General features: G+C 71.8%; 47 protein-coding genes and 2 tRNA genes (1 of these 49 cut by a window edge). 29 read left to right on the top strand and 20 right to left on the bottom strand.

All coding sequences use genetic code 11. The annotated features are described in order from the left end of the window. Window positions 1-3,202, bottom strand: the 5' portion of a protein-coding gene (gene dnaE / locus WMF42_RS18880; RefSeq protein WP_437693412.1) for a DNA polymerase III subunit alpha. It extends 437 nt beyond the left edge of the window; the window shows 3,202 of its 3,639 coding nt (coding positions 1-3,202); it begins with the start codon at window positions 3,200-3,202; its stop codon lies off the left edge, out of view. Window positions 3,203-3,532: 330 nt separating this feature from the next. Between dnaE and WMF42_RS18885 the strand changes: the two genes are divergently transcribed. The 6 genes from WMF42_RS18885 to WMF42_RS18910 all read left to right on the top strand — a co-directional run bounded on the left by WMF42_RS18885 (window position 3,533) and on the right by WMF42_RS18910 (window position 8,701). Then, window positions 3,533-4,627, top strand: a complete 1,095-nt coding sequence (locus WMF42_RS18885; protein WP_233561261.1) for a hypothetical protein — start codon at window positions 3,533-3,535, stop codon at window positions 4,625-4,627. A gap of 573 nt (window positions 4,628-5,200) precedes the next feature. Next, window positions 5,201-5,788: an OmpA family protein gene (locus tag WMF42_RS18890; protein WP_081426314.1), complete on the top strand. Its 588-nt coding sequence runs from the start codon at window positions 5,201-5,203 to the stop codon at window positions 5,786-5,788. A gap of 211 nt (window positions 5,789-5,999) precedes the next feature. Then, the gene (locus tag WMF42_RS18895) at window positions 6,000-6,428 is read left to right on the top strand and encodes a c-type cytochrome (protein ID WP_437693413.1); all 429 of its coding nucleotides are present in this window, start codon (window positions 6,000-6,002) and stop codon (window positions 6,426-6,428) included. Between the two features lie 5 nt (window positions 6,429-6,433). Continuing rightward, on the top strand, window positions 6,434-6,895 hold the full coding sequence (locus WMF42_RS18900; protein WP_061607001.1) for a hypothetical protein: 462 nt from the start codon (window positions 6,434-6,436) through the stop codon (window positions 6,893-6,895). Between the two features lie 441 nt (window positions 6,896-7,336). Then, the gene (locus WMF42_RS18905; protein WP_061607000.1) at window positions 7,337-7,516 is read left to right on the top strand and encodes a hypothetical protein; all 180 of its coding nucleotides are present in this window, start codon (window positions 7,337-7,339) and stop codon (window positions 7,514-7,516) included. 93 nt (window positions 7,517-7,609) lie between these two features. After that, complete coding sequence (locus WMF42_RS18910; RefSeq protein ID WP_061606999.1) at window positions 7,610-8,701, top strand: TIGR04552 family protein; 1,092 nt, start codon at window positions 7,610-7,612, stop codon at window positions 8,699-8,701. A 218-nt stretch (window positions 8,702-8,919) separates the two neighbouring features. Here the strand turns inward: WMF42_RS18910 and WMF42_RS18915 are convergent, their stop codons facing one another. Continuing rightward, window positions 8,920-9,852 (bottom strand): Crp/Fnr family transcriptional regulator, encoded by a 933-nt coding sequence (locus WMF42_RS18915; protein ID WP_233561259.1) that lies wholly within the window; start codon window positions 9,850-9,852, stop codon window positions 8,920-8,922. Window positions 9,853-9,893: 41 nt separating this feature from the next. Between WMF42_RS18915 and WMF42_RS18920 the strand changes: the two genes are divergently transcribed. The 10 genes from WMF42_RS18920 (at window position 9,894) to WMF42_RS18965 (ending at window position 19,041) form a co-directional block, all read left to right on the top strand. Beyond that, the gene (locus tag WMF42_RS18920) at window positions 9,894-10,406 is read left to right on the top strand and encodes a DUF507 family protein (RefSeq protein ID WP_061606998.1); all 513 of its coding nucleotides are present in this window, start codon (window positions 9,894-9,896) and stop codon (window positions 10,404-10,406) included. Window positions 10,407-10,615: 209 nt separating this feature from the next. Beyond that, window positions 10,616-10,933 (top strand): hypothetical protein, encoded by a 318-nt coding sequence (locus tag WMF42_RS18925; RefSeq protein WP_061606997.1) that lies wholly within the window; start codon window positions 10,616-10,618, stop codon window positions 10,931-10,933. A gap of 23 nt (window positions 10,934-10,956) precedes the next feature. Then, window positions 10,957-12,003 (top strand): SDR family oxidoreductase, encoded by a 1,047-nt coding sequence (locus tag WMF42_RS18930; RefSeq protein ID WP_437693414.1) that lies wholly within the window; start codon window positions 10,957-10,959, stop codon window positions 12,001-12,003. A 25-nt stretch (window positions 12,004-12,028) separates the two neighbouring features. Beyond that, on the top strand, window positions 12,029-12,898 hold the full coding sequence (locus WMF42_RS18935) for a YicC/YloC family endoribonuclease (RefSeq protein ID WP_233561266.1): 870 nt from the start codon (window positions 12,029-12,031) through the stop codon (window positions 12,896-12,898). A gap of 9 nt (window positions 12,899-12,907) precedes the next feature. Next, the gene (gene gmk / locus WMF42_RS18940; protein WP_061606994.1) at window positions 12,908-13,546 is read left to right on the top strand and encodes a guanylate kinase; all 639 of its coding nucleotides are present in this window, start codon (window positions 12,908-12,910) and stop codon (window positions 13,544-13,546) included. Further along, window positions 13,543-14,430 (top strand): S-methyl-5'-thioadenosine phosphorylase, encoded by an 888-nt coding sequence (gene mtnP, locus WMF42_RS18945; RefSeq protein WP_061606993.1) that lies wholly within the window; start codon window positions 13,543-13,545, stop codon window positions 14,428-14,430. The genes gmk and mtnP overlap by 4 nt, the downstream gene beginning before the upstream one ends. Before the next feature lie 127 nt (window positions 14,431-14,557). Continuing rightward, entirely contained in the window at window positions 14,558-15,484 is a 927-nt protein-coding gene (locus WMF42_RS18950) for a PfkB family carbohydrate kinase (RefSeq protein ID WP_061606992.1), read from the top strand. A gap of 79 nt (window positions 15,485-15,563) precedes the next feature. After that, window positions 15,564-16,229: a hypothetical protein gene (locus WMF42_RS18955; protein WP_233561258.1), complete on the top strand. Its 666-nt coding sequence runs from the start codon at window positions 15,564-15,566 to the stop codon at window positions 16,227-16,229. Between the two features lie 140 nt (window positions 16,230-16,369). After that, on the top strand, window positions 16,370-18,016 hold the full coding sequence (locus WMF42_RS18960; protein WP_081426313.1) for a serine/threonine protein kinase: 1,647 nt from the start codon (window positions 16,370-16,372) through the stop codon (window positions 18,014-18,016). Further along, window positions 18,013-19,041, top strand: a complete 1,029-nt coding sequence (locus WMF42_RS18965) for a hypothetical protein (protein ID WP_233561257.1) — start codon at window positions 18,013-18,015, stop codon at window positions 19,039-19,041. Before WMF42_RS18960 ends, WMF42_RS18965 begins: the two co-directional genes overlap by 4 nt. Before the next feature lie 17 nt (window positions 19,042-19,058). Here WMF42_RS18965 and proS read toward each other — a convergent pair whose 3' ends face one another. After that, entirely contained in the window at window positions 19,059-20,615 is a 1,557-nt protein-coding gene (gene proS / locus WMF42_RS18970; RefSeq protein WP_061606989.1) for a proline--tRNA ligase, read from the bottom strand. Between the two features lie 312 nt (window positions 20,616-20,927). Between proS and WMF42_RS18975 the strand changes: the two genes are divergently transcribed. Together WMF42_RS18975 and WMF42_RS18980 are read left to right on the top strand one after the other, a co-directional pair. After that, a complete protein-coding gene (locus WMF42_RS18975; RefSeq protein WP_061606988.1) occupies window positions 20,928-21,824 on the top strand; it encodes an isoaspartyl peptidase/L-asparaginase in 897 nt (298 codons plus the stop codon). Between the two features lie 16 nt (window positions 21,825-21,840). Then, the gene (locus WMF42_RS18980) at window positions 21,841-23,355 is read left to right on the top strand and encodes a phytoene desaturase family protein (protein WP_061606987.1); all 1,515 of its coding nucleotides are present in this window, start codon (window positions 21,841-21,843) and stop codon (window positions 23,353-23,355) included. Window positions 23,356-23,410: 55 nt separating this feature from the next. On the opposite strand, the gene WMF42_RS18985 is transcribed toward WMF42_RS18980, so the two are convergent. Further along, the gene (locus WMF42_RS18985; protein ID WP_233561256.1) at window positions 23,411-24,982 is read right to left on the bottom strand and encodes a sigma 54-interacting transcriptional regulator; all 1,572 of its coding nucleotides are present in this window, start codon (window positions 24,980-24,982) and stop codon (window positions 23,411-23,413) included. A gap of 394 nt (window positions 24,983-25,376) precedes the next feature. After that, window positions 25,377-26,312: a hypothetical protein gene (locus WMF42_RS18990; RefSeq protein ID WP_437693415.1), complete on the bottom strand. Its 936-nt coding sequence runs from the start codon at window positions 26,310-26,312 to the stop codon at window positions 25,377-25,379. Between the two features lie 300 nt (window positions 26,313-26,612). Between WMF42_RS18990 and WMF42_RS18995 the strand changes: the two genes are divergently transcribed. Both WMF42_RS18995 and murJ read left to right on the top strand, forming a co-directional pair. Next, complete coding sequence (locus WMF42_RS18995; RefSeq protein WP_061606985.1) at window positions 26,613-28,148, top strand: alkaline phosphatase family protein; 1,536 nt, start codon at window positions 26,613-26,615, stop codon at window positions 28,146-28,148. 67 nt (window positions 28,149-28,215) lie between these two features. After that, window positions 28,216-29,871: a murein biosynthesis integral membrane protein MurJ gene (gene murJ / locus WMF42_RS19000; RefSeq protein WP_437693416.1), complete on the top strand. Its 1,656-nt coding sequence runs from the start codon at window positions 28,216-28,218 to the stop codon at window positions 29,869-29,871. Here murJ and WMF42_RS19005 read toward each other — a convergent pair. Continuing rightward, complete coding sequence (locus tag WMF42_RS19005) at window positions 29,840-30,454, bottom strand: protein-tyrosine phosphatase family protein (RefSeq protein WP_437693417.1); 615 nt, start codon at window positions 30,452-30,454, stop codon at window positions 29,840-29,842. The two genes, murJ and WMF42_RS19005, sit on opposite strands and share 32 nt — an antisense overlap. 141 nt (window positions 30,455-30,595) lie before the next feature. Between WMF42_RS19005 and WMF42_RS19010 the strand changes: the two genes are divergently transcribed. Then, on the top strand, window positions 30,596-32,308 hold the full coding sequence (locus WMF42_RS19010) for a L,D-transpeptidase family protein (RefSeq protein WP_437693418.1): 1,713 nt from the start codon (window positions 30,596-30,598) through the stop codon (window positions 32,306-32,308). A 67-nt stretch (window positions 32,309-32,375) separates the two neighbouring features. Here the strand turns inward: WMF42_RS19010 and WMF42_RS19015 are convergent. From WMF42_RS19015 to WMF42_RS19060, 10 genes are all read right to left on the bottom strand, one after another. Further along, window positions 32,376-32,452, bottom strand: a tRNA-Met gene (locus WMF42_RS19015). Between the two features lie 92 nt (window positions 32,453-32,544). Then, on the bottom strand, window positions 32,545-33,933 hold the full coding sequence (locus WMF42_RS19020; RefSeq protein ID WP_437693419.1) for an energy transducer TonB family protein: 1,389 nt from the start codon (window positions 33,931-33,933) through the stop codon (window positions 32,545-32,547). Between the two features lie 58 nt (window positions 33,934-33,991). Continuing rightward, complete coding sequence (locus WMF42_RS19025; RefSeq protein ID WP_434048176.1) at window positions 33,992-34,813, bottom strand: TatD family hydrolase; 822 nt, start codon at window positions 34,811-34,813, stop codon at window positions 33,992-33,994. 8 nt (window positions 34,814-34,821) lie between these two features. Next, window positions 34,822-37,224, bottom strand: a complete 2,403-nt coding sequence (locus WMF42_RS19030; protein WP_061612500.1) for a PrkA family serine protein kinase — start codon at window positions 37,222-37,224, stop codon at window positions 34,822-34,824. Between the two features lie 24 nt (window positions 37,225-37,248). Further along, on the bottom strand, window positions 37,249-37,770 hold the full coding sequence (locus tag WMF42_RS19035) for a hypothetical protein (protein ID WP_061612501.1): 522 nt from the start codon (window positions 37,768-37,770) through the stop codon (window positions 37,249-37,251). Between the two features lie 152 nt (window positions 37,771-37,922). Beyond that, window positions 37,923-39,224 carry a serine/threonine-protein kinase gene (locus WMF42_RS19040; protein WP_437693420.1) on the bottom strand — a complete coding sequence of 434 codons (1,302 nt, stop codon included), beginning with the start codon at window positions 39,222-39,224 and terminating at the stop codon, window positions 37,923-37,925. A gap of 12 nt (window positions 39,225-39,236) precedes the next feature. After that, complete coding sequence (locus tag WMF42_RS19045) at window positions 39,237-39,992, bottom strand: zinc ribbon domain-containing protein (RefSeq protein ID WP_061612503.1); 756 nt, start codon at window positions 39,990-39,992, stop codon at window positions 39,237-39,239. Window positions 39,993-40,027: 35 nt separating this feature from the next. Further along, window positions 40,028-40,101 (bottom strand) — tRNA-Ile (locus tag WMF42_RS19050). Between the two features lie 257 nt (window positions 40,102-40,358). Continuing rightward, a complete protein-coding gene (locus tag WMF42_RS19055; protein WP_437693421.1) occupies window positions 40,359-41,339 on the bottom strand; it encodes a formylglycine-generating enzyme family protein in 981 nt (326 codons plus the stop codon). A gap of 1 nt (window position 41,340) precedes the next feature. After that, the gene (locus tag WMF42_RS19060; protein ID WP_437693422.1) at window positions 41,341-42,399 is read right to left on the bottom strand and encodes a formylglycine-generating enzyme family protein; all 1,059 of its coding nucleotides are present in this window, start codon (window positions 42,397-42,399) and stop codon (window positions 41,341-41,343) included. A gap of 234 nt (window positions 42,400-42,633) precedes the next feature. Between WMF42_RS19060 and uvrA the strand changes: the two genes are divergently transcribed. Beyond that, on the top strand, window positions 42,634-45,588 hold the full coding sequence (uvrA, locus tag WMF42_RS19065; protein WP_437693423.1) for an excinuclease ABC subunit UvrA: 2,955 nt from the start codon (window positions 42,634-42,636) through the stop codon (window positions 45,586-45,588). Between the two features lie 126 nt (window positions 45,589-45,714). On the opposite strand, the gene WMF42_RS19070 is transcribed toward uvrA, so the two are convergent. After that, window positions 45,715-46,077: a TraR/DksA family transcriptional regulator gene (locus WMF42_RS19070; RefSeq protein ID WP_061609763.1), complete on the bottom strand. Its 363-nt coding sequence runs from the start codon at window positions 46,075-46,077 to the stop codon at window positions 45,715-45,717. A gap of 432 nt (window positions 46,078-46,509) precedes the next feature. On the opposite strand from WMF42_RS19070, the gene WMF42_RS19075 reads away from it, so the two are divergent. Then, on the top strand, window positions 46,510-47,490 hold the full coding sequence (locus tag WMF42_RS19075; RefSeq protein ID WP_437693424.1) for an NUDIX hydrolase: 981 nt from the start codon (window positions 46,510-46,512) through the stop codon (window positions 47,488-47,490). Window positions 47,491-47,506: 16 nt separating this feature from the next. Then, window positions 47,507-48,094: a response regulator gene (locus tag WMF42_RS19080; protein WP_061609761.1), complete on the top strand. Its 588-nt coding sequence runs from the start codon at window positions 47,507-47,509 to the stop codon at window positions 48,092-48,094. 25 nt (window positions 48,095-48,119) lie between these two features. Here WMF42_RS19080 and WMF42_RS19085 read toward each other — a convergent pair whose 3' ends face one another. After that, a complete protein-coding gene (locus WMF42_RS19085) occupies window positions 48,120-49,937 on the bottom strand; it encodes an N-acetylmuramoyl-L-alanine amidase (RefSeq protein ID WP_437693425.1) in 1,818 nt (605 codons plus the stop codon). 219 nt (window positions 49,938-50,156) lie between these two features. On the opposite strand from WMF42_RS19085, the gene WMF42_RS19090 reads away from it, so the two are divergent. The 3 genes from WMF42_RS19090 (at window position 50,157) to WMF42_RS19100 (ending at window position 53,492) form a co-directional block, all read left to right on the top strand. Next, on the top strand, window positions 50,157-50,573 hold the full coding sequence (locus WMF42_RS19090; RefSeq protein ID WP_061609759.1) for a YbjN domain-containing protein: 417 nt from the start codon (window positions 50,157-50,159) through the stop codon (window positions 50,571-50,573). Window positions 50,574-51,269: 696 nt separating this feature from the next. After that, window positions 51,270-52,019 (top strand): hypothetical protein, encoded by a 750-nt coding sequence (locus WMF42_RS19095; RefSeq protein ID WP_437693426.1) that lies wholly within the window; start codon window positions 51,270-51,272, stop codon window positions 52,017-52,019. Between the two features lie 90 nt (window positions 52,020-52,109). Next, a complete protein-coding gene (locus WMF42_RS19100) occupies window positions 52,110-53,492 on the top strand; it encodes a hypothetical protein (protein WP_437693427.1) in 1,383 nt (460 codons plus the stop codon). A 42-nt stretch (window positions 53,493-53,534) separates the two neighbouring features. Here WMF42_RS19100 and WMF42_RS19105 read toward each other — a convergent pair whose 3' ends face one another. Next, window positions 53,535-54,965: a sigma 54-interacting transcriptional regulator gene (locus WMF42_RS19105; RefSeq protein ID WP_437693428.1), complete on the bottom strand. Its 1,431-nt coding sequence runs from the start codon at window positions 54,963-54,965 to the stop codon at window positions 53,535-53,537. A 133-nt stretch (window positions 54,966-55,098) separates the two neighbouring features. On the opposite strand from WMF42_RS19105, the gene WMF42_RS19110 reads away from it, so the two are divergent. Continuing rightward, window positions 55,099-55,914 (top strand): hypothetical protein, encoded by an 816-nt coding sequence (locus WMF42_RS19110; RefSeq protein WP_437693429.1) that lies wholly within the window; start codon window positions 55,099-55,101, stop codon window positions 55,912-55,914. A gap of 101 nt (window positions 55,915-56,015) precedes the next feature. Next, window positions 56,016-57,239 carry a Stp1/IreP family PP2C-type Ser/Thr phosphatase gene (locus tag WMF42_RS19115; protein WP_233561094.1) on the top strand — a complete coding sequence of 408 codons (1,224 nt, stop codon included), beginning with the start codon at window positions 56,016-56,018 and terminating at the stop codon, window positions 57,237-57,239. Window positions 57,240-57,341: 102 nt separating this feature from the next. Here the strand turns inward: WMF42_RS19115 and WMF42_RS19120 are convergent, their stop codons facing one another. Beyond that, on the bottom strand, window positions 57,342-57,671 hold the full coding sequence (locus tag WMF42_RS19120) for an FKBP-type peptidyl-prolyl cis-trans isomerase (protein WP_061606153.1): 330 nt from the start codon (window positions 57,669-57,671) through the stop codon (window positions 57,342-57,344).

Raw genomic sequence — 57,671 nt, forward strand, 5'->3', positions numbered from 1 at the left:
CCGACGTGTCCTCGAGCACGAAGAACGCGATCTTGCCGCCGCCTCCCTTGAAGATGCGCTCGCGGTAGCCCTCGACCATCCCGCCGACGCGCACCCTGGACCACGGGTCCATGCTGGCCAGCGCGCTCACCGCTGTCACGTCGAAGCGGTTCATGTCCACGCCGTACCGATCGAGCGGGTGCCCCGAGACGTAGAACCCGAGCGACTGCTTCTCGCGCGAGAGCGTCTCGCGCAGGTCCCAGTCCTCCGCCATCGGGTAGTCGTCGAGCCGCACCTCGTTCTTGGACGCGACCGCCGCGAACAGGCCGATCTGCGCGCTGTTCCGCTCCTTGCTCGCGCTGCGCGAGCGCTCGAGCGCCCGGTCGATCCCGGCGAACGCGCGCGCCCGTGAGATGCCCCGCGCCTGCAGGCTCGCGTCGAACGCGCCGCACTGCACGAGCGCCTCGAACACCCCCTTGTTGACCCGCCGCGGATCGACGCGCTCGGCGAAGTCGAACAGATCCGAGAACGCGCCGCCCGCCTCCCGCGCCTCGAGGACCGCCTCGAGGGCCGACTCGCCGACGCCGCGGATCGCCCCCATCCCGAAGCGGATCTTCGGGTCGTACGGGTCCCGAACCCGCGAGCCGCCGCGCCGCGTGCCGGTCACGCGCTTGCCGTTCGTCCCCGGCTTCGCGCTGTAGACGACGGTGAAGTCCGTCTTGGACTCGTTGATCTCGGGCGGCAGGATCTCGACCCCCCACGCGCGCCCCTCCGCGATGATCCGCACGACCTTCTCGATCTTGTCGCGGTCGGCCGTCATGAGCGCGCACAGGAACTCGACCGGGTAGTGCGCCTTCAGGTAGGCCGTCTGGTACGTGAGCAGCGCGTACGCGGCCGAGTGGCTCTTGTTGAAGCCGTATCCAGCGAAGTACTCGAGGAGCCCGAAGATGCGCTCGGCGTCCTCCGCCTTCACGCCGTTCTTCAGCGAGCCGTCGACGAACGTCGCCTTCTGCTTCGCCATCTCCTCGGGCTTCTTCTTGCCCATGGCGCGCCGGAGCAGGTCGGCGCCGCCGAGCGTGTAGCCCGCGAGCTGCTGCGCGATCTGCATGACCTGCTCCTGGTAGACGATGACGCCGTACGTCGGCTTGAGGAGCTCGTCGACGAGCGGGTGCATCTTCTCGATCGGCTTGCGGCCGTGCTTGCAGTCGACGAAGTCCTTCACCATGCCGGTGCCGAGCGGCCCGGGCCGGTAGAGCGCCACGGCGGCGACGATGTCCTCGAAGGCGTCCGGCTTGAGGTCCTTGAAGAGCTGCTGCATGCCGCTCGACTCGAGCTGGAACACGCCGGTGGTCTCGCCCGACTGGAGGAGCGCGTACGTGGCGGTGTCGTCGAGCGGCACCGTGTTCACGTCGAACCGCGCGCCCTCCTTCGCGGCGATGTCCGGCCGCGCGTTCACGAGCTTGACGGCGATGTCGATGACGGTGAGCGTCTTCAGCCCGAGGAAGTCGAACTTGACGAGGCCGGCCAGCTCGGCGTCGTCCTTGTAGTACTGCGTGACGAGCTGCTCGCCGTTCTTGAAGCACGGGACGTGATCCCAGAGCGGCCCCTCGCTGATCACGACGCCGGCGGCGTGCATGCCGGCGTGCCGCGTCAGGCCCTCGAGCTTCTGCGCCTGCTTCAGGAGCTCCGCGACCGTGGGGTCGCTCTCCTTGAGCGCCTTGAGCTTCGGCTCGATGTCGAGCGCCTCGGGGATCGTGTACATGATCCCCGGGCTCTTCTGCGGGATGAGGCTCGCGATCTTCTGCGCCTCGTTCGCGGGGAACGCCATCGCCCGGGCGACGTCCTTGATCACGCTCCGCGCCTTGAGCTCGTGGAACGTCGCGATCTGCCCGACGGAGGGCTTGTCCGCCTCCTTGCTGTACTTCTTCGTGACGTACGAGATGACCTCGTCGCGCCGGTCCATGCAGAAGTCGACGTCGAAGTCGGGCATGCTGACGCGCTCCGGGTTCAGGAAGCGCTCGAACAGCAGGTTGTACGGGAGCGGATCGAGATCGGTGATCTCCATCGCATAGGCCACGAGCGAGCCCGCGCCCGATCCGCGGCCCGGCCCGACCGGGATGCCGTGATCCTTGGCGTATTTGATGAAGTCCCAGACGATGAGGAAGTAGCCCGGGAAGTCCATCTGCACGATGACGTTCAGCTCGATGTCGAGCCGCGCCCGGTAGACAGCCTCATCCACCTTCCGGCCGGTCCGCGCGATCTGGGCGAGCCGCTTCGTGAGCCCCTCGTGCGCCACGTGCCGGAAGTACGACCCGGTGTCGGCGAACCCGCTCGGCAGCGGGAACGTCGGCAGCATCGGCTTGCCGAGCTTCAGCTTCAGCGCCGAGCACCGCTCGGCGATCTCGAGCGTCGACCGGACCGCCTCCGGGTAGCCGCGGAAGAGGTGCGTCATCTCGTCGGCGGGCTTGAGGAACATCTCGAAGCTGCCGTGGTGCGCGTCGCTCGCCTCCGCGAACGTCCGGTTGGCCGCGATGCAGGACAAGTAGAGCTGCCCCTCGCCGTCCTCGCGCGCGCCGAAGTGCGCGTCGTTCGTGGCGACCAGCGGCAAGCCCAGGTCCCCCGCCGCGCGCGCCAGGATCCCGTTGAGCACCGACTGCTCGACCAGCCCGTGGTCCTGCAGCTCGACATACAGGCTGCCCGGCGCGAAGCAGTCCCTGAGCCGGCTGAGCGCCTCGCGCCCCTCGTCCTCGCCCTGCTCGAGGATCCGCTGGGCGACCACGCCGCCCATGCACCCGGTCAGGCCGATGAGCCCCGCGCTGTGCTGCGCGACCATGTCGAGCCGTACGCTCGGCGCGAGCCCGCTCGCCGGATCGACGTGCCCCTTCGAGACGATGCGGACGAGGTTCTTGTAGCCCTCCTCGGACGTCGCGAGCAGCACGAGGTGATCGACCGGCGTCTCGTCCACGCCCGAGCGCGACACCTGCCCCGCGGACGCGCCCCAGCTCCGCGCGACGTTCACCTCGCAGCCGATGATCGCGCCGATGCCCTGGTCCTTGCAGGCCTTGTAGTGCTGAATCGCCCCGAACATGTTCCCGTGGTCGGTCAGGGCGACGGCCCGCATTCCCAGCGACTTGGCGCGCGCGGCCAGGTCCTTGATGCGCAGCGCGCCGTCGAGGAGCGAGTACTGCGAATGCACGTGGAGGTGGATGAACTCAGCGGTCACAGCAGGCTTCCAGGTGGCTTCTCATGGCGGGGCGAATCGGGAAAGGCCGGTAATCAGGGAACACGAAAGACGGAATTGACAGGTATCTGGGCGACCGACCAGCGCTTGCTTTCGCGCTCACATATAGCGCATTGCGCAGCGGGGATCGCCCTTGATGAGGCGCGCAGGCCGGCGCTAGCATGTGCTCGCGCTTGAGAGCACTTGCCTGATCCGGGGTGGGGTTTCCAGAAAGTGAGGTCGATGATGCGTCATTCCCGTATCGCCGTCGCGGTTTATCTTGCGACGGCGCTCCTGTCTGTTGCCGGGTGCGGCTCCGATCCTGCGGATCCTGTGGAAGACGTCGTCGTCCCCGCCCCCGGTCAGCCTCCTCCGCCTGGACCGGCGCAGCCCGGCGACGGCGAGGGCGTCGCGTTCGGCATCGACCGGCTCTTCCTCGGTGACACCGATCGCGACGGGAAGAAGGCGGCCGGGAGCTGGAAGCAGTACGGCTTCAACCTCGACGGCAAGGTGTCCAGCACCGTATCGCAGGACCTGTGCAGGCCGGCCGACGGCGCCTCCCCCTCCGACGTGTATCCGGACGGCGCCAACGGCATCGACAACTCCTTCGGAAACAAGCTCGTCAGCCTCATCTCCACCTTCCTGGCCGACCCGTCGACCCGGGTCACCGACGCGATCGCCAACGGTGATTTCACGGTGATCTTCAAGCTCGACGGCCTCGGCGACCAGCCGTCGTACAACCCCCTCACGGCGAAGCTCTACGGCGGCGCCACGCTCGGCGCGGCGCCCGTGTGGAACGGGAGCGACAAGTGGCCCGTCGTCCCGGAGCTGCTCGAGGACGCGCAGGACATCGAGAGCGCCAAGGTCGTGTTCCCGGCCAGCTACGTCGTCGACAACACGTGGGTGTCGGGCCCGGAGTCCCAGGTCAGCTTCAAGCTGAACCTGACCTTCTCGGGCACCACGATCGGCCTCACGATCCGCAACGTCCGGATCGCGATGGATCTCGCGCCCGATCACAAGTCGGTTGTCAAAGGCACGATCGCGGGCGTGCTCGAGACGGCCGTCCTCGCCGAAGAGCTGCGCAGCGTGATCGGCGCCGTCCAGCCGGGCGTCTGCGAGGGCTCGGGGATCGAGACGATCCTCGACCAGGTCCGCCGCGCCTCGGACATCCTGAAGGATGGCAGCCAGGATCCGAGCCAGGAGTGCGATGCCATCTCCATCGGCATCGGGTTCACGGCAAAGCAGGTCCAGCTCGGCGAGATCGCGCCCCCTGCCACGACGACCGGCGTGCCGTGTGGGGAAGCGGGCGAAGGCGGGGGCGGTGGAGGCGCGGGCGGCGCGGGCGCGGGCGGTGAAGGCGCAGGCGGTGAGGCCGCGGGCGGCGGAGGTACGGGTGGCGCAGGTGGCGCGGGCGGAAGCGGAGGCTGAGCACGGGCGCGCTCTCGAACCCTTCTCTTGAGCACGACGCTCCGGAGCCCTCGCTCAGGGCTCCGCGGGCCCTTCCCTGGGGCACCCCGCGGGTGCCCTCCGCCATCCCTCCAACCGCCTGTGACGCGCGAGCGGCTCACGCTGCTCGGTCCGTTCCCGTCCTTCGCGGCGCTCGCGCCGTTTGCGACATTCACGTTCGTTCACGTGGTTCGCGAAGATCGTGCTCGCCCATGAGCCATCGCGCGCCCTGCGAGCGTCTCTAGGAACGACCCCGCCCGTCCAGGGTACACGCGCAGCGAGAGCGGCCTCGGCAGCGTCTTTTGCCGGTCCGTCCGCCTGCACGGGTCCACGGCGGCGACCTCTTCCCGGTTTCGTTCGTCCTGACTTTTCGCTAGAAGGCGGGCGTCGCTTCGATGCGTCCACCACGCAAATGCCCGACGGCGGTGAAGATTCATGGCGAGCTGCCGTCCAAGCGCGTCAGCCCGGCGGGTTGCCGACGCGAGCCCTGGCTCGTGCCCTCAGAGGAGAACAACGTCCATGCGTAGATACGTCGCTTCCGTTCTGTGCGCCGTGATGATGGTTGGCACTGCCGCCGTGACGACGGGTTGCACGGCCAGCGCCTCGTTCAACTCCGGCAGCAAGGAGCCGGCCCCGCCTCCGCCCCCCCCCGAGGAGCCGAAGCCCGAGCCGCCGAAGGAGCAGAAGAAGCCCCGCCCGCGCTTCAAGATGACCTTCAAGCTGAAGGGCAACCAGGTCGAGCTGCCCGGGCCGGTCGTCTTCGAGACGAACAGCGACAAGCTCCTGCCCGAGAGCGACGAGGTCCTCAGCATCGTCGACGACTTCCTGAACCAGCGGAAGGACGTCAGCCTGCTCCGCATCGAGGGCCACACCGACTCGGACGGCGACGACGCGCTGAACCAGACCCTGTCGGAGAAGCGCGCCATGTCGGTCGCCCGCTGGCTCGTCGCGAAGGGCCACGACTGCAAGCGCTTCATCGCCGTCGGCTTCGGCGAGTCCAAGCCGGTCGCCGACAACAACACGCCCGACGGCAAGGCCCAGAACCGCCGCACCGGGTTCTTCATCGCGGCCGTCGAGGGCAAGGCGGTCGACAAGCAGCCGGTGGACGGCGGCGGCAAGGTCGCCGGCGATCCCTGCAAGTGACGCGCTCCGCCGGGCGCGCATCGGACGGCGCGCGTGCGCTCGGCGCGCGCACGCCGCGCGCTCGGCGCGCTGACCGCTGATCGACCCCGCCGGCGCGCAGCGCCGTTTCGTGGTGCGCCGGCGGCCGATTCCGTCCCCTCGTCCTTCTTTCTTGCCTCCCCCACCATCTTCACTATCCGTAGTCCTCCACGACATGCGGAGACGCCACGACATGCCCCTCGGTCGCCTCCTTGGCGCCGCCGTCCTCTTCGTCGGCCTCCTCGGTTGCGATCCCGGGCCGGGCGACGTCCGCGAATGGACGCCGGCCGATCACGATCCGCCGAGCCCCAACGAGAACCAGGGCGGCAAGGTCGCCGCTCGACCCGTCGCCTCGAACGAGACCGATCCGGGGCTCATCGAGCTCGCCTGGCAGCGGAACTGCTCGAGCTGCCACGGGAGGGCCGGCCGCGGCGACGGACCGCAGGGTCCGATGGTCCGCGCCCCCGACCTGACCGACGCGGCGTGGCAAGAGCGGGTGACCGACGCGCAGATGGCGGAGACGATCAGGAAGGGCAAGAACAAGATGCCCGCCTTCGATCTGCCGCAGCAGGTCATCGACGGCCTGGTGAAGCGGATCCGCACGAAGCGCGCCGCCCGCTGAAGCCCATGAGCTCGCCTCCTCAGGCACAACGCGACCCCGATCCGGACGAAGCGCAGGTCACGGACGAAGCGCAGGTCGAGCCGGCCCCGCGGCCCGTCTGGATGAAGCGCCTCGCCCCTGCGATCCTCGTCGCCGGCGTGCTGCTCGCGGGAAGCGCCCTCTTCAAGGGGCTCCCCGAGGAGCGGGAGATCGAGCTGCGCCTCGACGACGCGTCGACCGTCGTGCAGCTCGACGTGACCTGGTCGGACCGGTCTTCTACGGACGGCGCGGCCGACGTCGCGCCGGTCCATGGCAGCTCGTGGCGCTTCGCCGAGGGGACGGCGCCGCGGGCCGTCCTCACGAAGGTGCGGCTCCCTGACGGCGTCTACCAGATGGAGATCGCGGTGGGCAGGACGCGCGGGCGCGACGTCACGAGCCGGGCGGTAACGCTCGGCGACGCGTCCCGGATCACGTTCCCCGTACGCTGAACGGCCCTCCGCTCGAGCTGGACGGATGCCACTGCACAACCGTGGTCGGCTGGCGCACGAGACCGTTGACTCCCGGAAACTGACAAGCCAGGCAGGGCCGTGAGTTGGCGGCGTGTCCCTCAGGCACTACCTCGCGTCCGGCGGACCGCGCTCCACCCCTGATGCAACAGCTCCGACTTCAAAACCAAGTCATTGTTTTCGTTGAGCTATTCTTGCATCCAGCGCCGGCAGTTCGAGTGGGAATGGAAAGTGAGAACGAATTCCCTTGATGCGTTCCCCCCGAAGCCGCTACTTCTTGGCCCGCAAAAGCAGGGCGTGGCACCTTATCCTACAACGACTTACACGCTCTGTCCGGGACGACCGTGATGCATCGTGGTGCCCCCTCGAAGGGAGCGACCAAGCGGCTCGTACAGTGTCGCTGGAGGCGGAGAAGGAGAACCGATGAGGATCACCCCGTGGTATCTGGCTGCGCTCGCCCCGTTTGCTGCCATTGGTTGCAGTGGCGCCTACCTCGGCCACGCTACCGTCGTCGCGTTGACGATCGGCATCTTCCTCGGCACCCTGTCGCTCGGTCGCACCCCGAGCTCTCGCCCTGCCCCGCCGAACGCCCCTGTCTCCTGACTTTCTCTCCCAGCGGCCGCCTGCTGCACGTCGACGCGACGGTTCCCCGGGCGGCCGGCGACCCTGGCGCTACCGCTCGGGGAGCGTGAGGTCATGACGCACGACGCCTCCGTCGGCCGACTCAAGCGGCTCGAAGAGTTCACGCTCATGGACCTCGAGTCCGTGCACCTCATCCTGCGCGGCGAGTCCGTCATCGACTGGCGGAGGCTCAACCTCGACAGCGAGCAGGCCGCGCGCGAGCTCCTCCTTGCGCAGGAGTTCCGGCCGGACGAGCCGGGAGATCGCGCCCACCTCGAGAGCGTCAAGAACGAGGCGGTCGCGTACCTGCGCCGCCACTTCGAGTTCCCGATCCCGAGCCCTGTCGCGCGCGCGTCGGTCGAGGAGATCCTGATGCTCGCCTCGGGCAAGGGCCACCGTCAGCTCTGCGCCTGCACGATCCTCAAGGCGATGCACATCATCCATCACCTGGCCGGGCGCGAGCTCCTCTTCTCGATCCCGATGTCGGACCAGGACGTCTTCCACCTCGTCGAGGAGAAGGTCTACCGGGTGATCGGCGGCATGCTCGCGGCGGGCTTCCCGATCACCGAGTTCATCGGCGGACGGAAGAACAAGGACTCGCTCTACACGAAGCTGCTCTCGAAGACCGACACGACCGCGGCGGCCATCTACGACAAGCTCCGTTTCCGCATCGTCTGCCGCACCGTGGACGATCTGCTCCCCGTCCTCCTGTACCTCTCCGAGCGCCTGTTCCCGTTCAACTACGTGGTGCCCGGCGAGAGCACCAACACGATCCTGCGGTTCCGGAGCTACTGCGAGACGCGTCCCTTCCTCCTGCCGATGCTCGAGGCGCTGCAGACCGACGTCGACGACGGGCTGACGGCCGGCGACAACAGCTTCAGCGATCGGAGCTACCGCGTGATCCACTTCGTCGTGGATCTGCCGGTGCGCCTCCCCGCCGAGATCCTCGACATGGCGCCGCCCGCGGCCTGGGCGCTCGGGCCGATCATCTTCGTTCTCTGCGAGTTCCAGCTCATCGACCGCGAGACCGAGGCGGCGAACGAGGTCGGCGAGGCGAGCCACGCCCGCTACAAGGAGCGGCAGAAGCACGCCGTGATGCGCCGGCTCAAGCTCGGCGTCCGCTCCACGCGCGACCCGGTGAGCGGCGGGCCGAAGCGCGATCGCTAGGCGCGCGCGCGGGGCGCGACGGAAGCGCCCAGAGCTCCCGCAGGAGCCCTGGAGCGGTCCGTGGTCGAAGCAGCGCTTGGAGCAGGGAGGCGGACGCCGCTGCGACGCCGGGAGCAGTCGAGCGGTCGGAGCGGAGCCGCGGAGCGAGCCGCCTGGGCGGCGGCGGGCGGCGCGTCGATGGGGCGCGTCCCCTCAACGACGCCGCCGGGCGAGCGAGCTCAGATGCGGGCCTTCAGCGCGTCGCGATCGAGGACGACGATCCGGCGGCGGTCGATCTCGATCACCCCCTTGCGACGGAGGTCGCCGAGGGTGAGCGTGACGGTCTCGCGCGTGGAGCCGATCATGCTCGCCATCTCCTGATGGGTGAACGGCGCGGAGATGAGGACCCCGCGCGGATCGGGGATGCCCCAGCGCGTCGCGGCCTTGAGCAGGAACTCACAGAGGCGGGCCTCCACGTTGCGGAAGAGCATCGAGGCAAGGCGCTCCTCGGTGTCCGTATGGCGCTCGACCAGCGTGGTCACGATCGCGGCGGCGAAGTTGGCATCGCTCGCCATCAGGTTCCGCACCGTCGTCAGCGGAACGATGAGCGCCTCGACGTCCTCCGTGGCGATCGCGCTCTCCCGGTGCGCGGTGACGCCGCCGAGCGCCGCCTCGCCGAGCACGTCGCCGGCCCCTCTGTAGCCGAGCGACAGGCTGCGCCCGTCGCTCATCCCTCGCACCAGCCGGACGCGGCCAAGGCTGAGCATCGCGAGGGCGGTCGCGGCGTCGCCCTGCGTCACCAGGTGACGTCCCTTCGCGACGCGTTGGATGGTCCCCCCGTCGGCCAGCGCCGCCTGCGTGGCCGGGGATGCCGCGTTGCCGATCGCGCCACGCCGGACAACCCGACGTTTGCGCGAGTCGAGGTCGAGTCCACCGTCGTTTCCGAGCGCGCCAGGCTGAACCCTGACGCTCCGTGCCATCGCATCCTTACCCATCATCATCGCGGCTGCTCCTGCGGTTTGCGGTGTCGCGGTCCTGCTGTTTCCGGGAGGCCCCACCGGCCGGGCGGCTCCGACTTTTACCGGAACCCTCCTACTTGCGTTGACATCCCCGAGACGCGGCCCGTACCTTTCGGTTTGAGCCGGGCACGCCCCGTGAATGAACCCCTGCACGGGGGAGCCAGTTCGACCGCTCCTCCAGCTACGGACGTTGGATGCGCCTCTTTAGCGGCAAAATTACTCCTCTCACAGAAGAAATCGTCCGCGCGCTCGTGGACAACCGCGATATCGAGTGCACGTCGAAGAAAGAGGTCGCGCTCGACGTCGAGTCGGTGTTCACGAGCTACCTGAACGCCGACCGTGAAGCGACCGAGCGGGCCAAAGAGATCCTCCAGGCACGCGGGCTCCCCCAGGGCGAGTTCAACCGGGTCAAGCGCCTGGCCGCGGAGCAGAAGGGGATCAAGACAGGCGAGGAAACGATGGATTACCTCCTCGACCAGCTGCTCGAGATGCTCATGCACTCGAACAACGTCGAGGAGGTCTTCGTCGAGGACCACGACCTGCGGCGCCGGATACGGCCTGTCCTCCGGAAGTACCTCGAAATGGACGAGGCGCTCGACACCGAGGTGCGCGGCAAGCTCCGCCATGTACAGGAAGGCTCCCGCACCTGGGAGATCGAGTACCAGCGGGTCATGGGCGAGATCCAGCGGCGCAAGGGGCTCGTGTAGGCGACTCCGCGCCGGGCGGACGAGCTCCTGCGAAGCGGGCTAGCGAGCGATCGCGGCCCTCACCCCGAGAAGAACCCCCGACCGGCTCGCGCCGCGTGAGTTCGTTCCCTGGGGAGCACCTGTAGGACAAGGGCGCACTACCCCCGACCCGCCCCCCATGGAACGTTCTGCCTGCCGGATCGGGCCTCGTCGTGGTACCGGAGGACGTCATGAGCTGGATTCCGAAGGTCGAGGCGAAGCGGCACTTCTGTCATAAATGCAAGAACGAGCTCATCTTCGAGGTGAAGCTCCAGCGCGCGGACACCTGCCCGCACTGCGGCATCGACCTCCACTGCTGCAAGAACTGCGAGAACTGGGACCCGGCCGCGCACAACCAGTGCAAGGAGCACATCGCCGAGTACATCCCGGACCGGGAAAGAGCGAACTATTGTACTTTCTTCACGTTCAAGAACGGCGTACCGGAGGATAACTCGAAGCGGATCGCCGACTCGCGCAGCAAGCTCGACAACCTTTTCAAGAAGAAGTAGGCGCCCGCCGAGGGAGCACGCACATGTCCACGCCTCGCTACTTGGTCACCGGCGGTGCCGGTTTCATCGGAAGCAACCTCGTCGCGGCGCTGACCGCCGCCGGGGAACGGGTCCGCGTCCTCGATAACCTGGCGACGGGCCGATGGGAGAACCTCGACGGGCTCCCGCACCAGTCGCTCATCGAGCGGATCACCGGGGACATCCGGGACGCCGCGGCGGTCGCGGACGCGGCGAAGGGCGTCGAGGTCGTTCTCCACCAGGCAGCGCTCGGCTCGGTCCCGCGCAGCGTCGAGACGCCTGTCGAGTCGAACGCCGTCAACGTGGGCGGCACGGTCACGGTGCTCGACGTGGCGCGGCGGCAGGGCGTGCGCCGCGTGATCTTCGCCGCGTCGTCGAGCGCGTACGGCGAGACGCCGGTGCTCCCGAAGCACGAGGCGATGGAGCCGATGCCGCTCTCGCCGTACGCGGTCACGAAGCTCGCCTGCGAGCATTACATGAAGGTCTTCGCGGGCATCTACGGCCTCGAGACCCTGAGCCTGCGCTACTTCAACGTCTTCGGGCCGAACCAGACGCCCGACGGCGCCTACGCCGCGGCGATCCCGCGGTTCATCGACGCCGCCCTCCAGAGCCGGCCGATCCCGATCTACGGCGACGGCGAGCAGACGCGCGATTTCTGCTTCATCGAGAACACCGTCTCCGCGAACCTGCTCGCCGCGACGTCGCCGAAGAAGTTCAAGGGCGAGATCATCAACATCGCTGGCGGGCGCAGGATCGGGCTGAAAGAGCTCTGCAAGGAGATCTCGCGGGTGCTCGGGCGGGACGTGGCGGTCGAGCACCTGGCGCCGCGCGCGGGCGATATCCGCCACTCGCTCGCCGACATCTCGCGCGCGGCCGAGCTCATCGGCTATGCGCCGCGCGTACGCTGGGAGGACGGCATCGCGCCGACCGTCACGTACCTGAGGACGCTGCGCGAGAAGGGCCCCGCCGCCGCGTCGGCGACGGTCACGTGCGGCAACGTCCCGCTGCCCAAGGCCCAGACGGCCGCGGGCACCGGGCACCAGGCGAGCTAGGTAGACGGAGCGGCGCGTGCGGAGCATGACCGGCTTTGGGCTCGGTGACGCTTCGCTCACCGAAGGACGCGTCGTCGCCGAGATCCGCTCGGTGAACCAGCGCTTCCTCGACGTGCGCGCGCGGCTCCCGCGCGAGCTCGTCGACCTGACGATGTTCGCCGAGCAGGTGGCGCGGGAGCGGCTGCGCCGGGGGCGCATCGAGATCATCGTGCGCACCGAGGGGGCGGTGCTGGCCCCGAGCACGCTCGACAAATCGAAGGCGCGCGCGGCGTTCCGCGCGCTCGCCGAGCTGCGCGACGAGCTCGCGCCGGGCGCGGACGTGCCGCTGTCGCTGCTCTGCGCCGTGCCGGACCTCTTCGCGCCCGCCGGCGGCCACGAGATCGCGACCGTCCGCGGCGCGCTCAAGCTCGCGATCGAGCGGGCGATCGACGCGATGGAGGGCATGTGCCACCGCGAGGGCGAGGCGCTCGCGCGCGACATGCGCGGGCGCGTGGAGACGCTGCGCGCGCTCGCCGCCGAGGTCGTGGCGCGCGCGGACGGCGCGCGCGAGGCGCTCCGGCGGCGGCTGCGCGAGCGCGTCGAGCGCCTGGTCCACGGCGTCGACGCCGGCTTCGAGGCGCCGCGCATCGAGGCCGAGGTGATGCTGCTCGCGGAGCGCAGCGACATCACCGAGGAGATCACCCGCCTGCGGAGCCACCTCGATCAGTTCGGCGGCGCGCTCGCGGCGCCGGGCGGCGACCCCTGCGGAAGGAGGCTCGACTTCCTGCTTCAGGAGATGGTACGCGAGGCGAACACCCTGGGCTCCAAGGCGCAGGACGCCGCCATCTCCCATCACGTCGTGGCGATGAAGGTGGAGCTCGAACGCCTGCGGGAGCAGGTCCAGAACATCGAGTGACAGGAGAGCATGTCGACCGAAGCCCCCAGTGACGACTTCCTCCCCCTCATCGTGTCGTCCCCGTCCGGCGCGGGGAAGACGACGCTCTGCGGGAAGCTGCGCGGCGAGTTCCCCGACCTGCGCTTCTCGGTCTCCCACACGACGCGGCGCCCGCGCCCGAACGAGGTCGACGGCCGCGAGTACCACTTCGTCGACCCGAGCACGTTCGAGCAGATGATCCGCATCGGGGCGTTCGCCGAGTGGGCCCGGGTGCACGATCACCTCTACGGCACGAGCCTGAAGGAGATCGAGATCGCGCGCGCCACCGCGCGCGGCGTCCTGTTCGACATCGACCACCAGGGCGCGCGGCAGATCAAGGCGAGCCTCCCCGAGGCGATCGCCGTGTTCATCCTGCCTCCGTCGCTCGCCGAGCTCGAGCGTCGCCTGCGCGGGCGCGGCACCGAGGACGAGCCCACGACGCTCAGGCGCCTCCGCAACGCGAAGGGGGAGATCGAGCACTACGGCTTCTTCGACTACGTGATCGTGAACGACGAGATCAACCGCGCCTACGAGCAGCTCCGGTCGCTCGTCTTCGCCGAGCGGTGCCGCCGGCAGCGGCGCGCGCTCCTCTGCGAGCGGCTGCTCGCGGAGCGGAGGTTCGAGCGATGAGCGCCAGCGCGAGGCACGACGTGCTCGCCGTCATCGGCGGCAGCGGGCTCTACGAGATGGGGTGGCTGGAGGACGTCGAGGAGGTCGCGGTGTCCACGCCCTTCGGGCTGCCGAGCGACGTTGTGCTCCGCGGCCAGGTCAAGGGCGGCGACGCGACCGTGCTGTTCCTGCCGCGCCACGGGCGCGGGCACCGATTCTCGCCGTCGAGCATCAACTACCGCGCGAACATCTGCGCGCTGAAGATGCTCGGCGCCACGCACGTGCTCAGCGTGAGCGCCGTGGGCTCGCTGCGCGAGGAGATCGAGCCGGGCGACCTCGTCGTGGTCGACCAGTTCATCGATTTCACGAAGCGCCGGACCTCGACGTTCTTCGACGACGGCCTGGTCGCCCACGTGCCGTTCGCCGATCCGGTGTGCCCGATCATGGCGGCCGCCGTCCACGACGCGGCGCGCGCCACCGAGGCGCGCGTCCACCGCGGCGGCACCTACGTGTGCATCGAGGGCCCGCAGTTCTCGACGCGGGCCGAGAGCCACATGTTCCGGTCCTTCGGCGCGCACGTCATTGGAATGACCAACCTGCCCGAGGCGAAGCTCGCGCGCGAGGCGGAGCTCCCCTATGCCACGCTCGCGCTCACGACCGACTTCGACTGCTGGCACGTATCGGAAGAGGCGGTGAGCGTCGAGGCGGTCATCACCGTGCTCAACCGCAACATCGTGCACGCGCGGAACGTCGCGAAGGCCCTCGCCCACGACCTCCCCGACGTGTCGCAGAGCCCCGCCCGCCACGCGCTGCAGAAATCCATCATGACTTCGGCCGGCGCGACGTCTCCCGACGCCCAGGCGCGGCTCGAGTGGCTCATCGGGCCTCGACAGAAGGCCGACTGAGCGCGGCCGGCGGCCGCGCTCGCTCCGCCGGGCGGCGCGGCGGGCGGCGTCGCGGCGCCGCGGGCGGCGTCTCCGAAATGAATCGCGCGGCTAGCCGCTGCGCGCAAACCTGGTTAAGAGGCCCCCTGTGACGACCCCCTCCTCGATTCTCATCATCGGCTCGATGGCGTTCGATGACCTCGAGCTCCCCTCCGGCAACGCAAAGAACGTCGTGGGTGGCTCAGCCACCTACGCGTCGTTCGCCGCCTCCTGCTTCGCGCCGGTGCGCACGGTCGCCGTGGTCGGCGACGACTTCCCCGAGGAGACGCTCGGGGCGATGCGCGGCCGAGGCATCGCCGTCGAGGGCGTCGAGCGGGTTCCGGGCAAGACCTTCCGCTGGGCCGGGCGCTACGACGTGGATCTCATCCACCGCACGACGCTGGACACGCAGCTCAACGTGTTCGCGTCGTTCGCGCCGAAGCTGCCGGAGGCGTACCGCGACTCGCCCTTCGTCCTGCTCGGCAACATCCACCCCGCGCTCCAGCTCGACGTCCTCGAGCAGGTCCGGTCACCGCGCTTCGTCCTCGCCGACACCATGAACTTCTGGATCGACGGTGAGCCGAAGGCGGTCGCGGCGATGCTGCGCCGCATCGACACGCTCGTGGTGAACGACGAGGAGGCTCGCTTGCTCTCGGGCAAGTACAACATCCGCCGCGCCGCGAAGGAGATCCTGTCCCGCGGCCCGCGCCGGCTGATCATCAAGCGGGGCGAGCACGGCGCGCTGCTCTTCGACGAGGGTGGCGTGTTCGCGGCGCCGGGCTTCCCGCTCGAGGACGTCATCGATCCCACGGGGGCCGGCGACGCCTTCGCTGGCGGGCTCATCGGTTACCTCGCGTGCCAGCCCGAGATCACGCCCCTCGCGCTCCGGCGCGGGATGCTCCATGCGACGGCGACAGCCTCCTTCTGCGTCGAGGCGGTGGGAACGCAGCGGATCGCCACGGTGACCCGGGCCGACATCACGGCGCGCCTGAGCGAGATCCGGGCGCTCTACGAGTTCGGCGCGAGCACGATGTGAAGCCCGCCGGGGGGGCGACCGCGCGCGAGGGCCTGCCGCGTGCGGTCGCTGTTCACCTTCCCGCGCATAGCCGTGCTAGATGAACGTCAAAGTGAACATGAACCTCACCACCCGTACACTCGCAGGCATCGCCTTGCTGGCACCCCTCGTCGTCGGTTGCGCCGCCCGCACGGCGCCGTTCGACGAGATGGACAAGGCGCAGATCACGGTGCTCCGCCTCCAGGGGCAGGAGCTGGCCCCGACGCCCGTGGCGACGACCGGTGCCCCCACCCTCATCCCCGGGATCCCGCCCGAGCTCCAGCAGATGGGGCAGGCCGCTCTCCAGGGGCTGCAGCAGGCGCTCCCCGGCCTCATCCCGCCCAACCTGATCCCGGGGCAGACGGCGGCGGCGCCGGTGCTGCCGGCGCAGCCCCGCTTCAAGAACTTCGTCATCCTCCAGCAGCGCCAGCTCACGACCAGCGACATGGACGAGGAGCTCAAGGACCAGATCCTGGACGTCTTCGGCGACGAGGACAGCTTCACCGCGGATCGCGGCAACTGCTTCTACCCTGGCCTCGGCATCTCCATGGTGCGGCCGAACAACCCCACGCCTGTCGATCTGCTCATCTCCTTCTCGTGCAACCAGGCCATGGGCGACGGCTTCCGGTGGCCTCATCCGGTCAACGGCTTCTCGGCCGAGACCCACCAGAAGCTCAGCGAGATCTACCAGCAGCTCTGGGGACAGCCGGTCCCGCCCGGCGCCTGATCGCCCGGCGCCGACGGAGCGCCTCCTGGGCGGCGCCTTCGTGAGCTTCATCACATAGCGTTACCGCGGGATCCGGATGCTAGACTTGCTCGAGCCGTCCGAGATCCTGCGGTTCGGTCAGGAGGGCGCCGCACGAAGCCATGATCCCCCAACCTGAGCTGTTGCCGGGAAAGGAGCTCGGGCACTACGAGCTCCTCCTGCCCATCGCGCAGGGGGGAATGGCCACGGTGTGGGCCGCGCGCCGCAAGGGCCTTCGCGGCTTCCAGAAGACGGTCGCCATCAAGACGATGCTGCCGTCGCTCTCGGACGACCCCCAGTTCGAGACGATGTTCCTCGAGGAGGCGCGGCTCGCCTCGGGGATCCACCACCCGAACGTCGCCGAGATCCTCGACCTCGGGGAGCAGAACGACGTCCTCTACATCGTGATGGAGTGGGTCGACGGCGAGGCGCTGTCGGTCATCGCGCGGGCAGCGAACAAGAGCGGCGTCGCCATCCCGCTGCGCGTCGCGCTCCGCATCCTCAGCCGCGCGTGCCTCGGCCTGCACGCCGCGCACGAGCTCCGGGATCCGCAGAACGACGACCTGCTGCTCGGGCTCGTGCACCGCGACGTGTCGCCCCAGAACATCCTCGTGACGTACGACGGCCACGTGAAGCTCGTGGACTTCGGCGTCGCGAAGGCGACGAACCGAGCGCACAACGACACGACGGCGGGACAGATCAAGGGCAAGGTGCCGTACATGTCCCCGGAGCAGGCGCGGGGCGAGCGGGTCGACCGGCGCACCGACATCTTCGCGATGGGGATCGTGCTCTACAAGCTGACGACGGGGGAGCACCCCTTCGCCGCGGAGAACGACCTCCTCACGCTGAAGCAGATCATCTCCCGGCCCGCGCTGGCGCCTCGCCTGAAGAACCCGGACTTCCCGGCCGAGCTGGAGCACGTGCTGATGACGTGCCTGCAGAAGGATCCGGACCACCGTTACCAGACGATGCTCGAGCTGGAGACCGCGCTGGAGTCCGTGCTGGCGAAGGAGCCGCCGGTGACGGACCACGACGTCGGGGCCTTCGTGCGCGGGCTGCTCGGGGAGCGCAACCAGCGCCGGCGCGCCGCGCTCCGGGACACTGTCCGCGCGCTGGACGAGCGCGCCTCCCGCCCGCCCGAGCTGATGCTCCTCCGCGACAGCATCAGCGAGTTCTTCTTCACGCAGCCCCCCCCGGGCCACCCGAACGCCGACGCCCCCACGCTCCGCGCGAGCGCTCCCTCGCTCGGGCGGCACATGCTGCCTTCGCTGCCGCAGAGCTCGCCGGGCCAGGAGACGCCGCTCGGTCCGATCGAGGTGCCGGCGTCGCGACGGCGCTCAGGGACGCTGGTCGCCGCGGTGTCGCTCGCGCTCGTCGCGGCGGTCGGCGCAGGGATGATGTGGATCTGGCGACCGTCGCCGCAGGATGTCTCGTCCGAGCAGATCACCCTGCTCGCCGGCAGCGCGGGCGCGGTGGCAGCGGCCGCGACGACAGGCGCCCCGGCGATATCGGCCGGCGCCGCCTCGGCCATGGCGAGCAGCGTCGCCGAGGGCGCCGCGCCGGCTCCCGAGACGAGCGACGTCGCCGTTGCCGAGGAGCCCGGGACGAGCGCACCGCGACGAGCGGCCGGGCGCGCGCCAACGGCCTCGAGCGCTGCCGCGCCGGGCGCGACGGCCGCCGGATCGAGCGCGGCGGGCGCGCGCAGGACAGCCCCGCGCAAACCTCCCTCGACGAAGTGGGTCCCGACCGTGACCAACCCCGGATTTTGAGCGGCCGCAGCGCGCGACAGCTCCGCGACGCGCTCCTGCTGGCGGCGAGCGTGGGCGTCGTCGGCGGTGTGCTGCTGCTGCGCCGGAGCAACGCGCCCGGCGCGTCGCCTGCCCCGCCAGCGGCGAGCGCGCCCGTGGAGCCGTCGCCGCTGCCGAGGGGCGGCGAGCCCGAGCGCGCGGCGCTCGACGAGCACGAAGCGCAGGCGGGATGCGACTTCGCCGACCATGGCTTCGGCGCCTACGAGCGCTGGCGTCCCCTCCCGCTGGGCAGGCTCCTCGTCCCGCCAGCACGCGCGATCCGCGCGGACGGCGGCTACGACCTCCTCGTGCACTTCCACGGCGCGGAGCCCGTGCGCAAGCAGCTCGCCCCCAGGGACCTCGGGCTGGTCATCGCGGGGGTCGACCTGGGGACCCGATCGAGCGAGTACGCGCGCGCCCTCGAAGGCGGCGGCTGGGGCGCGCTCCTCCAGGCGATCGACGGCGAGGTCGCGAGCGCCGTCGGGGTCGCGGGCGCGCGCGCGCGACGCCTGGCGCTGTCGTCCTGGAGCGCTGGCTCCGGCGCGATCGGCAGGATCATCGAGCGCGGGAGCGACCCGATCGACGCGTTGATCCTGCTCGACTCGCTCTACGGCTCGTACATGCCCGGGCAGACGTCGCTCGTGCAGGGGCAGCTCGCCCCGTACGTCGCGTTGGCGGGCGCCGCCGCGCGCGGCGCGCCGCTCTTCTACCTCACGCACAGCGAGACCCCGACCAGCGGCTACGCGTCGACGAGGGAGGCGGCCACGTTCCTGCTGAGCGAGCTCGGGGCGAGCCCCGTCGCGGTCACCGCCAGCGGAGATGCCCCCCCCTCGGGCGCCTCCGGCCCTGGCGAGGCAGGCGACGCGCTGCGGCTCACCCGGATGTACGACGGCGGCAGCCTCTACGTGCGCGGCTACGCCGGGGCGGGCCCCGGCGGGCACTGCGCGCAGCTAAGGCTGCTCCCCGCGATCCTCGCCGAGCACGTGCTGCCTGCGTTCGGCCGCTGAGCCGCGCGCGCCGCTGCTCAGTAGGACTTCGCGAACACCACCCGCCGCGGGCTCGGCTTGCCGGTGAAGATGCACTGCCCCTCGCCGGTCAACGCGTCGGCCCACGGCGCCCCTTCGAACCCGCCGGTCGGGATGCAGCGGATGGTCACCTTGTGCGCGTCCTTCACCGCCGCCTCGATCTCGGGATCGCCGGACCAGTGCGCCAGCGCGAACCCCCCTTGCGACTCCTTGTCCCCCTTCGACGCGAAGAACGCGTCGAAATCGGCGCGGCTGTTGATCACGTGCGTGTTCGCGTCGCGCATCGCGAGCGCGCGCCCGTAGAGCGCCGCCTGGATGTCGTCGAGGATCTCGGTGATGCGCCCCGTGAGCTCCGCGCGCGCCATGCTCGACTTGTCCTTCGGCGAGCGGTCCCTGCGCGCCACCATGGCCACGCCGCCGTCGACGTCGCGCGGGCCGACCTCGATCCGGAGGGGAACGCCCTTCTTCACCCACTCCCACTGCTTGTCGCCGCCGCGGATGTCGCGCCGATCGATCTCGACCTCGACGCGCCGCTCGCCGAAGCGCTGCGCGCGGAGCTCCTTCGCGAGCCCGTCGATGTACTCGTCCACCTTGGCGCGCGTGTCGTCGCCCCGGTACACGGGCAGGATGACGACGTGCGCGGGCGCGAGGCGCGGCGGGAGCACCAGGCCGTCGTCGTCGCTGTGGCTCATGATGAGCCCGCCGACGAGGCGCGTCGACACGCCCCAGGACGTCGTCCAGGCGTACTCCTCGGTCTCCTCCTTGGTCTGGAACTTGATACCGCTCGCCCGCGCGAAGTTCTGCCCGAGGAAGTGGCTCGTTCCGGCCTGCAGGGCCTTCCGGTCCTGCATCATCGCCTCGATCGCGTACGTGTCGACCGCGCCGGGGAAGCGCTCGCTCGCTGTCTTCGGCCCCTCGAGGACGGGCATCGCCATGAAGTCGCGCGCGAACGTCGCGTAGACGCCGAGCATGCGCAGCGTCTCCTCGCGCGCCTCGGCCTCGTTCGCGTGCGCGGTGTGCCCCTCCTGCCAGAGGAACTCCGTCGTCCGCAGGAACAGGCGCGTGCGCAGCTCCCAGCGCACGACATTCGCCCACTGGTTGATCAGCAAGGGCAGGTCCCTGTAGCTCTGGACCCAGCTCGCGAACGCCGCGCCGATGATCGTCTCTGACGTGGGGCGCACGATGAGCGGCTCCTCCAGCCGGGCCTGAGGATCGGGGATGAGCCCGCCGCCGGGACCGGGCACGAGCCGGTGGTGGGTGACCACGGCGCACTCCTTCGCGAACCCCTCGACGTGCTCGGCCTCCTTTTCGAGGAACGACTTCGGGATGAACAGCGGGAAGTACGCGTTCTTGTGCCCGGTCGCCTTGAACATGCTGTCGAGCTCGCGCTGGATGTTCTCCCAGATCGCGTAGCCCCACGGCTTGATCACCATGCAGCCGCGGACCGGGGAGCTCTCCGCGAGGTCGGCCGCGCGCACGACCTGCTGGTACCACTCCGGGTAGTCCTCGTTGCGCGTGGGCGTGATGGCGGTCTTGGGCGCTTCGTTCTTGGCCACGGTCTCTGCTCTCCTCGCTGGGCGGCTTCGCAGGGGCGGCCTTCGATCCGGCCGCGCTCGTCGTGGAGCGGTCGGGCGGCTGGCGCCGGCACCGCTCCGGGGCTGAGCGCGCGACGTATCAGGAGCGCGGCAGGGTGTCGAGCGCAGCGGCCCAGCCCGGCATCCGAGGTGCCTCCCCGCTCCATCGGGCCACGTTCGTCGCGGCGATTGCGCGCGTCGCGGCGATCGCGCCCGTCGCGTCCCTGGCCCTGGGGCGGCGCGCCCGGCCGGCTTCGCGGCGGCGCGCGGCCATGGTACGCGCAGGAGACACGAGTGAAGTACGTCATCCTCACGCACGGCGGGGTGACCGCGCCCCAGAGCGGGCCGGAGAGCTGCGCCAGGGCCGCAGACGACGCGCTCGGCGCGCTCGACGCGGGCGGAGAGGCGCTCGCGGCGGCGATCGCGGCGACCGCGCGTTTGGAGGACGATCCGCGCTTCAACGCTGGGACGGGCTCGAACCTCCGCCTCGACGGGCGGACGATCGAGATGGATGCGGCCGTGATGGCCAGCGATGGACGGTTCGGCGCCGTCGCGTGTGTCGAGCGGGTGAAGAACCCCGTCCTCGTGGCCGCGAAGGTGCTGGAGACGCCACACCTCCTCCTGGCAGGCGCCGGGGCGACCGCGTTCGCGCGCCGGCTCGGGTTCGCCGACCACGATCCGGTCACGGAGGAGGCGCGCGAGCGGCACGCCCGCGCCCTCGCGGCGCTGCGCGGAGACGGCGGCGACGGCGAGCACACGGACGACGCGGCGCGGTTCCACGCGCTCACCGCGAGGCGGTTCTGGAACTTCGACGCCGAGCCGATCGAGTGCGACACGGTCGGGGCCGTCGTGCGCGACGCGCACGGCCGCTTCGCCGCCGCGGCGTCGACGGGCGGGTCGACCTACGCGCTCCGCGGCCGCGTGGGGGACGTGCCGCTGATGGGCGCAGGGATCTACGCCGGCCCGCACGGGGCCGTGGCGGCGACCGGGATCGGCGAGGAGATCGCGCGCCGCCAGCTCGCGCGAGCGGTCTACGACTGGCTCGCCGACGGCGTCGCGCCCGCCCGCGCCGCGCAGCGCGGCGTCGCGATGTTCCCCGACGTGATCGCGATCGGCGTGCTGGTCGTGGGGAGGAGCGGCCAGGCGATCGCCTCGAACCGCAACATGCCGAGCGCGCAGCTCGTGGGCTGAGGGACAGCAGACGACGATGCAGAGCCGAGATCCTGACGCGATCGTGGTGGGAGCGGGGCCGAACGGCCTCACGGCGGCGGCATACCTCGCCCGCGCCGGCTTCTCGGTGCTCGTGCTCGAGGCCGAGCAGGAGCCGGGCGGCGCGGTGCGCACGCGCGAGGTGACGCTCCCGGGGTTCCACCACGATCTGGGCGCGGCGTTCTTCCCGTTCGGTCAGACGAGCCCCGCGCTGCTGCCGCTCGATCTGCCTGGGGCCGGCCTCGTCTGGCGGCACGCGCCGGTCGACAGCGCCCACCCGGCGCCCGACGGGACCTGCGCCTCGATCGCGCGCGACGTCGAGGCGACCGTGCGATCGCTGGGCGAGGACGGCCCCACGTGGCGCCGGATCGCCGGCTGGCACGCGGCCACGCGAGAACGATTGCTGAACGCGCTCCTGTCCACGCCGCCCGCCCTCGGATCGATGCTCCGCTTCGGGCCGCTCAACCTGCTCCGCCTCGCGCAGGTGGCGCTCTCGAGCGGCCGTGGCTTCTCGACGCGCACCTTCCGGACCGAGGCGGCCCGGCGCGTGATCCCCGGCCTCGCGCTCCACACCGACGTGGGCCCGGAAGATCCCTGCGGTGCGATCGTCGGCTTCATGCTCACGCTGCTCGCCTCGAGCGGCGGCTTCGCCGTGCCCGAGGGCGGCGCCGGCGCGTTCACGCGCGCCCTGCTCCGGCGCGTCGAGGAGCGCGGAGGCGCCCTCCGCTGCGGCGCCCGGGTCGAGAAGATCATCGCCAGGGAGGGACGGGCGGCCGCGGTCCGGCTCGCGGACGGCGAGGAGATCACCGCCCGCCGCGCGATCGTCGCCGACGTCGCCGCGCCGACGCTCTACCTGCGCCTGCTCGACGCGGAGCTCGTCCCCGCCCGGGTCCAGCGCGCCATGCGCCGTTTCCGCCAGGGGTTCGGCACGTTCAAGATGGACTGGGCGCTCGACGGCCCGACGCCGTGGTCGCACGAGGACGCCGCGCGCTCGGCGGTCGTGCACGCGGGCGACAGCCTCGACGATCTCGCAGAGTTCACGCGGCAGGTGCGCGCCGGCGTGCTCCCCGAGCACCCCTACCTCGTGATCGGGCAGCAGTCGCTCGCCGATCCGACCCGCGCGCCGGCCGGGCGCCACACGCTCTATGCCTACTCACGCGTCCCCTCCTCCATCGACGGCGGCTGGGCGGCCTCGCGCGAGCGCTTCGCCGATCGCATCGAGGCGCGGCTCGAGGAGCTCGCCCCCGGCTTCCGGCGGCGGATCCTCGCCCGGGCGATCTGGGCGCCGGACGATCTGGAGGCGATGAACGCGAACCTGATCGGCGGCGACCTCGGCGGGGGCTCCGCCGACATCCGGCATCAGCTCTTCTTCCGGCCGGTGTTCCCCTACTTCCGCTACCGAACGCCCGTCCGCGGCCTGTACCTGGGCTCGTCGTATGCGCACCCCGGCGCCGGGGTCCACGGCGCGTGCGGGCGCAACGCCGCGCTGGCGGTGCTGCAGGACGAAGGCTGACGACGGCCCGGCGCCCGGCCATGGCGGCGCTCGCCCGCCGCCCCGCTCCCGGGTCTTACTTCGAGCGTGACGGCGGGCCGTCCCGGTAGTCCGAGCGCTTCAGGCCGTGGGTGGCGATCTTCTCCTGCAGCGTGCGCAGCGGCATCCTGAGCCGCCGCGCCGCCATCGCCAGGTTGCCGTTGGTCGCGCGCAGGGCGTCGAGGATGATCTCGGCCTCCAGGCGGTCCATCTGCGCCTTGAGCCCGATCATCGGCCCGGAGCCGGGCGTCGCCATCTCCACCAGCGGGCGATCCGGCGGCGGCGGCGTGGAGCGCTTGCGCGCCGGGACGGCCTGGATGCTCTCCGGCAGGTCGAGCGGCGTGATGACGTTCCCCTTGGCGATCACGACAGCGCGCTCGATGGCGCTGCGCAGCTCGCGCACGTTGCCGGGCCAGGGGTACTGCTCCAGCAGCCCGAGCGCCTCCGGATCGAGCGACCGCACGTTCCTGCGGTGGACCTCGTTCGCCTGTCGGAGAAAGCGCTGCGCCAGCGGCGCGATGTCCTCCCGCCGTTCGCAGAGCGGCGGGACGCGCAGCGGCACCGCGTTGAGCCGGTAGAGCAGGTCGGAGCGGAACGCGCCCGCCTCGCACATCGCCTCGAGATCGCGGTACGTGGTCGCGACGATCCGCACGTCCACCTCGATCTCCCTGGCCGACGCGACGCGGGCCACGCGACCGGTGTCGAGGAGGCGCAGCAGCGCGGCCTGCAAGGAGGGCGGGAGGTCGCCCACCTCGTCGAGCACCACGGTGCCGCCCGAGCACGCCTCGAAGACGCCCTCCTGGGCCCGGTCGGCGCCGGGAACGGCGTCCGCCTCGTGGCCGAAGAGCGTGCTCTCCAGGAGCTGCACGGGAACGCCGCTGCACCCGACGCGGATCATCTGCTTCTTGTGGCGCGGGCCCGCCTCGTGGATCAGCCGCGCGAGCACGTCCTTGCCCGTCCCGGTCTCGCCCTGCACCAGCACGGGCGCCGACGAGCGCGCCAGGCGCATGGCGGTCTCGAGCACCGGCCGCATCGCCGGGCTTCGCATCACGAGCCCCTCGTCGTTGACCCCGCGCAACCCACCCGCCGGCGTCGGCCCGCCCATCAGGTCGTCGACGTTTGGCAGCTTCCTCCGCTCCGAGCCGACGCGACGCGCGTCCAGCACATCGATATCGAACACGGGCAGCTCGGCGCTCGCGATCACGCGCAGCGAGGCCGTGATCTCCCCGAGCACCACCTCGTCACCGGGCTTCAAGACGCCTTGCTCGACGCGCTGCCCGCTCAGGAAGGTGCCGTTCGTGGAGCCGAGATCCTCGATGAGCACATCGCCGCGCTGGAACGTGAAGCGCGCGTGGCGCCGCGACAGGCTGCGCTCAGGGATCGGAACGTCGGCGGTTGGATCGCGACCGATGACGACCCCCACCCCCTCGTTGAGCCGCACCGTCTCGGCGCCGCGCCGGTGGTAGATGATGAGCAGCACGTGCGGCTGCGTCCCGCGATCACGGCTGAGCTGCTCCAGCGCGTCGCGGACCTGCGACATGGCGACCGGGGCCGTATCGGAGAGCTGCGACTCGGTCTGGACCTCCTGCGCGGCGGGGTCGTCGGCCAACGCGGGGGGCCGTAGGGCCGGAGTTTCCTGGGGCGAGCCGCATTCCGCATGCCCCTCATCAGGCGCGCCCGGCCCGCGGACGTCCGGCGACGGAAGACTCCTCGGAGCGGCCGGACGGGAGTGATTCATACGTTCTCTCTCATGCGTGCCCGAGGGGTCCCCGGCGCCGGATGCTCGGTCGCGAGCCCTGCTCGCGCTCATCCTTTATCTCAAGACCATATGCCGTAGGCGGGCCATCGCGCAAGGCGCGAGCACCCGGCCGTCGCGCGCCCACTTCGTCCGCGTCGAGCGCGTCGTCCGTGTTGATCGCGTCGGTCGCGGCGCTTTCTCTTCCGTTTCAGAAGTGTGGTGCCAGCGTGGGGCTATCCCCGCTGCGCGCCGCGCGGCGCTCTGCTCAGGCGCCGCGCGAGACGTGCTGACCGGAGCCGGGGGCTCGACCGGAAGCCGCGGCAAGCTCCTCGGCGCGGCAGTGCGCATCGAAGCGCGAGCACGGGGCGTCCTCGGGAGGCGGGAGCGCCGCATAGCCGCGGGGGCCGGCGATCTCGTTGAAGCAGCGCCCGAGCCAGCCCGGGATCACGAGCGCGTAGGTGCGCGCGAGCCGCCTGGGATCGTCCAGTGTGCGCAGCATCGCCTGGTAGGTGACCTCGCCGTAGGCTGCCTTGAACGCGGCCGCCTGCTCGGGACGCGCCACCCAGTTCATGACGCCTGCGCGATCCGCCTCCGGATGGAACTGGACCGCCTCGACCCCCGGCGCCACGTGCAGCCCGAGGATCGCCCGGCCCTTGGAGACGCCGTCCCGGCTCTCGCGGGCGAGGAGCTGGCCTCCGAGGGAGCCCAGCCGGCGCTCGTCGAGGTTCACCGCCTCCCAGTTGCGGTGCTCGAAGGCGAAGAGTCGCTCGCCGAACGGAGACAGCAGCGGATGTTGCTGACCAGAGGGAGTCGTGTAGATGGGCATGACGCCGAACTTGCGATCGGCGCGCGGCACGACGTCGGCCAGCCGGTAGTGATGGACGACGAGCTCGAACGAGTAGCAGATCGCGAAGAGCGCTCGCCGGTCCGCGCCCCCGCGGATCGACGACTCGACCACGCCGTCCACCAGGCGCCCGAAGTCGAGCATCCAGGGCTCGCCCTCCCCGTCGAACGGCGAGCCGGGGCCCCCCGAGGAAAGGTAGAGATCGCAGTCCGCAGGGATGGGAGCGTTGGAGTCGCGGGGCGATGCCTCGACGGCCTCGCAGACCACCCCAGGGTTGTGTGTCTGGACACGTTCGAAGAACGCCGCGGCGAGCCCGCGCAGGCAGCGCATTGCCTGGTTCACGTGGCCATTGTTCATGTCCACGATGCACAACCGCAGCGGCCGTAGCGTCCGGCCGTTCGCGACGGCGTTCATCCCGGCGGGCGTAGGTGGGAGCGTGTTTGAGCTCATCGGAAGGTGACAGAGTGCAGACGTAGACCCCCGTGATTTCTACTCATACCACCCAGGCGACCCCGCGAAAAGAAAGGTTTTCCCGGTAACGCACAGGGCACGTGCCGGGCGTGCTCATGTGTCGACAAGGTATCGCCAGGCACCGTTGAGCCGAAATGGCGCCAAAAGTCCTTCCGCGGCCCCACGTTCCTGAGGATCCTGTGTGTGATGAAAAAACAGAACGTGTCGCCACGTGATCCTCTGACCCGCCGCCACGTGCTGACGGGGCTCGGCGCGGCGCTCGGCGCCGCCACGTTCGGGTGCAGCGCCACGGAGAACGCGGCGATGCGCGAGGACGCCGCGTCGAGCGCGGGGCACTCGGGAGGGAACGGCGGCGCTGGAGGAGCTGGCGGTTCAGGGGGTCCGGGCGGCGCTGGAGGAGCGGGAGGCGCGGAACAGGCGGGAGATGGCGGGGCGGGCGGCGCTCCTGCGGATCGATGCGCGGAGACGCTGGGCCTGAGCCCGGCAGAGCTGCTGGCACCCATCCGCACGATCGTCGTCCTCTGCATGGAGAACCGCTCGTTCGATCACTACCTGGGCTCGCTGCTGCTCAAGGAAGGCCGGCAGATCGACGGCCTGACAGGGAGAGAGTCGAACCTCGCGCTCGACGGAGCGCTGGTCTCGCCCTTCGAGCTCGACACGTTCACGCCCGCCGATCCGCCGCATAGCTGGGACGCGGCCCACGCGCAGTGGAATCAGGGGAGCAACGACGGGTTCGTCGCCGCACACGCAGGGCCTCACCAGCGCGACGTGATGGGGTATCACGTGCGGGAGCATCTGCCGATCCTCTACGCGCTCGCGGACGCCTCGGCGGTCTGCGATCGCTGGTTCTGCTCGGTGCTCGGACCGACCTGGCCAAACCGGTTCTTCCTGCACGGCGCCACGTCGCGGGGCGTCTCCAGGAACGTGCCGGTCACCGGGTTCACGAGCGTGTTCGAGCTGCTGAGCGACGCAGGGCTCTCGAGCAGGAACTACTACCATGACGTGCCTTGGTGCTCGGGCGCGTACTTCAGGTTCAAGGGCGTCTCCGGGATCGAGCGCTTCTTCGAGGACGCGGCCGCGGGGCTCCTCCCCGCGTTCTCCATCATCGACCCCCAGTTCTTCGGTGCGGCCGCGAACGACGATCACCCCGATCACGACGTGCAGCTCGGGCAGGTGCTCATGGCCAGCATCTACAACGCGCTCGCGAGGAGCCCGCAGTGGGGTCAGTGCCTGTTCGTGGTCACCTACGACGAGCACGGAGGCTTCTTCGATCACGTCGCGCCGCCCACGACGATGGACGACGATCCGCTGTTCTCTCAGCTCGGGTTCCGGGTCCCGTCGATCGTCGCGGGCCCGTTCGTCCGGAGGGGCTGCGCGGTGAGCACGATGCTCGATCATGCGTCGGTCATCCGCACGCTCGAGGCGCGCTTCGGCATCCCCTCGCTGAACGCGCGCTCCGCCGGGGCGAACGATCTCTCGTGCTGCATCGACCCGGCGCTCCTCCGCGATCCCCAGCCGCCGATCCTCCTGCCCGAGGTCGAGATCTCCCTGTCGCAGCTCCGGGCGCGGACCGAGACCGGGATCTCCCAGCCGGAGCTCTGGGAGGCGGCCGAGCGCGGGATCATCCCGCGGCACCTGGATCGCCGACGCGAGGGGCCGGACATCGCGCGTCGGGTGCTGGCGAACGCGGAGCGGCTCGGCGCGGCGAGGATCAGGGACTGATCTGCCCGCCCCCGGGCTGCGGGCGCCGAGGTCGCCCGGGGGCGGGAGGTCTGATAGAAGCGCCGCCGTGCCGCCCGATCTCGACCCGCCCGCCGCCGTGAAGGCAGGCTCGACGCTGGCGACCGCGGCCTCGGGCGCGCCCGCGGCGGCCGGCGCGAGCCCGCCCGCCGCCCGGCAGGAGGCCGCGCCCAGCGCGGCGCGGTCGTCGGCGATGGTCACCGCCGGGATCATCCTCTCGCGGCTCGTCGGGCTCCTCCGCCAGCGGGTGACGGCGCACTTCTTCGGGACCTCCGAGCTCGCCGACGTGCTCGCCGCGGCGTTCCGCGCGGGGAACATCACCCAGAACCTCCTCGGCGAGGGGACGCTCTCCGCGACCTTCATCCCCGTCTACGCCCGCCTCAGGGCGGCCGGCGACGCGCGCCGGGCCGCGCACTTCGCGCTGTCCGCGCTCGGGCTGCTGCTCGTCGCCGCCGCGGCCGCGTCGGCGCTCGGCGTGCTCGCGGCGCCGTGGCTGTCGTTCCTTGTCGCCGCGGGGTTCAGCGAGGAGAAGCTCGCCAGCACGACCCGGATCGTCCGGATCGTCTTTCCGATGACCGGCCTGCTCGTGCTGTCGGCGTGGGGGCTCGGCGTGCTGAACGCGCACCGGCGGTTCTTCCTCCCGTACGCCGCGCCGGTCGCGTGGAGCGCCGCCCAGATCGCGGGGCTGCTCGTGTGCGGGGCGTGGCTCGGGATGCGCGGGGAGCCGCTCGCCGAGGCGCTCGCGTGGAGCGCGTTCGCCGGCGCCGCGCTGCAGCTCGCGCTGCTGCTCCCGTCGGCGCGCTCGCTCCTCGGGGGGCTGACGCCGCGCCTCGACGCGCGCGACCCGAGCGTCCGCGAGGCCGGAGGGAAGCTGCCCGCGGCGCTGCTCGGGCGCGGGATCATCCAGGTCTCCGGGCTCGTCGACACGCTGCTCGTGAGCTTCCTCGGCACCGGCGCGAACGCGGCCTTCAACTACGCGCAGACGGTCTACCTCCTGCCGATGAGCATCCTCGGCACCGGGGAGGCCGCGGTGGCGCTGCCCGAGATGGCGCGCGACACGGCCGACGCGGACGTCGCGCGGCGCAACGAGGCGATGTCGCGCCGCCTCGGGGCGTCGCTCGCGCGGATCACGGTGTTGACCGTGCCGACGACGGCCGTGTTCATGCTGCTCGGGCGGGAGCTCATCACGCTGCTGCTTCAGACGGGGACGTTCGACCGCGCGTCGACGGCGCGGGTCGAGCCGCTCGTGTGCGCCTACGGGCTCGCGCTGCTCGGCAACGCGGCGGGGCGCGTGCTGATCACCGCCTCCTTCGCGCTGGGGGACACGAGGACGCCGGCGCGCTACGCGCTCTACCGGGTGCTGGTCAGCACCGGCCTCGCGCTGCTCCTGATGCAGCGGCTCGACGTGCTCGGCGTGGTGCTCGGCGCCGTCATCGCCGGATGGGTCGAGGCGATCGCCCTCGCGCGCCGCGTGCGGCGCGAGATCGGCGGGCTCGGGCTGGACCAGATCCGGATCGGCCGCGTCGCCGCGCTCACGGCGGTGTCGGTGGGCAGCGGCGTGGCGCTCCGGGCCGCGCTGCCGGACGCGTTCGCCGCCACGCCGTGGGGCGCCGCGCTCATCCTCGCGACGTGCGGCGGCGCCTTCGCCGTCGCGGCGCCCGCGCTGGGGCTCTTCAGCCTGAGGTCTCTCCTGCGCAGGAGGTGATCGCGGGCGGCGCCGTGCGCGCGTGGGCTCCCTCCTGCGCGCGGTGCCAGGCGACGTAGCGCTCGACGAAATCGCGCTGCACCGCGCGCAGCGCGACGCGCGGTCGCTGCCGCTCGAGCAGGGCGATCGCCTCGCCGACCTCGAGGCCGCCGTGCGTCGCGAGGTAACACAGCGCGAGCGTGACGCTCCTGCCCACGCCGCTCGCGCAGTGGACGTGGACGCGATGGCCGGCGCCGATGTGGCGCTCGATGAACGCCACGCCGCGCGCGGCCTGCTCGATCGTGGGGGCGCACATGTCCCAGCACGGGACGCGCAGGTACTCGACGCCCGCGGCGCGCAACGCGAGCACTGGATCGTAGAGCTCGCGGGACACGTTGATCACCGCGCGGACGCCGAGACGGCGCAGCTCTGCGACGTCGCCGGGCAGCAGGAACCCGCCCACGAGGAGGTCCGGGTTCACCCAGGTGCGCCACGCATGCCGCGGTCGGAACGACGCGGTAGCGCGACGCAGCGCCAGGAAACCATAGAAAATCACGGCGTACGGCGCGAGCAGGAGCAACACCAGCGCGGGGCGGAGGCGCACGCGCTTCTCATGGAGTCGACGCGCGCGCGGCGCCAGCGGCCGGGCGGCGCTTGCGCGCGGCCGCTGTCGTGCGCAAGCGCCGCGCCTCGCGCCCCACGCGGACGGCGCCTGCGAACTTGGCCCACGTCGCGCAAGTCGTGCATGCGTCGACCGATGCGGCTCGTCTCCACGCCGACGGATCTCCGTCGGCCCGCCTCCGCTCCGGACCTCCGTGCGCCGCTGCCCTGCGCGCCGCGAAGCGCCGACGGCCGCGCCGGACCGGGCATCGCGTGCCCCGGGCGGCTCGCCGGCCTGGCGGTCGCGCTGATCCTCTCCGGGTGCAAGGCGGCAGGCGCGGCGGTGGAGCTGTCGAAGGAGGCAGGCGGCGACGACGGCGCGCTTCAGGTCCCCGCGCTTCCCGCGGATGGCCCCAGGCTCGTCGCGTTGCGGGCCGGGACGCCCGTGCTCGCGCGCCCGCGGGCAGGCGCGCGCAAGCTGGGTGAGCTCTATCCAGGCGCCGCCGTCGTGCGGTCCTCGGAGCCGTATGGACGCGAAGGGTGCAGCGGAGGGTGGTACGCGATCCGCCCCCGCGGCTTCGTCTGTGCAGGCGACGGCGCGACGCTGCGCACCGAGGTGCTCTCCGTCCTTCCGGCGCCGCCCGACATGTCGCGACCCCTGCCCTATCGCTATGGGCGCGCGCGGACCCAGGGCGCTCCGGCGTACGTCGGGGTGCCGAGCCGCGAGGAGCTGCGCCACGCCGAGCCGGATCTCGAGCGCCACCTCGAGCGCGTGCAGCGCAGCGAAGCGCAGCTCGGCGCGTCAGCCAACGACGTCCCGCTGGACGCGCGCGGCGTCGCCTCCGGGCCGCCGGTGCTGCTGCCGGGAGGCGACGGCATCGGCGAGGACGGGCGGAGGACCGAGGCCGGATACTTCCTCTTTCCGACCTCCGACACGATCGCGCCGCTGCCTCCCCTCGCGGCGCTCGGCATCGAGCTCGGCGCGAAGGACAGCGCGCGCGTCGATCTGCGCTCCGCGCTCAAGACGGCGGCGCTGCGCAAGGGCAGCGGCGTCGCGATCACCCGTACCTTCACGACCGGCGAGACCGACGGCCGCAGGCTCGGCGCGACGCCGGACGGCCGGCTCATCCCGGTCGACCGGCTGCAGGCGGCGCTCGGTTCAGCGTGGCACGGCGTCGACGTCGAGAAGCTCGGGCTGCCTGTGGCGTTCATCCATCGGCACGACGTCACCACGTGGTCGCTCGGCCGCGGCAAGGCGAGCCCCGATGAGGAAGAGCTCGAGCGGCGCACGGGCGTCCCGCTCACGGGCAAGTTCAGGACGGTGGGCGGCGTACGTTTCGAGGAGGCGCGCGACGGCTTCTGGCTGCGCGCTCAGGACCTCGTCGTCATCGTGCGCCGCACCAGGTTCCCCGACTTCGCCAAGGGATCGCAGCGCTGGATCGACGTCAGCCTGGCGAACCAGACGCTGACGGCCTACGAGGGGCAGAAGCCGATCTACGCGACCCTGATCTCCTCCGGGCGCGATCAGCTCCGCGACCCCGGATCGAGCGCGTCCACGGCGCGCGGCACGTTCCGGGTGCGGAGCAAGCACGTGACGCGCAACATCGATCCGCGCGAGGTCGCCGACAGCTTCGACGTCGCCGACGCCCCGTGGGTGATCGACTTCGCGCCGGGGCACGCGATGACCGGCATGTACTGGAGCGCGGGCATCGGTGAAGCGCAGGGCTTCCACGACATCGCCCTGACGCCGATCGACGCGCGGCGCCTCTTCCTGTGGACCGAGCCGCAGGTCCCCGAGGGCTGGCACACCGTGCACAGCGGCGACGACGAGGGAACCCTCGTCCACGTCCGACCTTGATGAGCCCATCGCGATCGCTGGTCCCTCGCGGGAAGCCAGCGGTCGACGGTCACCATTCCACCATTTCTGGTGCCGAAGGAGGGAATCGAACCCCCGACCCGGCGCGTATGAAACGCCTGCTCTAGCCAGCTGAGCTACTTCGGCAGAAGCGAGGGCGGACTAGTACCGCTCCGTTTCTGCACTGTCAAGCGGCGTTTCGCGCGCCGCGACGGGCGGCCGACGCGCATGGGCAGGGCTCATTGATCATGGATCGCCCGCGCCGGGTGCTTCGGCAGCACCGCGGGGTTCCTCGCCTCGAACGGCATCGACCAACGGAAGCTCTCGCCGAGCTCGGGGGGCACCGGCGGGTACGGCGCGCCCCGCAGCACCGCGCGCCGGCAGTTCTCATCGAACTCGGGGATGCCGCTCGGCCGCGTCACCGACGCGCTCCCCACGGTCCCGTCCGCGCGGATCACGAACGTCACGATCACCGTCCCCTGAAGCCCCTCGCCTGCGGCCCACCTGGGGAAGGCGTCGGCCCAGAGCGGGTGCAGCTTGGCCATGACCTGCCGCATGTACAGGCTGCGCCGCCGGTCGAGCGGGTCGTTGTCGAGCAGCCGGCCGCGCCCCGAGCCGAGCGCGCTGGAGCGCGCCCCGGGGCCCGCGACGCCCCCCGAGCCCGTCGCCCCCGGCCCTGCCTCGCCTCCAGGGCCGAGGCCGCGCGCGCCTCCGGCCGTGCTCGCGTGGACGAGCGACTGGATCGCGGTCGCCACCTCCTGCTCGCTGTCCACCGTGTCGTTCGGGCGCCCCGCGGCGTCGGCGGGGACGGAGGGCGTGCCCACCGCGACCATCGGCCGCGCCAGCGGGATTGCCGCGCTGTCCCGGTGATCGTCGCCGGGCCGCCCGTCGCGCACGCCGAGCCCCGCGGACGCGCGCTCGCCCCCTTCCGTGGCGCCGCCTGCGACGCGCGGGCTCGCCCCCACGGGCACGGTCGCGCCGGGCGCATCGGCCGCGCGCTCGACGCCCGGGGGCCTCGCAGCGGCGCCGAGCGCGCTGCCCGGGCGCTCGGGCGCGCCGCGATCGCTCGCCCCCACCGAGGGATCGCGCTCGGCCGCTGCGCGCCGCTCGGCCCGGCTGCCGGCGCGACCGCCCGCGAGGAACGTGAGCTCCATGGGCTCTCGGCTCGCTCGCCAGTCCTCGCGCGAAGCGCGCCGGGACGACGAGCGGACGCGCTGGATCTGGCTCCTGTCGAGGCGCGAACGGACCTCCGGCGACAGGAAGGTCGCGTCGTCCCTGTCGGCCAGGTTCAGCGCGGGCAGCGCGGCCGCGTCGGTTCCGCCGCGGCCGCGCGCGCCCGTGTCCGGCCGCGCCGCGCCCTCCCCGCCTCCCCGCGCGAGGCTCGCGGGCCGCTCGGGCGCCGCCGCCGCGCTGTCGAGCGTGCCATCGGAGACCACCGGCAGCTCGATCTCGATCGGCGCGCTCACCGCGGCCGGCGCCAGGGCTGCTCGCGCGACGGCCACCTCTCGCGCCGAGAGCGAGCCCGCGACGATCAGCGCGCCCGCACCGAGTAGCCCTGCGTGGGCCGCGACGGAGAGCGCCCACGCGGAGGCGATCCGGCGGCCGTCGTCGCGAGACCTCTGCGCCATCGTCCTGTCACTATGGCTCGAGACGTGCGTGGCGCGAGCCCAGAGCCGCGGACCGATCTCAGCGGGCGGTCGCGTCGAGCGCGTCGGACGCCGCAGGCGCGGCGGACTCCGGCAGCCGCAGCCGCCGGCGGGTGTTCGCCGCGGTGCGCGCGGCGAGCGCCTCGAACGGCTCGCCGCGAAGCTCCGCGACGAAGCGCGCCGTGTGCAGCACGTGCCCCGGCTCGCAGCGCTTCCCCCGGAACGGCACGGGCGCCAGGTAGGGACTGTCCGTCTCGACCAGGATCCGGTCCCCGGGGGCCCACGCGGCGACCTCCTGGATCGCGCGCGCGGTCTTGAAGGTCACGATGCCCGAGAACGAGAGGTCGAAGTCGAGCGCGAGCGCGCGCTCGGCGAACGCGCGATCCTCGGAGAAGCAGTGGATGATGCCCCCCACGTCGCTCGCCCCTGCGCGCTCCAGGATCTCGATCGTGTCCTCGGGCGCCTCGCGCGTGTGGATGACGATCGGCTTCTTCACCTGCCGCGCGAGGGCGACGAGGTCGGCGAAGACGCGCTGCTGTGTGTCCTTCGACGAGTGCATGTAGTGATAGTCGAGGCCGATCTCGCCGACGGCCACGACCTCGGGGCGGCGCGCGAGCGCCTCGAGATCGGCGAGCATCCTGTCGTCGACCGCGGAGGCGTCGTGCGGGTGGACGCCCACCGCGGCGTGGACGTCGGCGCGCCGCGCCGCGAGGTCCGCGGCGAAGCGCGCCGCAGAGAGGTCGGCGTCGACGCCGACCACCACGAACGCGTCGACGCCGGCGGCCCGCGCGCGATCGAGGACGGCGTCCGCCCCCTCGCGGAAGTGGCGCGGATCGACGTGGCAGTGCGAGTCGATGATCATGCTTCGCTTCAGGTGACGAGCTCCGCGAACCGGGAGCGGAGCAGCGCGCTCGCGGCGTCGAGCGCGCAGCGGTCGCAGTAGCCCATGCCGCGCAGCCGCTCCAGGGCGCGCGTCGCGTTCCGGCGCTCCTCCTCGCGCAGCTCGCCCCAGCCCTTCTCGGGCTTGCCATCGCCCTGCGCGTCGCGGAGGAGCGCGACGAGGTCGCGGACGAGCAGCGCCACGCCCTTGCGCCGCTCCGTGAACACCGCCTCCCGCAGCTTGCGGATCTGCTGCGGGAACACGACCGCGTTCACGATCTTCTGGCCGGGGTGGTCGATGGCCCACGCCGCGATCGCCGAGATCAGGCCGCGGCGGTGGTCGTCGTGCTTCGTGCGGACCCCGAGCAGCGCCTCCACCTCGCGCATCATGCGCTCGTCCGGGTTCTCGAAGTCGCCCGTGTGCTGGTTCCTGATCTTCTCCCCCTTCACCCAGACGCCGACGTGAGAGATGTACCGATCGAACAGCTCGGCGTAGCGCGTCTCGTCGACGAGGCCGCTGGCCGTCCGCATCTCCTCCTCGATCGTGTCGAGCAGGCGCGTGCGCACGACCTCGCGGAAGAGCCGGTGATCGTGGTAGCCGCCCGCGAGCTGCTTCTCCTTGAGCCAGTCGTACTCCGCCTGCCGCTTGCAGAGCGCGTCGAGCTCCGACAGGACGGCGAACGGCGAGAGGCATGCGTGATCGGCGCTCTGCGCCGCGTCGAGCAGGAGCGTGCGCACCTCGCGCGGCGAGACGCCGAGCCGCCCCTCGAAGTCCACCGACGCGTCGCTCTCGTGGTAGATGGCCTCGATGCCCGCGCGCAGGACCTTCTGCGCCTCGGGGTCGAACCGCTCCGGCGCCGTGCCCGTCGCGAACAGCTCCATCTTCTCGACGGCGGTGAGGCTCGATACGAGCGGCGCGAGCGCGTCGGGGTACCGCTTCGCCTCAGGCTGCCGCATGCGCGTGAGCACGGCGAACTGCGCGGCGACGCGCGTCGCGTGCGGCGCGACGTGGCGGGTCACGAACGGGACGATCTGCGCGTCGTAGATCGTCTGCTCGTCGACGTAGCTCCTGAGGTACGGCGCGCGCAGGAGCTCGAATCGCCCGCGGAAGCTCGGGAACTCCGGGTGCTCGCGGAAGGCGTTGAGGTGCACGTCGTTGGCGCTGCCCATCATGACGACGTTCGTCTGCAACGTCTGCTGCGGCAGGCTGACCTCGCCCGTCTCCAGCGTGAGCTGCAGGTAACGGAACGCGTCGAGCGGGCGCTTCAGGAGATCGCTGAACTCGAGCACGCCGCCGGCGGCCTCGATGAGCTCGCCGTGCGCCTCGAACAGCGTCGTCGCCTGGAGCGACGTCGGGAGCGACGCGAGCGAGCGATCCGCCGTGATCTGCCGCTCGCCGGCGTCCACGGAGAGCTCCGGCCCGATCGTGACGGCGCCGACGCGGTAGCGCCGCGAGATGAAGTACCGCTCGACCTGGACGTGCCGCAGCGTCTCGACCAGCGAACCGCCGCTCGCGACGAGCAGGGCCTCGAAGACCTGCTGGTTCTTGTGCGACAGCTTGCCGCTCATCAGCCACTCGGGCGGCGGCTCCGTCGCGCCGGCGTCCTCGTAGAGCTTGAGGATGAGCGCCCGGCGCTCGCGCACCGGGAGCAGGAACAGCGGATGGTCCCTGAGCTCGATCACGAGCCGGGCGTCGATCTGATCGTCGCCGAGGTGCGCGTAGCTCGTCCCGTCCGCGGCGCTCGCCTTCACGTCACCGCCGAAGCCGATCGAGCCGCGCATCGTCTTGCGGCTCGGGAACACCCAGTGGAAGCGGTACACGGCGCCCTCGTCGAGCGTCGAGTAGTGCTCCAGGGCGCGCAGGATGCAGCCGGCCAGCGTGCTCTTCGCCGAGCCGTTCGGCCCGTGCATGAGGATGAGCCGGTTGGCCCTGCCCTCCCGCACGAAGTTGCAGAGCACCCGGTAGACCTCCGACTGGAGCTCCTCGTGGCCGATCAGCGCGAAGTCCCTGCCGTGGTAGGAGGCCGCAGCGGTCGCGCGCTGCTGCGCCGGCTCGTTCGCCGGCAGCTCCCACGGCAGATCGAAGAGCTGGAAGCGGGTCTGCTCTCCCCAGGGCTTCTTGACCGTCCGCGTGCCGAAGTGGTCGAACATGTCGCGGACGTAGCGGGCCGCGTCACGCCCGAACCGGACCGGGTTGGAGGCGAAGAGCTCCAGGAACTGCTGAAAAGAGAGGACCCGCTGCTCCTCGTTGAAGCGCCGGGCCATTGAGGACGCGATGACATCGAGCTCGGAGAGGGCCTTCCGGGCCCTCTCGGCTGCGCTGCCTTGAACTGTCTGGCTGGGGCCAACCGCGTCGGGCTGCCCCTCCCGGCGACCGGAGGTGTCGTTGTTCACGTGGGGCCGAGTTTACCGTTGTGCTTACTGCACGTCGATGACCGCCTCGAGCTCCTGCTTCTGCATCAAGCAGTTCGCGGCGCTACAGATGCTGAAGGAGAGCACGCCCGCCACCTTGGTCTTGCCCTTCTTGGACGCGACGAACGGAACCTTCAGGACGCCCTTGTTCTCCTCGAACGCGCCGTCCTCGCGCTTGAGCAGCGGCTTCGGGTACGAAACGCCCTCGGCGGCCGCCTCGGCGACCTTGAACTTGATGGGGTACTTGTCGTTGATGTGGTAGTCGCCCTTCGACAGGAGCGAGACCTCCACGAGCCCCTCCTGGCCGGCCTTGTACGTTCCGGTCGGCTTCATCTCGAGGGTGTAGACCGCGTCCTCGACCTTCGACTTTCCGCCCTGAGGCGCCGGGGCGGGCGCCTCGGCTGCGCGAGAGGTCGCCGCTTCGCTCTGGTTACAGCCCGAGCCGAGGACGGCGAGCCCGGAGAACGCGATCAGGCACAGCGCGGCGGAGAGGGGCTTGCGGGTCCGAGTTGAAGGATGAGTGCTCATGGTCAACACAAATAACACAGCACCGGCGTCCACGCGAACCTGGGGGCCCCGGCGCCCGGGGAGCGCGGGCGCAGCGCGCTTCCAACGTCGAACGCGCGCCTCCAGCGTCGGGTGCGTCGAGCGCGTCGGACGAGCGACGGCGCAGCGCGTCTTCAGCGCGAGATCAGCAGGGCGACAAGCGCGCAGAGCAGCACGGCAGCGCCGGCCACAGCAGGCACGACCCACCGCGGCAAGCGCTGGGGCACCCCCATCACGATATCCTCGGTGAACGCTTCGGTAGCGCCCGGCGACGGCGCGGCGACAACGGCGGCGACCTGGCGGCCGTCCGCGCCCGCGTGAACCGCGCCCGCATGAACCGCGCCCGCGCCCGCGTGAACCGCGCCCGCGGGGGCCTTCGGAGGGCGGCCCAGGAGGGTGGGCAGCATCGCGCGGATCCTCGCCGCGAGCTCGTCCTGCGGCATGTACGCCCAGTCGCGGTGAGACCCCGCGAGGCCGTACGCGCGACCGACGCCGTCGGCCAGCAAGCCGACGGACTCGATGCGCACCTCGGGCATCTTCATGAACGCCTTCTCCATCACCGCGTCGAGTGAGGCGGGCACCCCGTACGCCTTGCCCGCTTCGCTCGGGGGCAGCGGGTTGCTGCCCATGATGGTCACGAGGATCATCGGGCCGGTCGACGCGTGGAACGGGACGCGCCCCGTGACGCACTCGAAGACGATCGCCGCGACCGACCAGACGTCGGCGCGATGATCGAGCGCGAGCAGCCCCTGCGCCTGCTCCGGTGACATGTAGAACGGGGAGCCGATCGTCGTGCCGACGACGGTCAGCTTCTTCGCGCCCGCGCTGTTGTCGCGCACGCTGCCGAAGTCGAGGATCTTCACCCGGTCGCCGTCGCGCGTGCCGACGAGGAAGATGTTGTCCGGCTTGAGATCGCGGTGGACGACCTTGCGCTCGTGCGCCTCCGCGAGGCCGAGCGCGAGCTGCGACAGCATCCGCACGAGGCGCTCAGGTGGCAGCACCTTGTCGCGCTTGAGGACCGTCCGCAGCTCCTCGCCCTCGAGGTACTCCATGACGAGCGCGAAGCTATGGTCCTCGGTCTTCTCGAAGCCGAGCACCTCGACGATGTGCTCGTGCGGCAGCGACGCGCTGACCTCGAACTCGCGGTGAAACCGCTCGACGCTCACCTCATCGAGCGCGACCTCGGGGTGGAGGATCTTCAGGGCCACGCTGCGGCCGACCTTGAGATCGAGCGCCTGGTAGACGCGCCCCATGCCTCCATCCGCGACGATCCGCCAGATCTGGTAGCGCCCGCCGCAGAGGGTCGCGCCGACGCGCCTGTCCTCCGGGTGCCTGGGCGGCGAGGCCTCTGCGACCGGGACGAGGCGCTGACCATCGACCGGGCAGAACCCGCTGTCGTGCGAAAAGAGCCTGAAGCAGGCGGAGCAGGTCTTCAAGCCGCCCCCGGGTCAGGCGCGGGAGGGGTCCGCGGGCGGCGCGCTGCCCGGCGCGGGCTCTGGCGGCATGTAGTAGAGGATCCGGTTGCAGTTCGGGCACCGCTCGAACTCCTCCTGGCGGCGCATCTTCTGGAACATCATCGGCGGCACGGACAGGTGGCAGCCAAGGCACGTGCCGTCGTACGTGCGAGCGATCGCGACGGGCCTGCGCGTGCGGATCGACTCGTAGCGGCGGTACAGGACGACCGGCAGCTGGCTGACCACCTGCTGGCGGGCCTCGGCGCGCTGCGCACGCTCGGCCTCGAGCGCGGCCAGCGACGCCTGCGTCCCCGGCGCGCTGCCATCGATCGCCCCCGCGAGCTCGACGCGCTTCGCCTCCGCCTGATCGATCGCGGCGCGCGCCCCCTCGGCGGCCGAGTTCAGCCGCTCGATCTCTTCCTCGCGATCGCGGTGCAGCTTGCGCAGCTCCTCGATCTCGCGCTGCGCCGCGTTCGACTCACGCTCGTTGCGGGAGCGCTGGAGCTTCTCGCGCGAGCGCTCGATCTGGTTCGCCATCTGGCGGAACTCGATGACGAGCTCGGAGCGCGTCTTCTCCATCGTCGCCAGGGTCTCTCGATCGCCCTTCAGCCGCTCCTCTAGCCGCTTCAGCTCGGACCGCATCCCTTCCAGGCTGCCGCGCTGCTTGTCGAGCTGCTCATCGATGCGGCGGATGTCGCTGTCGATGGCCGACAGCTCTTCGAGGAATGCGATCTGCTCGCGGATGCTCACGTGATTCCTTGTCTCCTTCTGTTTCGTGGCTTTCGTGGGCCCACCTGGACTCGAACCAGGAACAGCCCGGTTATGAGCCGGGGGCTCTGACCGATTGAGCTATAGGCCCTGGTGCGAGGGCGAACCCGTGTTCGAGCCCGCCCGTTGAAGCACCGGCGGACAACGTAGTCCAAGCGGCGCGCCGTTGGAAGGGGAGCGGTTTGACCGGACCGGGTTGGCCGCACCGCCGCCATGGTTCCAGCGCGGTCCGCGCCGGCCCGGCCGCCAAGGAGCCAGCCGCCGGGCGGCGCGGCGCCCCCGGGCCGCGCCGGCCCATCGCCGGCGCAGAGCCGCCCACGCCACGCCCAGGCGGCCCCCTCACCGACCCTACCGCCCGCCCGGATCGGCCATCGGGCTGCGGCGCGGGATCCGTGCTGTCTTGTCCGCCGGCGCCACGGCCTTGCCGCCGTCGAGCGTGTCGGCGCAGCACCGGAACCCGACCTGGTAGAAGCGGAACCACCGGTTGTGCGTCGAGGTGACCGGGCGGCACCTCGACCGGATCGGCCCCCAGTAGCCCCCCTTCAGCGTCGACCGGAACGGCTTGTCGTCCAGCTTGCCGAGCGAGTTGTTGACCCACTCGTCGACGTTGCCGGTCATGTCGCGCACGCCGAAGGGGCTCACGCACCGGCGCATCTCCCCGGACGCGACGCGGCGGTCGAGCCGCTCGACCTCCGCGGAGATCTTCCACGGGTCGGAGAACACCTCGAGCACGGGCATCGCGATCTTCCGGTCGATGTTGCAGGCCTCGGGGTCGCGCGCGACCCCGTAAGGATAGGGCCACATCTGCGGGCCCTCGCACGCGAACTCCCACTCCTCGACGGAGCAGAGCCGCTTGCCCTCGGCCCCGCAGGCGCGCTCCGCGTCGAGCCAGCTCACCATCACCGCCGGGCGGACGCCCTCGATGTTCGGGTACTCGAAGACGTCGATGCAGAAGCGCCGGTGCTGGAGGCGCCCCTCGCAGAGGACCTCGGGCTCGAACCGCGCGCAGATGTCCTTCTCCTTGTCGATGTAGGCCGCGCAGTGGTGCCCGACGTAGGGGCAGTAGATGCCGTCGACGAGCACCATCCCCGCGTGGCACGCCGTGGCGCTCGCCGGGTTGACGCGCACGTACGCGGGCAGCGGCGGGGGCGCCGGCGGCGCGAGCGCGGACAGGGGCGGCGCCGGCTCCGGCGGGGCGACGCTCACCGGCGGCGCCGCGCTCGCGGCGTCGAGCGGCTCCCGCGGCCTCTGGAAGCGGGGAGCAAAGAGGAGCGCGCTCACCAGGGCGGCGACGGCGAGGGCGGCGATGAAGGCGATGCGCTCGCGCATGTCAGTCGTACACGTCGTCCTTCTCGCCGTCGCGATCGATGAACGGCCGCGGCGGAGGCGTGACGACGCCGTCGACCGTGTCGGCGCAGCAGCGGAAGCCGGCCTGGTAGAACTTGAAGGTCGGCCCGTGCCCCCCGGTCGTGAGGCGGCAGGTGTTCCGGACCGGCCCCCAGTAGCCGCCGTTGAGCGTGGCCGGGCGCGCCGTGTCCGGGTCGTCGGCGAGGTTGTCGGTCCACTCGTCGACGTTACCGGAGAGATCGTACGCGCCGTAAGCGCTGATGCAGTTCGGGTGCGACCCGATCGGATCGGCCTGCCACAGGCGGGCGATCTCGCCCTCGCGCGTCGCCTCGTCATGGATCGCGCCGATGTCGAACGCGATCGCGGCGCGGTCGATGTTGCAGGGGCTGGGCGTGCGCACGAAGCCCCAAGGATACGGCAGGCGCTTCGGCCCTTCGCAAGCGAGGATCCACTCGGAGCGCCGGCAGAGCCGCTTGCCCGCCGAGGCGCAGAGCGACCTCGCCTCGTGCCAGTCGACGTACACGCGCGGGAGCTCGCCGACCCGGTTCGGCCACTCGTGGCGGTCGATGCAGAAGCGCCGGGGATCCACGGCGGCCTGGCACCGGGCGCCGCGCGCGTACTCGGGGCAACCGTGGCCGACCCCGTCGCCTCCGCGCGCGCAGATGTACGGGAGCGACGGGCAGAAATCGCCCTCCACGAGGGTCATGTCGGCCGGGCACGCGGCGCGCGCCGCAGGGTCGTCCGCGAACGGGTCGACCAGCGGGGCCGCGGACGCCCGCCGGCGCGCTGCGCGCGGGGCCGGCGCCTCGGCGAGCGCGCCCGGCGCCGGCGCGGCTGTCTCCCGCGGGCGGGCGGCCGCGCTGGGCGTGGGCGGCGGGGCGGCGGGCGACGAGGGGGCGGGCAGCGCCGCCGGCTCGATGGAACGCGGCGCGGCATGGCGCACGGGCGGAGAGGACGGCATGAGCAGCAGCGCGTCGAGCTCGGGGGCGTACCGCGCCAGGAGCGCGACCGCGCCGAGCGCAACGCCGGCGCCGACGGCCATCAGGACACTCCTCAAGCGCGCTTTCACGTCACCTCGCGCGCCCCCTCATAGTCCAGCTTGCAGCGCAGCGACGTGAGAAGAATCGCAAGACATCAGGAAGACCTTGCCCGCCGCGCCGCGCCACGGCGCGCCGGGCGCGGCGCGCCGCGAGCGAGGAGCGCCGGGGAGCGTCGCGCCGCGAGCAGGAGCGCCGCCACGCCCGCTTCCGTGTGTGATAGCTCTCCGGTTCCCCCTATGGATCGACTGGTCGTTCGAGGCGCTCGGCAGCACAACCTCAAGAACGTCAGCGTGTCGCTTCCGCGCGACCGCCTGGTGGTGATCACCGGCCCGAGCGGCTCGGGCAAATCGTCCCTGGCGTTCGACACCATCTACGCGGAGGGGCAGCGCCGCTACGTCGAGTCGCTCTCCGCCTACGCGCGGCAGTTCCTCGAGCAGCTCTCCAAGCCCGACGTGGAGTCGATCGAGGGCCTCTCGCCCGCGATCGCGATCGAGCAGCGCGCGCTGGCGAAGAGCCCGCGCTCGACCGTCGGCACCGTGACGGAGATCTCGGACTACCTCCGGCTGCTCTTCGCGCGCGTCGGCACCCCGCACTGCCCCGCGTGCGGCAAGCGGATCGAGGCGCAGACCGTGCAGCAGATCGTCGACCGCATCCTCGACTTCGGGGACAAGACGCGGGTCACGATCATGGCGCCCATCGCGCGGGGCCGCCGCGGCGAGCTGAAGCTCGACATCGAGCGGCTGCGCCGCGAGGGCTTCGTGCGCGCGCGCATCGACGGCGAGATCGTCGACCTCGGCGACGAGATCGTCCTGGACCGGACGCGCGCCCACGACCTCGACGTGGTCGTGGACCGGATCGTGGTCAAGGAGGGCATCAAGGGCCGGCTCACCGACTCGGTCGAGCTCGCCCTCAAGCTGGGCGAAGGCAGGCTGCTCGTCGACATCTCCAGCGACGGCATGAAGCTCGAGCCGCTCTGGATGAGCGAGCGCTTCGCGTGCATCGACTGCGGCATCTCGCTGCCGCCGATCGAGCCGCGGATGTTCTCCTTCAACGGCCCCCACGGCGCCTGCCCGGCCTGCGACGGCATCGGCGCGCGGACCCGCATCGACCCGGACCGCGTGGTCCCCGACCCGCGGCGTACGCTCCGCGAGGGCGCCGTGGTGGCCTGGGGCCGCCGCGGATCGCTCTCGCTCGCCGCGGAGACCGACCGGGCCGTGACCGCGCTCGGCTGCGATCCCGACGTCCCGTGGGCGAAGCTGCCGACGGCCGTGCGGCAGGCGATCCTCGAGGGGAGCGAGCCAGGGGGCGGCCGGGGGAAGAAGAAGGCCGCGTACGAGGGGATCATCCCGCGGCTCGAGCGCCTGCTCAGCGCGGGCGAGCCCGCCCTCGGCGACGAGGAGGAGGCCGATCCCGACGAGGACAGCGCCGCGCTCTCCGACGAGATCGGCCGCTTCGTCATCACGCGGGTGTGCGACGCCTGCGACGGCAAGCGCCTGCGCCCGGAGGCGCTCGCCGTGCGGCTCGGCGATCGCAACATCGCCGACGTCGGCACCCTGCCGCTGCGCACGCTGCGCGTCTTCCTCGAGGAGCTCATGCCGCCGATGGACGGGGCGCCGCGGGCCGGCGGCGCGGCGGGCGAGGCGCCGGTCGACGGCGGCCTCGCGCCGCGCGAGCGCGCGATCGCTGAGCCGCTGCTCCGGGCGGTGATCGCTCGCCTCGGCTTCCTCATCGACGTCGGGCTCGACTACCTCACGCTGGACCGCTCCGCGCAGACCCTCTCCGGCGGCGAGGGGCAGCGCATCCGCCTCGCGACGCAGATCGGCGCCGCGCTCGTCGGCGTGCTCTACGTGCTCGACGAGCCCTCGGTCGGCCTGCACGCGCGCGACAACACACGCCTGCTCGAGGCGCTCCGCCGGCTCGTGGACCTCGGCAACACCGTTGTCGTCGTCGAGCATGACCGCGACGCGATCCTCGCGGCCGACCACGTCGTGGACATGGGCCCGGGCGCGGGCGTGCACGGCGGCAACGTCGTGGCGCAGGGTACGCCCGAGGAGCTGAGCGCCGATCCCGCGTCGATCACGGGCCCGTACCTCAGCGGGAAGAAGCAGCTCGCGATCCCGACGAAGCGCCGGCGCCCCGACGAGCGCTTCATCCGCGTTGCCGGCGCGCGGGCGCACAACCTCCGCAACGTGACGGCCGACATCCCCGTCGGCCTGTTCTGCACGGTCACCGGCGTGTCCGGCTCGGGCAAGTCGAGCCTCATCGTCGACACGCTGCTGCCGGCCGCGAAGAACGAGCTCTACAGGAGCTCCGCCCCGATCGGCGCGTGCGACGGGATCGAGGGCCTCTCGCACATCGACAAGGTGATCTCGATCGATCAGGCCCCCATCGGCCGCACGCCGCGGTCGAACCCGGCGACGTACACGGGGGTCTTCGGGCTGCTGCGCGAGCTCTACGCGGGCCTCCCGGAGGCGAGGACGCGCGGGTACAAGGCGGGCCGCTTCTCGTTCAACGTGAAGGGCGGCCGCTGCGAGGCCTGCCAGGGCGACGGGGTGCTCCGGATCGAGATGCACTTCCTGCCCGACATCTTCGTCACCTGCGAGACGTGCGGCGGCCGCAGGTACAACCGCGAGACGCTCGAGGTGCTCTACCGAGGCATGTCGATCGCCGACGCGCTCGACCTCACGGTAGAGCAGGCGATCGAGCAGTTCGAGGCGCTCCCCCGCGTGCGGGAGCGGCTCGCCGCGCTCGCGCGGGTGGGCCTCGGCTACATCACGCTGGGCCAGCCCGCGACGACGCTCTCGGGCGGCGAGGCGCAGCGCGTGAAGCTCGCGCGCGAGCTCGCGCGCAAGGCCACCGGCCGCACGCTCTACGTGCTCGACGAGCCGACGACGGGCCTGCACTTCTCGGACATCGAGGTGCTCACCGCGAGCCTCATGAGCCTGCGCGACGCCGGGAACACCGTCCTCGTGATCGAGCACAACCTCGACGTGATCGCCTGCAGCGACTGGGTGATCGACCTGGGCCCCGAGGGCGGCGAGCGCGGCGGCACCATCGTGGCCGCGGGCACCCCCGAGGAGGTGGCGCAGGAGGAGGCGTCGTTCACCGGCGCGTACCTGCGCGAGGTGCTCGCGGCGGCCAAGCGCCGCAGCCCGCAGCCGCCGCGCGGCCGCGCGGCGGCTCGCAAATAGCAAGACGGGCGTGGCCCCGCCCGGTCCGCACGACATGGACCGGAGGCGGGAGCGCACGCCCGTACGACGCGGAGAGCCTTGCGCGCTGGCGGCCGCCGGAGCGGCGGCCGTCAGCGCGGCGCGGCGTCAGCCGTAATCCTTCTCGACCCTCTCCTGATCCTCTTTGCAGCGGATGCAGAGGCTCGTCTCGGGGCGCGCCTCGAGGCGCTTCGCCGAGATCTCCTCCTCGCACTCCTCGCACTTGCCGAACGAGCCGTCCTCGATCTTCACGAGCGCCTTCTGGATCTTGTCGAGGAACGATTTCTCGCGGCCCCGGAGGCGGAACGTGAACGACTGCAGGTACTCGCTCGAGGCGAGATCCATCTCGTCCGGGAGATCGTTCGCGTCGAGCATCATGTCTTCGGTCAGCGTCTGCTTGGCCTTCTTGATGATCTCGTCGCGCTTCGTCTCAAGCAGGGTCTTGAACTTTTTCAGCTGGGCCTTGTTCATAGGTCCTCTCGCGTCGAATGCGCCGTGCGGCGCTGCCGTCTGAGCTCCCTGGCGCATGCAAGCCGCGGGGCGCTGACCCCCGGCTGCTGGAACGGGGCTTTCGGCTCCGCGACATGTCCGGAGAGGCCAGACAGCCTCCCGAAAATGCGAGGCGCAGAATCCTAAGCGTGAGCGCCGAGCCCGTCAACGACGCCTCCGTCACAGGCAGAGCTCGCCCGCGGCGCGCGGCGAATACAGCGATTCGTCATCACACGCCGCACGGCCGAGACCGATCGCGCGCCGCGGCATCGGTGTCGGGAGAGGTTGGAAAGCGTCTACGGGGAGCCCCCGAGCAGCCGGAAAGGGCGGCCACTTTGGCCTCGAACAGGCATGCTCACCGCAGAGCACGCCGGAAAACAGACGCAGAGGACGGTTTGACGAAAGACAGCTCACGTGGAACAAATTTATCCTAGATTGCTGGATTTTGATCAGAACCGAAACCCGGTACGACCTCGCGACGCCGCCACGGTGATCGTCCTCCGTGACGGTCGCGCTGGGCTCGAGGTGTTCTGCGTGCACCGCCACGCGAGCTCGAGCTTCATGGGGGGCGCCGTGGTGTTCCCCGGTGGGAAGGTGGACGCGCAGGACGGCGCGGAAGTCTGGAGGGATCGGGCGACCGTTCCGCCGGCCCGCGCCGCGGCGTTCGCGACGGAGGAGGCGCCGGCGCGGGCGCTGTGCGTGGCGGCGTGCCGCGAGACGCTGGAAGAAGGGGCGATCCTGCCGACCGACCTGCCGCTGTCCGGCGACGAGATCGACGCTGTCGGGCGGGAGCTTGCCGCCGGGACGTCGCTCGACGCGGCCCTCGATCGGCGTGGCCTGAAGCTCGCTCTCGAGGCGCTGGTCCCATGGGCACGATGGATCACGCCCCTCGCCGAGCCGCGCCGCTTCGACGCGCGCTTCTTCCTGCTGCCGCTGCCGCGCGGCCAGGTCGGGCGACACGACGGGTACGAGACGACGATGAGCTTCTGGGCCGCGCCGCCCGCGGTCCTGGAGCGCGCCGAGCGTGGCGAGATCTTTCTCGCCCCGCCGACTTCACGCACGCTCGAGCTGCTGTCCGCGGCCGCGGACGTGCGCAGCGCCGTGGCGCTGGCGGAGCGCCAGTCGCTCCTGCCGATCTGCCCGCGCTTCGTCCCGGGCGATGGGGTCGAGCCGCCGTACCTGGCGCTGCCGGGAGATCCCTCGCATGAGGCGCGCGAGCGGCGCGCCGAGGGTCCGACCCGTTATGTCCTGCGCAACGGACGCTTCGTCGCCGAAGAGCCCTGCGCGCGTGGATCCCCGATCCACATCAAACAGGAACGAGAGCCCGGATCCACCCGTGCCGACCAGTCTCGAAGCCCCCCGGACGAATGCCCCCTCCGTACCGGCGACGCCTGATCTCGAGGAGTGAGCCATGGAAACGAACCCGAAAGAGAACACGACGCAGCCCGAGCTGTTCACCGCGAGCGACGTCGCGCGCTTTTGCCAGGTGGACCTCAAGACCATCCACAACTGGGCGGACAAGGGGGAGATCCGCCACTTCCGCACGCCCGGACGGCACCTCCGCTTCCGGCGGCTGGACGTGCTCGATTTCCTCCGGAAGTACGGCTACCCGATCCCGGAGATCCTCCGGATGGGCAAGCCGAAGGTCGTCGTTGTCGACGACGACCCCGCCGTCCTCGCCGCGCTCCGCAAGACGCTGTCGCGGAGGTTCGACCTGACGACGTTCCAGGACCCGTTCGACGCCCTCGTCGCGGTGGGCAACCTGCAGCCCGACGCGCTCATCCTGGACGTCATGATGCCGGGCCTCGACGGGGTGCGCTGCCTGGAGCGCCTCCGGTCGATCGACGCGACCTCGCACATCCGCTGTATCGTGTACTCGAACCACGAGGAGATGAAGAAGAACGCGACCGAGGCCGGCGCCTACGACTTCATCAAGAAGGGCGAGGCCGGCGAGCTGCGCGACTCGCTCGAGCGGCTCATGGGCCTCGAGCGAGGCTGAGCCGAGCGCGGGGCGGCGGCGCCCCTCACTTGCCCTCGCGGTAGGCGCGGATCGCGTTCACGATGGCGTCCGCCATCTTCTGCCGGAAATCAGCGGTGGCGAGGCGGGCCTCGTCCTCGGGGTTCGAGATGAACGCGGTCTCGAACAGGGCGGCTGGCATGTCGGCGCCCGCGAGGACGAAGAAGCCCGCGCCCTTCACGCCCTGATCCTTCGTGTCGGGGTACCGGGGCGCGAGCGAGGCGAGCGACGACCGCTGGAGGAGCTCGGCGAAGTGGCGCGAGCGGGCCGCCATGTCGCCGACGTTGAGGTTCGACAGGATCGCCTCCACCTCGAGGCGGGCGTCGGGATCGACGGGGGCGACGCCCTGCCCTGCCCTGGCGGCGCGGGGGGCGTTCTCGCGCGCCGCGAGCTTCGCCGACGGCGCCTCGGCGTCGCGCGACGGCGCGAGCGAGAAGGTCTGGACGCCGCGCGCGCGGCCGTTGTCGCTCGCGTTGCAGTGGATCGAGACGAACAGGTCCGCGTGGAACGCGTTGGCGCGCGCGGTGCGGAGATCGAGCGGGACGTAGACGTCGCTGTCGCGGGTGAGGAGCGTCTCGATCTTGAGCTCGCGCGCGAGGAGCGGGGCGACGCGGTGGGCGACGTCGAGCGTGACGTCCTTCTCCTTCAGGCCGGTGGGGCCTACAGCGCCGGTGTCGTTGCCGCCGTGCCCCGGATCGATCACGACGCGCCGGACCTCGCGCGCGCCGCCGGCCTCGCGCTCGTCGTCGCGCACCGGCGGGCGGGTGCTCACGTCGATGACGATCCGGAACGGCTCGGGCAGGTAGAAGACCCGGCGGTACAGGTCGGGGGCGAGATCGAGGACGACGCGCGTGCCCTTCGGCTGCACGCCGACGCGCACCCGCCGCAGGACGCCGCCGACCTCGATCTCGCGCGCGATGCCGCGCGACGTCGCCCCCGCGACGTCGACGAAGACGCGGGCGTCCTTGCCGGCGCTCTCGTCCGCGGGGAGCGTGCCCACGTCGAACGTCGTCGGCCCGGAGAGCTCGACCACGACGCGCGCGCCCTTGTCCGAGCCGTGCCGCTCGATCCCGGTGATCTTCACCGGACCGGAGGGCGCGGACGCCCGGGGGGCGACGACCAGATCGCCGCCGCCGGCGTCGGCGGCCGTCACCTGCACGGGCGGCGCGCTCGCGGCGCTCGCCGGCGCGGCGGAGGAGACGATCGCGGGCCCCTGCGCGAGGGCGAGCGCGATGCCCTCGACGCGGTGTCCCTCCTGCTCGAGCGCGCGCAAGGCCTCGCCGCTCGGCCGGTACGCGGCCGCCTGCGCCAGCGCGACCGCGATCGCGCCGAGGCACGGCGAGCGCGAGGGCGGCGCGCCGCCGGACGGCGCGGGCGGGGCGAGGGCCGCGTAGCGCCGCGAGACAAGGTAGAGCTCGCGGTACGCGACGGCCGCGTCGCGGGCGAGCTCTCCGGCGAGCAGCGCGCGGCGGCGCTCGGCCTGGCACGCGCGCTCGACGTGGGCCGGCTCGGCCGAGGCGCGGAAGGCGGTCGCCGCCGCGGCGTAGAGCTCCATCGCCTCGCGCGCGTCGGTGGCCGCCTGATCGAGGCGGAAGAGGCGCACGCGAAGATCGCCGGCGAGCTCCGCCAGCGAGGCCGCCTGCGCCGACGCCCCGGCCCGCGACGACGCGATGGCGACCGCATCGGCGAGGGCGACCGTCTCGGCGCGGTGTGGGAGCCGCGCGCCTGGATCGAGCAGCGCGGCGGCGCGTTGCTCGTCGGAGGGCGCGGCCGGCGCGGCGGGCGCGCCGCCCTCGGCGCTGCACCCGAGCGCGTGCGCGACCACCGCAAAAAGCGTGATCTTCGCGAACGCCAGGGCGTTACGATGGGGCTGCGCTGGGCGGGTGTGCCGCCGACTCGCCGGGTCGGCCCTGCCAGCCCTGCGCGACGAGAGAACGGCCATACGTCCCGGAGGTTTCACGTGCCCGACCTCACGCCCACTTCATCCACAGCACCCCTCTACGCGGATCGCGCGTCGGGGGAGAGGTTTGCCGACGCGGCGAGCATGGTCAACGCGTATCTCGCCCGGTACGCCGCGAGCTCTCGGGGCGGTGCCGGGTCGCCGGGCAGCGCGGGCGCGAATGCGCTCGACGAGACGGGGTACGCGCAGCTCCAGCACGGGAGCGCGACGATCGGCGTCAACGTGCTGGAGCCTCAGGGCGTCCTGATGGTGTTCTCTCCCATCATGGCCGTGCCCCTGACCGGGCGCGAGGCCTTCTACCGTCGGCTCCTGGAGCTCAGCTTCATCGCCACCTCCGACGCGGCCTTCGCGATCGACAGGGCGCGCAACGAGGTGGTGGTGCGCTGCCTGCGGAGGCTCAGCGCGCTCGAGTACGAAGAGTTCGAGGATATCATCACGACGGTGAGCCAGGTCGCCGACACCTGGGATGACGCGCTGCTGCGGGAGATCCGCGGAGGATGAGCCGATCGAGGGGCGCTGGCGGCGCGCGGATCGGTCGCGAGATTGCGGTGCGGCTGACGCGGGTGGTAAGTTCTTGCCGCGATGACTGCGGGGGAGCGACCGACGGCCGCGGAAACTGAAGAACGCTCCCTCTCTGCGGAGGAAGCCGAGCGGATCGCGTCGTCGATCCGGCCATCCTGGGAGGCGTTCGACGAGCTGCCATTCGGCCGGGGAGACGCGCGCGGCAGCGCCCCCGGAACGGAGGCCGGCGTCCCTGCAGCGGCGCGGCCGGCGGTCCCGGCGGCGGCGCCCCCCGCAGAAGCCCCCGAGCCGAGGCGTGAGGCCGCGACCGCGCCTTCCCCGGATGCACCGGCGGCGCCTGCCGCGGCATCGGCGGCGACCGCGGCGGCACCCGCTGCGGCCGTGCGCGAAGCCCCCCCGGCGGGCGCGTCCGCTGTGTCGGACACCGTGATCGACGGTGTTCCGACCATCGCCGTCGGAGACGACCCGCAGGGATCTCCCGCACCGGAGGCCGCATCCGGAGGCGCCGGAGGATCGGGCAGCGGCGGTGAGCAGCCCGGCGAGCGTTCACCTCAGCCGCTCACGCAGGCTCAGGACGCGGGCAGCACAGCGAGCGCTGTCGGTGCGAGCGCGCCCGAGGACAGCGCGGAGAGGCGGGGCGGGTTTCCCGCCCCCGCCGGGAAAACGCGCGTGGGGGTGGGTGAGCCGGATGCCGTGGCCGACGCGCGGACCGCCGCGCCGGACGCGGTAGCCGGCGGACGGGTCGCCGAGCCGGACGCCGTGAACGGCGCGACGGCCGCCGAACCGCCGGCGGCCCCGGCGCCTGCCCCTTCCCCGCCGGCCGCGGAGGGACCACGGTCGACGCGGGCGACGCGCTCGCGCGCCGGGCAGCCGGCGGCGGGGAGCGCCGACGCCGTGGCCGCTTCCGCTGTCCGCACGGAAGACCACGACCCCATCGAACTCCCCGTGTCCGGGCCGAACAAGACGGCGCTGCGGCTCGGCATCGCGGTCGTGGGCGCGGCCTTCCTGTTCTTCGTTGGCCGCGCGATCCTCGCCCCAGGCGACGACGCGGGCGCCGATCCCACGCCGGCATCACCTGCGGCGGAGACGCCTCCCGCGGTGGAGGCGCCGCCCGCGACGCCCGCCGCCGCCCCGGCCGCCACCTCGCAGGCCACCGCCGTCAGCTCGCCCGCCGCGGGCGACGGCGCCGCGACAACGCCCGCGCCGAGCGCCTCGGCGCCGGCGAGCCCTCCGGGTCGCGCTGCGATGCCGACCTCCTCCGCCGCTGCGCCGTCCACGGCCGGACCGACGCCCACCGCGCCGACGCCTGCGCCGAAGGCGACGACCTCTGCGAAGAAGCCTGCGCCCGAGGCGCCGACGCAGCGTGGAACGAGCTCGACCGGCGGCACCAAGGGCGGCGGCATCATCCGCGATGCGCCGTTCTGAAGCGCCCCGCCTCACCGCCTCGGCAGCGAGGCTTGCTGCAGTCGTCACCTTCCGCGGGCGCCAACGAGGCGAAGCCCGACCTGAGGAGCCATGAAAACACGCGCCTGCGCCCCTGTCCTCCTGCTCTCGTTCATCGCGCCTGCGCTGCTCACCGAGGCCGGGCTCACCTCCTCCCCTCTCAGCGAGCCGTCGAGCTTCGCGCAGTCGTCCGATCCCGTCACCGAGGTCGCGCGCCAGCGCTACGAGGACGGCGTCAAGGCGTATGACGCCGGTCGCTTCGAGGACGCGCGCACAGCGTTTCGTCAGGTCTACACGCTCAAGCAACACCCGGCCGTGCTGCTCAACCTCGGGCAGAGCGAGCTTCGCTCGAATCACCTGGAGGACGCCGGCAACCACCTCCAGCAGTTCCTGCGCGAGCACACAACCGCGACCCCGGAGCAACGCGCCGCCGCGGAGAAGGCGATCGCCGACGTGAAGAGGAGAACCGGCTTCATCGTCGTGGTCGCCGACGCGAACGGCGCGGACATCAGCATCGACGGCACCCTCGTCGGCAAAGCGCCGCTGCCCGATCCGGTCTTCGTGACCCCGGGCAAGCACACCCTGTTCGCGACGTACCAGGACCGGTCGGCGACCACCCAGGTCGACGCGAAGATCGGCGCGGCCACACCGGCGACGCTCACCCTGGGAACCACCGGCGCCGCCCCCGCGCCGGTCGCCGGCGCGCCGACGCCCGGGCCGGCTGCGCCGACGTCGACCTTCCCGGGTACGGCGACGCCTACCCCCGCGCAGCCACCGGCGGCGGGCACCGCGCAGCCGACCCCCGGCACGGCGACGCCCGGCGCGGCCACGCCCGGCACGACGGCGCCGGGCACGACGCCCGCCGGCGCAACGGCGCCGAGCGCAGCGCCCGCGGCCCCGACGACCTCCGGCGGGCTCACGCTCTCGACGAGCAACACGATGGGCTCGATGGGCCCGGATCAGGCCTCCGGCGGTCGCGAGCCGTTCTTCCACTGGTACAAGCGCAAGCCGCTCGCCTGGGCGGGGACCGGCGTCGCGGGCGTCGGTCTGGTCATGGGGATCGTCGGCACGGCCATTACCACCAATGCGAGCGGCAACGCCGAGGACATCGGGAACGAGATCAAGGCGTTCGTCGCGAGGAACGAGAGCACGATCCCCGCCAATCGCCGGGCCCAGCCCTGCGGCCGGCGCGAGGATCCCTCGGGCGACCTCCCGGGCTTCGAGAACGCATGCGGGAGCCTCCGAGAGGAGCTCGACAGCTACGACGGCGCGCTCCCCTGGGCCATCACGGGCTGGGTCCTCCTCGGCGTCGGGGTCGTCGGCACCGCGACGTACGCGATGATCGACTGGTACCCGAGCGAGCAGAAGACCGCCGCCGCTGGCCCTCGCGTCACCCGGATCGCGCCGCTCGTGGCGCCTGGCCAGGCCTCCCTCAGCGTCGCCGGGACGTTCTAGCTCGGCGGAGCGCCGGCGACGCGCGGGGCCGCGGCGCCGAGCTCACCTCTCCTTCGCGGCGCGGAGCAGATCCCGCATCGTCGAGCGCGGGATCTCCGCGAGGCGGGCGGCGGCGCTGATGTTGCGGCCCACCTCCTCGAACGCGCGGAGCGCGTCGGCCGGCGAGATCTTCCGGCGCGGCGGGGGCTCGCGCTCGGCGATGACGGCCGTGACGTGCTCGGGCAACACACGGCCCTTCGCGCGGAGCGCGGCCTGGATGAGCACGTTCCGTAGCTCCCGGACGTTGCCTTGCCAGCGGTGCGCCCTCAGCGCGACGAGCGCCCCGGGGGAGAGCGGGCGCAGACCGACCTCCGAGCTCGCCAGCAGGTGCTCGGCCAGGAGCGGGATGTCGTCGGGCCGCTCGCGCAGCGCGGGGAGCTGGATGCGGCACACAGCGAGCCGCTCGTAGAGATCCACGCGGAAGCGGCGCTCGGCGACGAGGGTCTCCAGCGGCTCGCAGGTCGCGACGATGAGCCGCACGTTCACCGGCGTCGGCCCCTCCGATCCGAGCGGGCGCACCACCCCCTCCTCCACGACGCGCAGCAGCTTCGCCTGGACCTCGAGCGAGAGCGACGCGATCTCGTCGAGGAAGAGCGTGCCCTCGTTGGCCTCGACGAACGCGCCCCGCCGATCGCGCATCGCGCCGGTGAACGCGCCCCGCCGGTGGCCGAACAGCTCGGACTCGGCGAGCTCGCGCAGGATGGTGGCGGCGTTCAGGACCACGAACGGCCGATCGGCCCGCGTGCTCTCCGCGTGGATCGCCCGGGCGACAAGGTCCTTGCCTGTGCCCGACTCGCCGCGCAGGAGCACGGGCAGCTGGAGCGGCGCCACGCGCCGCACCGCCGCGGCGAGCTGGCGCATCGGCCGCGAGCGGCCGACGAGCGACGGCAGCGGCGGCCCCTCCTCGAACTCGGGCACCTTCCGCGCCGCCTCGATCCACATCGCCGTGCGGCCGATCTCGAAGCAGCCGCCGGGGACGAGCGCCGCCTGCCGTACCCGCACGCCGCCGACGCGAACGCCGTTGCGCGAGCCGAGATCCGTCACCTCGATCGACGTGCCGCGGTGCGCGACCCGGCAGTGACGAGCGCTCACCGTGACGTCGTCGATCCTCACGTCCGCAGCCGGACCGCTCCCGAGGGTGAGCTCGGCGCCCGGCGCGACGGCGATGTGCGCCGGGGCGCCGCCGACGCTGTGCTCGCAGCGAAGCCACACCGTGGCGAGCGCCTCGCGATCGTCCAGGAGCTCGTGCGTGACGTCCCGGATCGGCGGGGCCTCGCCGACATGGGCAGCAGGGCCCGGCCGATCGCCGGGGACGCCGCCGGGACCCGGCTCGGGCGGCGCCGCGACAGGCGCGGAGGGCGCAGGGGCGCCGTGAGCCGACGTGATGGGCGCCGGGTGGCTGTCGTCTTCGCGGAGGAGGGGTGCGTTGTCCATATCCACGAGCTCTGTCGTCGCGGCGCCGGGCGCAGTTGCGTCGCTCGTCTCGCCCGGCCGACATTTCGACATTCCTTGTCGCAGACCCGCCGCCCCCTTTGCGCTCGCGGCCGCGCTGTTCTAGAGGCCGTTCGTGAGATCGCGCTCAACAAGGTGGACCGCGCCGGCGCTCGGCGTGGCGGCGGCGGGCTGGGTGCTCTCGGCCAACCAGGCCCTGGCCCAGCCGGCAGATCAAGGGACGACGACCGCCGCCGAGGAGGACGAGGAGCTCGGGCCGGAAGCCGGCGCGAAGCGCCCCGCCGGACCGGACGAGCGGACCGGGCACATCCTCCTCCAGGGGCGGGCCGGCTACAGCCAACCGTTCGGCAGCATGGCCGCCGGCCAGCCGGTCAGCGAGAAGGCGTCGGGCGGGCTCGCGTTCGGCGCCAACGTCGGTATTGGCTTGAGCCGCGTCACCGTCCTGGAAGCGAGCGGCTCCTACGCCATGCTCTCCGCGCCGGGCAGGTGCAACGACTGCTCCGGCCAGAGCCTCGACCTGGGCCTCGGGTTCGTCTATCACGCCGCCCAGGGCCTCGCGATCGACCCCTGGATCAGCTACGGCGTGGGCTACCGCAGGGGTGTTTTCACCTGGTCGGAGGGCTCCGCAGCCGGTCCGGTAACGTCCGACCATGTTTTCCACGGGCTCGATGTCGCCCGCATCGCCCTGGGCGTCGATTTCTATCCCGTGTCGCCCTTCGGCGTCGGGGTGTTCGCCGAGCTCGACGCCGGCACCTACCTCTCGCGTCCGGGCGAGAGCTCCGGGGCCGCAGCCTACGGATTCTTCCAGGTCGGCCTGCGTCTCGCGCTGGATCCCGTACCCCGGAGCACGCGTACACCCTCCGCCTCGGCCGGTACGCCTCGGAGGATCGCCGGCCAACCTGCGGGCCCCGGGGGGTCTGCCCACCGGTAGAGCAGCCGGAATCTGGGCGGTCCGGAGGACTGGGCAGGTATAATCAGCCGCGAATGGGCGAGTTCAGGACGAGCAGCCGCACCCGACCCGTCGCGGCTGCCGTGACCGACGTTGGACGCCAGCGGAAGCACAACGAGGACAACGTCCTCGTGAAGTCGGATCTCGGCCTCTTTGTCGTGGCCGACGGCATGGGCGGGCACAACGCGGGCAACGTCGCCAGCGCGCTCGCGACCCGCTCGCTCGACAACTTCTTCGAGGCGACCCGGGCCGGCGTCCTGCCCGGCCCCGTCCCCGCCGACGAGCAGGATCTCGACCCGGGAGCGCGGCGCGTCGTCGCCGCGATCCGCAAGGCGAACCACGATGTGTTCGTCATCTCGAACACCTATACCCAGCACCAGGGCATGGGCTCGACCGTGGTCGCCGCCTACGTGTCGTGCGAAACGGAGCAGATCCACGTCGGCCACGTCGGCGACAGCCGCTGCTACCGGATCCGGCAGGGCGAGATCGAGCAGCTCACGAAGGACCACTCGCTCATCAACGACGCGCTCGCCCTCAAGCCCGACCTGAGCCAGGACGAGCTGGCGAGGCTCCCGAAGAACATCATCACGCGCGCGCTCGGCATGAAGGACGCCGTGAAGGTCGACATCCGCTCCGAGCGCACCCAGCCCGGCGACGTTTTCCTGCTCTGCTCCGACGGGCTGAGCGGGATGGTCTCGGAGCAGCAGATCCTCGATGTGTTCGACATCACGCAGGACCCGCACGAGGCCTGCGAGCTGCTCATCGCGATGGCCAACGAGGCCGGCGGGACCGACAACATCTCGGCGCTGATCGTCCGCATCCAGCCCGAGGCGCTCGACGACGCGCAGCTCGACGGCGCGGAGCTCGAGGACACCCGGCCCCATCGCATCGACGAGCTGGGCGCGACGCTCCCGCCGGCGGCGGCGTCCGTCCGCGAGCGGCAGCTGCCTGTCGAGGAGGTCGAGCTCGAGGCGGCCGCCTCGTCGGACAGCAAGCGCATCGCGGCGCAGCAGGTCCACTCCATCGCGGACAGCAGCCTGCGGAGCCAGGCGCAGGGCGCCGCGGGCAGGGCGCCGCGCATGGCCGCCGTGCCGGTCACGGACCGGCGCTCCCGGGCGGCCGCCGGGTCGGGCCGCTATGCCGCGGTCGCGGCCGCGCCGAGGGCCCCGGTGAAGGAGGTCCCGCCGCCGGCGAAGCCCGCGAAGCGCCCGACCGAGGTGCGCGTCGCGCGGTGCGCGCACTGCAAGCACGAGCTCTTCATCGGCAACCGTTTCTGTGTGGAGTGCGGCGCCGCCATCAAGCCGTGAGCGGCGCCCCGAGCGCGACGCGCGCGGCCGGCGTTGCGCGCGCTCGCGCCGCCCTCGGCGGCGACGCGAGCGATCCTCAAACGCGCGGGGACGACGCCGCGATCACTTGACCGAGAGCAGCTCGACCTCGAAGAGGAGGGTCGAGTTGGGCGGGATCACGGGCGGGAACCCGCGCGCGCCGTAGCCGAGGTCCGGCGGGATCGTCAGCTTGCGGATGCCGCCGATCTTCATGCCGGCGACGCCCTGCTCCCATCCCTTGATCACCTGCCCGGCCCCGAGCTTGAACGAGAAGCCCTGGTTGCGGTCGCGCGAGCTGTCGAACTTGCTGCCGTTGGTCAGCGTGCCGACGTAGTGCACCGTCACGAGCTGGCCGTGCTTGGCCTCGGCGCCCGTGCCTTCCTTGACGTCCTCGATCCCGAGCCCTTCTTGCAT

It is taken from the genome of Sorangium sp. So ce176, from assembly GCF_051519835.1.
GTDB classification, from domain to species: domain Bacteria; phylum Myxococcota_A; class Polyangia; order Polyangiales; family Polyangiaceae; genus Sorangium; species Sorangium cellulosum_G.

Excerpts from the sequence above, each read along its gene's own strand:
- WMF42_RS18890 (WP_081426314.1), top strand. The coding sequence starts at position 5,201 with ATGATGGTTGGCACTGCCGCCGTGACGACGGGTTGCACGGCCAGCGCC.
- WMF42_RS18895 (WP_437693413.1), top strand. The coding sequence starts at position 6,000 with ATGCCCCTCGGTCGCCTCCTTGGCGCCGCCGTCCTCTTCGTCGGCCTC.
- WMF42_RS18900 (WP_061607001.1), top strand. The coding sequence starts at position 6,434 with ATGAGCTCGCCTCCTCAGGCACAACGCGACCCCGATCCGGACGAAGCG.
- WMF42_RS18905 (WP_061607000.1), top strand. The coding sequence starts at position 7,337 with ATGAGGATCACCCCGTGGTATCTGGCTGCGCTCGCCCCGTTTGCTGCC.
- WMF42_RS18910 (WP_061606999.1), top strand. The coding sequence starts at position 7,610 with ATGACGCACGACGCCTCCGTCGGCCGACTCAAGCGGCTCGAAGAGTTC.
- WMF42_RS18920 (WP_061606998.1), top strand. The coding sequence starts at position 9,894 with ATGCGCCTCTTTAGCGGCAAAATTACTCCTCTCACAGAAGAAATCGTC.
- WMF42_RS18925 (WP_061606997.1), top strand. The coding sequence starts at position 10,616 with ATGAGCTGGATTCCGAAGGTCGAGGCGAAGCGGCACTTCTGTCATAAA.
- WMF42_RS18930 (WP_437693414.1), top strand. The coding sequence starts at position 10,957 with ATGTCCACGCCTCGCTACTTGGTCACCGGCGGTGCCGGTTTCATCGGA.
- WMF42_RS18935 (WP_233561266.1), top strand. The coding sequence starts at position 12,029 with ATGACCGGCTTTGGGCTCGGTGACGCTTCGCTCACCGAAGGACGCGTC.
- gmk (WP_061606994.1), top strand. The coding sequence starts at position 12,908 with ATGTCGACCGAAGCCCCCAGTGACGACTTCCTCCCCCTCATCGTGTCG.
- mtnP (WP_061606993.1), top strand. The coding sequence starts at position 13,543 with ATGAGCGCCAGCGCGAGGCACGACGTGCTCGCCGTCATCGGCGGCAGC.
- WMF42_RS18955 (WP_233561258.1), top strand. The coding sequence starts at position 15,564 with ATGAACGTCAAAGTGAACATGAACCTCACCACCCGTACACTCGCAGGC.
- WMF42_RS18960 (WP_081426313.1), top strand. The coding sequence starts at position 16,370 with ATGATCCCCCAACCTGAGCTGTTGCCGGGAAAGGAGCTCGGGCACTAC.
- WMF42_RS18980 (WP_061606987.1), top strand. The coding sequence starts at position 21,841 with ATGCAGAGCCGAGATCCTGACGCGATCGTGGTGGGAGCGGGGCCGAAC.
- WMF42_RS18990 (WP_437693415.1), bottom strand. The coding sequence starts at position 26,312 with ATGAACAATGGCCACGTGAACCAGGCAATGCGCTGCCTGCGCGGGCTC.
- WMF42_RS18995 (WP_061606985.1), top strand. The coding sequence starts at position 26,613 with ATGAAAAAACAGAACGTGTCGCCACGTGATCCTCTGACCCGCCGCCAC.
- WMF42_RS19010 (WP_437693418.1), top strand. The coding sequence starts at position 30,596 with ATGCGTCGACCGATGCGGCTCGTCTCCACGCCGACGGATCTCCGTCGG.
- WMF42_RS19020 (WP_437693419.1), bottom strand. The coding sequence starts at position 33,933 with ATGGCGCAGAGGTCTCGCGACGACGGCCGCCGGATCGCCTCCGCGTGG.
- WMF42_RS19025 (WP_434048176.1), bottom strand. The coding sequence starts at position 34,813 with ATGATCATCGACTCGCACTGCCACGTCGATCCGCGCCACTTCCGCGAG.
- WMF42_RS19035 (WP_061612501.1), bottom strand. The coding sequence starts at position 37,770 with ATGAGCACTCATCCTTCAACTCGGACCCGCAAGCCCCTCTCCGCCGCG.
- WMF42_RS19055 (WP_437693421.1), bottom strand. The coding sequence starts at position 41,339 with ATGCGCGAGCGCATCGCCTTCATCGCCGCCCTCGCCGTCGCCGCCCTG.
- WMF42_RS19060 (WP_437693422.1), bottom strand. The coding sequence starts at position 42,399 with ATGGCCGTCGGCGCCGGCGTTGCGCTCGGCGCGGTCGCGCTCCTGGCG.
- uvrA (WP_437693423.1), top strand. The coding sequence starts at position 42,634 with ATGGATCGACTGGTCGTTCGAGGCGCTCGGCAGCACAACCTCAAGAAC.
- WMF42_RS19070 (WP_061609763.1), bottom strand. The coding sequence starts at position 46,077 with ATGAACAAGGCCCAGCTGAAAAAGTTCAAGACCCTGCTTGAGACGAAG.
- WMF42_RS19080 (WP_061609761.1), top strand. The coding sequence starts at position 47,507 with ATGGAAACGAACCCGAAAGAGAACACGACGCAGCCCGAGCTGTTCACC.
- WMF42_RS19090 (WP_061609759.1), top strand. The coding sequence starts at position 50,157 with ATGGTCAACGCGTATCTCGCCCGGTACGCCGCGAGCTCTCGGGGCGGT.
- WMF42_RS19100 (WP_437693427.1), top strand. The coding sequence starts at position 52,110 with ATGAAAACACGCGCCTGCGCCCCTGTCCTCCTGCTCTCGTTCATCGCG.
- WMF42_RS19105 (WP_437693428.1), bottom strand. The coding sequence starts at position 54,965 with ATGGACAACGCACCCCTCCTCCGCGAAGACGACAGCCACCCGGCGCCC.
- WMF42_RS19120 (WP_061606153.1), bottom strand. The coding sequence starts at position 57,671 with ATGCAAGAAGGGCTCGGGATCGAGGACGTCAAGGAAGGCACGGGCGCC.